The sequence below is a fragment of the Bacteroides acidifaciens genome, from assembly GCF_903181435.1.
In the GTDB taxonomy this organism is placed as follows: domain Bacteria; phylum Bacteroidota; class Bacteroidia; order Bacteroidales; family Bacteroidaceae; genus Bacteroides.
Window position 1 is genome coordinate 2,249,191 of the sequence record NZ_CAEUHO010000001.1, and the last position, 57,671, is coordinate 2,306,861.

54 protein-coding genes, 2 tRNA genes and 1 pseudogene (1 of these 57 running past the window's edge) are annotated in these 57,671 nt (G+C 43.8%); 39 read left to right on the forward strand and 18 right to left on the reverse strand.

Annotated elements, in window-relative coordinates; translation table 11 throughout:
* Positions 1-82 precede the first annotated feature (82 nt).
* The 9 genes from CLIN57ABFB40_RS09465 to CLIN57ABFB40_RS09505 all read left to right on the forward strand — a co-directional run bounded on the left by CLIN57ABFB40_RS09465 (position 83) and on the right by CLIN57ABFB40_RS09505 (position 8,790).
* Positions 83-1,990: an NADH-ubiquinone oxidoreductase-F iron-sulfur binding region domain-containing protein gene (locus CLIN57ABFB40_RS09465; RefSeq protein ID WP_175629851.1), complete on the forward strand. Its 1,908-nt coding sequence runs from the start codon at positions 83-85 to the stop codon at positions 1,988-1,990.
* Positions 1,991-2,002: 12 nt separating this feature from the next.
* Entirely contained in the window at positions 2,003-3,769 is a 1,767-nt protein-coding gene (locus CLIN57ABFB40_RS09470) for an NADH-dependent [FeFe] hydrogenase, group A6 (protein ID WP_175629852.1), read from the forward strand.
* An 18-nt stretch (positions 3,770-3,787) separates the two neighbouring features.
* Positions 3,788-4,264, forward strand: coding sequence for an NADH-quinone oxidoreductase subunit NuoE (gene nuoE, locus CLIN57ABFB40_RS09475; protein WP_024986194.1), 477 nt, complete (start codon positions 3,788-3,790; stop codon positions 4,262-4,264).
* 25 nt (positions 4,265-4,289) lie between these two features.
* Positions 4,290-4,475, forward strand: a complete 186-nt coding sequence (locus tag CLIN57ABFB40_RS09480; protein ID WP_175629853.1) for a hypothetical protein — start codon at positions 4,290-4,292, stop codon at positions 4,473-4,475.
* Between the two features lie 539 nt (positions 4,476-5,014).
* Positions 5,015-6,007, forward strand: coding sequence for a PGN_0703 family putative restriction endonuclease (locus CLIN57ABFB40_RS09485; protein WP_175629854.1), 993 nt, complete (start codon positions 5,015-5,017; stop codon positions 6,005-6,007).
* Positions 6,008-6,059: 52 nt separating this feature from the next.
* Positions 6,060-7,220: a hypothetical protein gene (locus CLIN57ABFB40_RS09490; RefSeq protein ID WP_175629855.1), complete on the forward strand. Its 1,161-nt coding sequence runs from the start codon at positions 6,060-6,062 to the stop codon at positions 7,218-7,220.
* A gap of 34 nt (positions 7,221-7,254) precedes the next feature.
* The gene (locus CLIN57ABFB40_RS09495; RefSeq protein ID WP_024986197.1) at positions 7,255-7,539 is read left to right on the forward strand and encodes a hypothetical protein; all 285 of its coding nucleotides are present in this window, start codon (positions 7,255-7,257) and stop codon (positions 7,537-7,539) included.
* 7 nt (positions 7,540-7,546) lie between these two features.
* The gene (locus CLIN57ABFB40_RS09500; RefSeq protein WP_175629856.1) at positions 7,547-8,017 is read left to right on the forward strand and encodes a hypothetical protein; all 471 of its coding nucleotides are present in this window, start codon (positions 7,547-7,549) and stop codon (positions 8,015-8,017) included.
* A gap of 2 nt (positions 8,018-8,019) precedes the next feature.
* Positions 8,020-8,790, forward strand: coding sequence for a hypothetical protein (locus CLIN57ABFB40_RS09505; protein ID WP_175629857.1), 771 nt, complete (start codon positions 8,020-8,022; stop codon positions 8,788-8,790).
* Between the two features lie 146 nt (positions 8,791-8,936).
* Here CLIN57ABFB40_RS09505 and CLIN57ABFB40_RS09510 read toward each other — a convergent pair.
* Positions 8,937-9,024, reverse strand: a tRNA-Ser gene (locus tag CLIN57ABFB40_RS09510).
* A 388-nt stretch (positions 9,025-9,412) separates the two neighbouring features.
* On the opposite strand from CLIN57ABFB40_RS09510, the gene CLIN57ABFB40_RS09515 reads away from it, so the two are divergent.
* From CLIN57ABFB40_RS09515 to CLIN57ABFB40_RS20585, 7 genes and pseudogenes are all read left to right on the forward strand, one after another.
* Positions 9,413-10,234 carry a helix-turn-helix domain-containing protein gene (locus CLIN57ABFB40_RS09515; RefSeq protein ID WP_175629858.1) on the forward strand — a complete coding sequence of 274 codons (822 nt, stop codon included), beginning with the start codon at positions 9,413-9,415 and terminating at the stop codon, positions 10,232-10,234.
* 80 nt (positions 10,235-10,314) lie between these two features.
* Entirely contained in the window at positions 10,315-10,938 is a 624-nt protein-coding gene (locus tag CLIN57ABFB40_RS09520; protein ID WP_175629859.1) for a CatA-like O-acetyltransferase, family 2, read from the forward strand.
* Between the two features lie 118 nt (positions 10,939-11,056).
* Positions 11,057-12,184 (forward strand): GyrI-like domain-containing protein, encoded by a 1,128-nt coding sequence (locus CLIN57ABFB40_RS09525; RefSeq protein ID WP_175629860.1) that lies wholly within the window; start codon positions 11,057-11,059, stop codon positions 12,182-12,184.
* Positions 12,181-12,864, forward strand: coding sequence for a ferredoxin family protein (locus CLIN57ABFB40_RS09530; protein WP_172502244.1), 684 nt, complete (start codon positions 12,181-12,183; stop codon positions 12,862-12,864). The genes CLIN57ABFB40_RS09525 and CLIN57ABFB40_RS09530 overlap by 4 nt, the downstream gene beginning before the upstream one ends.
* Before the next feature lies 1 nt (position 12,865).
* The gene (locus CLIN57ABFB40_RS09535; RefSeq protein ID WP_175629861.1) at positions 12,866-13,711 is read left to right on the forward strand and encodes an RteC domain-containing protein; all 846 of its coding nucleotides are present in this window, start codon (positions 12,866-12,868) and stop codon (positions 13,709-13,711) included.
* Between the two features lie 216 nt (positions 13,712-13,927).
* Entirely contained in the window at positions 13,928-14,287 is a 360-nt protein-coding gene (locus tag CLIN57ABFB40_RS09540) for a helix-turn-helix domain-containing protein (protein WP_004325475.1), read from the forward strand.
* Positions 14,250-14,420: pseudogene (locus CLIN57ABFB40_RS20585) on the forward strand (bifunctional DNA primase/helicase); the annotation flags it as partial. The gene CLIN57ABFB40_RS09540 and the pseudogene CLIN57ABFB40_RS20585, both read left to right, overlap by 38 nt.
* Before the next feature lie 113 nt (positions 14,421-14,533).
* Here the strand turns inward: CLIN57ABFB40_RS20585 and istB (CLIN57ABFB40_RS09545) are convergent.
* From istB (CLIN57ABFB40_RS09545) to CLIN57ABFB40_RS09570, 6 genes are all read right to left on the reverse strand, one after another.
* Entirely contained in the window at positions 14,534-15,307 is a 774-nt protein-coding gene (gene istB, locus CLIN57ABFB40_RS09545) for an IS21-like element helper ATPase IstB (RefSeq protein ID WP_065539093.1), read from the reverse strand.
* The gene (gene istA / locus CLIN57ABFB40_RS09550; RefSeq protein WP_175628403.1) at positions 15,297-16,862 is read right to left on the reverse strand and encodes an IS21 family transposase; all 1,566 of its coding nucleotides are present in this window, start codon (positions 16,860-16,862) and stop codon (positions 15,297-15,299) included. The genes istB (CLIN57ABFB40_RS09545) and istA (CLIN57ABFB40_RS09550) overlap by 11 nt, the downstream gene beginning before the upstream one ends.
* A gap of 171 nt (positions 16,863-17,033) precedes the next feature.
* Positions 17,034-17,240: a DUF3873 domain-containing protein gene (locus CLIN57ABFB40_RS09555; RefSeq protein ID WP_175629862.1), complete on the reverse strand. Its 207-nt coding sequence runs from the start codon at positions 17,238-17,240 to the stop codon at positions 17,034-17,036.
* Between the two features lie 76 nt (positions 17,241-17,316).
* A complete protein-coding gene (locus tag CLIN57ABFB40_RS09560; protein ID WP_175629863.1) occupies positions 17,317-17,850 on the reverse strand; it encodes an antirestriction protein ArdA in 534 nt (177 codons plus the stop codon).
* A gap of 632 nt (positions 17,851-18,482) precedes the next feature.
* Entirely contained in the window at positions 18,483-19,013 is a 531-nt protein-coding gene (locus CLIN57ABFB40_RS09565) for an ORF6N domain-containing protein (RefSeq protein WP_117833935.1), read from the reverse strand.
* An 84-nt stretch (positions 19,014-19,097) separates the two neighbouring features.
* Positions 19,098-20,333 carry a site-specific integrase gene (locus tag CLIN57ABFB40_RS09570; protein WP_175629864.1) on the reverse strand — a complete coding sequence of 412 codons (1,236 nt, stop codon included), beginning with the start codon at positions 20,331-20,333 and terminating at the stop codon, positions 19,098-19,100.
* Between the two features lie 604 nt (positions 20,334-20,937).
* Between CLIN57ABFB40_RS09570 and CLIN57ABFB40_RS09575 the strand changes: the two genes are divergently transcribed.
* The 14 genes from CLIN57ABFB40_RS09575 to CLIN57ABFB40_RS09635 all read left to right on the forward strand — a co-directional run bounded on the left by CLIN57ABFB40_RS09575 (position 20,938) and on the right by CLIN57ABFB40_RS09635 (position 33,351).
* On the forward strand, positions 20,938-21,552 hold the full coding sequence (locus CLIN57ABFB40_RS09575) for a TetR/AcrR family transcriptional regulator (protein WP_175629865.1): 615 nt from the start codon (positions 20,938-20,940) through the stop codon (positions 21,550-21,552).
* Between the two features lie 97 nt (positions 21,553-21,649).
* Positions 21,650-22,756, forward strand: a complete 1,107-nt coding sequence (locus CLIN57ABFB40_RS09580; RefSeq protein ID WP_175629866.1) for a tyrosine-type recombinase/integrase — start codon at positions 21,650-21,652, stop codon at positions 22,754-22,756.
* 78 nt (positions 22,757-22,834) lie between these two features.
* Positions 22,835-23,227 carry a hypothetical protein gene (locus CLIN57ABFB40_RS20590; RefSeq protein WP_120010701.1) on the forward strand — a complete coding sequence of 131 codons (393 nt, stop codon included), beginning with the start codon at positions 22,835-22,837 and terminating at the stop codon, positions 23,225-23,227.
* A gap of 82 nt (positions 23,228-23,309) precedes the next feature.
* Positions 23,310-23,732, forward strand: a complete 423-nt coding sequence (locus tag CLIN57ABFB40_RS09585) for a hypothetical protein (RefSeq protein WP_005643601.1) — start codon at positions 23,310-23,312, stop codon at positions 23,730-23,732.
* 49 nt (positions 23,733-23,781) lie between these two features.
* Positions 23,782-24,876: an Imm5 family immunity protein gene (locus tag CLIN57ABFB40_RS09590; protein WP_175629867.1), complete on the forward strand. Its 1,095-nt coding sequence runs from the start codon at positions 23,782-23,784 to the stop codon at positions 24,874-24,876.
* A gap of 100 nt (positions 24,877-24,976) precedes the next feature.
* A complete protein-coding gene (locus tag CLIN57ABFB40_RS09595) occupies positions 24,977-25,630 on the forward strand; it encodes a hypothetical protein (protein WP_250705319.1) in 654 nt (217 codons plus the stop codon).
* Positions 25,631-25,679: 49 nt separating this feature from the next.
* Positions 25,680-26,429 carry a hypothetical protein gene (locus tag CLIN57ABFB40_RS09600; protein WP_175629869.1) on the forward strand — a complete coding sequence of 250 codons (750 nt, stop codon included), beginning with the start codon at positions 25,680-25,682 and terminating at the stop codon, positions 26,427-26,429.
* A 602-nt stretch (positions 26,430-27,031) separates the two neighbouring features.
* Positions 27,032-27,610: a hypothetical protein gene (locus CLIN57ABFB40_RS09605; RefSeq protein ID WP_117749034.1), complete on the forward strand. Its 579-nt coding sequence runs from the start codon at positions 27,032-27,034 to the stop codon at positions 27,608-27,610.
* Positions 27,611-27,660: 50 nt separating this feature from the next.
* A complete protein-coding gene (locus CLIN57ABFB40_RS09610; protein WP_175629870.1) occupies positions 27,661-28,122 on the forward strand; it encodes a hypothetical protein in 462 nt (153 codons plus the stop codon).
* A gap of 28 nt (positions 28,123-28,150) precedes the next feature.
* Positions 28,151-28,993: a helix-turn-helix domain-containing protein gene (locus CLIN57ABFB40_RS09615; RefSeq protein ID WP_175629871.1), complete on the forward strand. Its 843-nt coding sequence runs from the start codon at positions 28,151-28,153 to the stop codon at positions 28,991-28,993.
* Between the two features lie 31 nt (positions 28,994-29,024).
* Positions 29,025-29,927, forward strand: coding sequence for an RteC domain-containing protein (locus tag CLIN57ABFB40_RS09620; RefSeq protein ID WP_175629872.1), 903 nt, complete (start codon positions 29,025-29,027; stop codon positions 29,925-29,927).
* 104 nt (positions 29,928-30,031) lie between these two features.
* The gene (locus CLIN57ABFB40_RS09625) at positions 30,032-30,391 is read left to right on the forward strand and encodes a helix-turn-helix domain-containing protein (protein ID WP_004329675.1); all 360 of its coding nucleotides are present in this window, start codon (positions 30,032-30,034) and stop codon (positions 30,389-30,391) included.
* Positions 30,354-32,426 (forward strand): bifunctional DNA primase/helicase, encoded by a 2,073-nt coding sequence (locus CLIN57ABFB40_RS09630; protein ID WP_175629873.1) that lies wholly within the window; start codon positions 30,354-30,356, stop codon positions 32,424-32,426. The genes CLIN57ABFB40_RS09625 and CLIN57ABFB40_RS09630 overlap by 38 nt, the downstream gene beginning before the upstream one ends.
* 406 nt (positions 32,427-32,832) lie before the next feature.
* Complete coding sequence (locus CLIN57ABFB40_RS09635) at positions 32,833-33,351, forward strand: dihydrofolate reductase family protein (RefSeq protein ID WP_175629874.1); 519 nt, start codon at positions 32,833-32,835, stop codon at positions 33,349-33,351.
* 96 nt (positions 33,352-33,447) lie between these two features.
* Here CLIN57ABFB40_RS09635 and CLIN57ABFB40_RS09640 read toward each other — a convergent pair whose 3' ends face one another.
* Together CLIN57ABFB40_RS09640 and CLIN57ABFB40_RS09645 are read right to left on the reverse strand one after the other, a co-directional pair.
* Positions 33,448-35,535: a type IA DNA topoisomerase gene (locus tag CLIN57ABFB40_RS09640; RefSeq protein ID WP_175629875.1), complete on the reverse strand. Its 2,088-nt coding sequence runs from the start codon at positions 35,533-35,535 to the stop codon at positions 33,448-33,450.
* A gap of 26 nt (positions 35,536-35,561) precedes the next feature.
* Complete coding sequence (locus tag CLIN57ABFB40_RS09645; protein ID WP_175629876.1) at positions 35,562-36,878, reverse strand: DUF4099 domain-containing protein; 1,317 nt, start codon at positions 36,876-36,878, stop codon at positions 35,562-35,564.
* Positions 36,879-37,352: 474 nt separating this feature from the next.
* Between CLIN57ABFB40_RS09645 and CLIN57ABFB40_RS09650 the strand changes: the two genes are divergently transcribed.
* The 4 genes from CLIN57ABFB40_RS09650 (at position 37,353) to CLIN57ABFB40_RS09665 (ending at position 40,911) form a co-directional block, all read left to right on the forward strand.
* Complete coding sequence (locus CLIN57ABFB40_RS09650) at positions 37,353-37,937, forward strand: Crp/Fnr family transcriptional regulator (protein ID WP_117749025.1); 585 nt, start codon at positions 37,353-37,355, stop codon at positions 37,935-37,937.
* Positions 37,938-38,091: 154 nt separating this feature from the next.
* On the forward strand, positions 38,092-38,502 hold the full coding sequence (locus CLIN57ABFB40_RS09655; protein ID WP_117749024.1) for a hypothetical protein: 411 nt from the start codon (positions 38,092-38,094) through the stop codon (positions 38,500-38,502).
* 681 nt (positions 38,503-39,183) lie between these two features.
* Positions 39,184-39,885, forward strand: a complete 702-nt coding sequence (locus CLIN57ABFB40_RS09660) for a DUF6088 family protein (RefSeq protein ID WP_011202384.1) — start codon at positions 39,184-39,186, stop codon at positions 39,883-39,885.
* A 9-nt stretch (positions 39,886-39,894) separates the two neighbouring features.
* Positions 39,895-40,911 (forward strand): nucleotidyl transferase AbiEii/AbiGii toxin family protein, encoded by a 1,017-nt coding sequence (locus CLIN57ABFB40_RS09665; RefSeq protein WP_117749022.1) that lies wholly within the window; start codon positions 39,895-39,897, stop codon positions 40,909-40,911.
* A gap of 43 nt (positions 40,912-40,954) precedes the next feature.
* Here the strand turns inward: CLIN57ABFB40_RS09665 and mobC are convergent, their stop codons facing one another.
* The 3 genes from mobC to mobA are packed head-to-tail and all read right to left on the reverse strand — an operon-like array spanning position 40,955 to position 44,657.
* The gene (mobC, locus tag CLIN57ABFB40_RS09670) at positions 40,955-42,964 is read right to left on the reverse strand and encodes a conjugal transfer protein MobC (RefSeq protein ID WP_175629877.1); all 2,010 of its coding nucleotides are present in this window, start codon (positions 42,962-42,964) and stop codon (positions 40,955-40,957) included.
* 17 nt (positions 42,965-42,981) lie between these two features.
* Positions 42,982-44,250, reverse strand: a complete 1,269-nt coding sequence (mobB, locus tag CLIN57ABFB40_RS09675; RefSeq protein WP_175629878.1) for a conjugal transfer protein MobB — start codon at positions 44,248-44,250, stop codon at positions 42,982-42,984.
* Complete coding sequence (gene mobA / locus CLIN57ABFB40_RS09680) at positions 44,235-44,657, reverse strand: conjugal transfer protein MobA (RefSeq protein ID WP_117749019.1); 423 nt, start codon at positions 44,655-44,657, stop codon at positions 44,235-44,237. The genes mobB and mobA overlap by 16 nt, the downstream gene beginning before the upstream one ends.
* Positions 44,658-45,238: 581 nt before the next feature.
* On the opposite strand from mobA, the gene CLIN57ABFB40_RS09685 reads away from it, so the two are divergent.
* A complete protein-coding gene (locus tag CLIN57ABFB40_RS09685) occupies positions 45,239-46,021 on the forward strand; it encodes a ParA family protein (protein ID WP_175629879.1) in 783 nt (260 codons plus the stop codon).
* 155 nt (positions 46,022-46,176) lie between these two features.
* Here CLIN57ABFB40_RS09685 and istB (CLIN57ABFB40_RS09690) read toward each other — a convergent pair whose 3' ends face one another.
* From istB (CLIN57ABFB40_RS09690) to CLIN57ABFB40_RS09700, 3 genes are all read right to left on the reverse strand, one after another.
* Positions 46,177-46,950: an IS21-like element helper ATPase IstB gene (gene istB / locus CLIN57ABFB40_RS09690; protein ID WP_065539093.1), complete on the reverse strand. Its 774-nt coding sequence runs from the start codon at positions 46,948-46,950 to the stop codon at positions 46,177-46,179.
* A complete protein-coding gene (gene istA, locus CLIN57ABFB40_RS09695) occupies positions 46,940-48,505 on the reverse strand; it encodes an IS21 family transposase (protein WP_175628403.1) in 1,566 nt (521 codons plus the stop codon). The genes istB (CLIN57ABFB40_RS09690) and istA (CLIN57ABFB40_RS09695) overlap by 11 nt, the downstream gene beginning before the upstream one ends.
* Before the next feature lie 330 nt (positions 48,506-48,835).
* Positions 48,836-48,920, reverse strand: a tRNA-Ser gene (locus CLIN57ABFB40_RS09700).
* 239 nt (positions 48,921-49,159) lie between these two features.
* Between CLIN57ABFB40_RS09700 and pflB the strand changes: the two genes are divergently transcribed.
* Both pflB and pflA read left to right on the forward strand, forming a co-directional pair.
* Positions 49,160-51,388, forward strand: coding sequence for a formate C-acetyltransferase (gene pflB, locus CLIN57ABFB40_RS09705; RefSeq protein WP_175629880.1), 2,229 nt, complete (start codon positions 49,160-49,162; stop codon positions 51,386-51,388).
* Positions 51,389-51,402: 14 nt separating this feature from the next.
* Positions 51,403-52,131 carry a pyruvate formate-lyase-activating protein gene (gene pflA / locus CLIN57ABFB40_RS09710; RefSeq protein WP_175629881.1) on the forward strand — a complete coding sequence of 243 codons (729 nt, stop codon included), beginning with the start codon at positions 51,403-51,405 and terminating at the stop codon, positions 52,129-52,131.
* 342 nt (positions 52,132-52,473) lie between these two features.
* Here pflA and CLIN57ABFB40_RS09715 read toward each other — a convergent pair whose 3' ends face one another.
* The 3 genes from CLIN57ABFB40_RS09715 to CLIN57ABFB40_RS09725 form a co-directional block, all read right to left on the reverse strand.
* A complete protein-coding gene (locus CLIN57ABFB40_RS09715) occupies positions 52,474-54,033 on the reverse strand; it encodes an ATP-binding protein (protein WP_175629882.1) in 1,560 nt (519 codons plus the stop codon).
* Between the two features lie 156 nt (positions 54,034-54,189).
* The gene (locus tag CLIN57ABFB40_RS09720; protein ID WP_175629883.1) at positions 54,190-55,452 is read right to left on the reverse strand and encodes an outer membrane beta-barrel protein; all 1,263 of its coding nucleotides are present in this window, start codon (positions 55,450-55,452) and stop codon (positions 54,190-54,192) included.
* Between the two features lie 6 nt (positions 55,453-55,458).
* Positions 55,459-56,007, reverse strand: a complete 549-nt coding sequence (locus CLIN57ABFB40_RS09725) for an RNA polymerase sigma factor (RefSeq protein WP_175629884.1) — start codon at positions 56,005-56,007, stop codon at positions 55,459-55,461.
* 175 nt (positions 56,008-56,182) lie between these two features.
* Between CLIN57ABFB40_RS09725 and CLIN57ABFB40_RS09730 the strand changes: the two genes are divergently transcribed.
* Together CLIN57ABFB40_RS09730 and CLIN57ABFB40_RS09740 are read left to right on the forward strand one after the other, a co-directional pair.
* Positions 56,183-56,902: a NigD-like protein gene (locus CLIN57ABFB40_RS09730; protein WP_175629885.1), complete on the forward strand. Its 720-nt coding sequence runs from the start codon at positions 56,183-56,185 to the stop codon at positions 56,900-56,902.
* Positions 56,903-57,214: 312 nt separating this feature from the next.
* Positions 57,215-57,671, forward strand: partial view of a DMT family transporter gene (locus tag CLIN57ABFB40_RS09740; protein ID WP_175629886.1) — the beginning only. Its footprint extends 467 nt past the window's final position; 457 of the gene's 924 nt are visible here — the first part of the coding sequence; its start codon is at positions 57,215-57,217; the stop codon falls past the right edge of the window.

A 57,671-nucleotide genomic window follows, 5' to 3' on the forward strand; every position in this document is an offset into this window, starting at 1 on the left:
TGTTTTTATTTGTCCGAAACTGTACTCTTATTCCAAACAAAGAATTATATTTGCAAAAAACCTACTAACAATTCTGATACTTATGAAAATCTTATCTATCCATGATTTGGCTACAATCAGGAAGAGAGCGGAACACAAACTTTCATTGCGTGAAGAAAGTAATGAAAAAGTCACCGAAAAGTGTTGCGGGCTGGCATCCGGCACACAGCATCTTCAGATTCTAATCTGTGGTGGTACAGGTTGCAAAGCCTCTTCGAGCCAAGGGATTACGGACAATCTCCGGTTAGCCATCCAAAAGAACGGCATTGCCGACAAAGTGGAAGTTATCACCGTGGGCTGCTTCGGCTTCTGCGAAAAAGGCCCTATCGTGAAAATCATCCCCGACAACACCTTCTACACACAAGTCACCCCCGAAGACGCGGAAGACATCATCACCGAACATATCATCGGCGGTCGGAAAATAGAAAGGCTGCTGTACATAGACCCTAAAACGGAACACACCGTCAGCGACTCCAAACACATGGATTTCTACCGGAAACAACTACGCATCGCCTTACGCAACTGCGGCTTTATCGACCCGGAAAATATCGAGGAATACATCGCCCGCGAAGGATATTACGCGTTGGCAGACTGCCTTCTCAACAAACAACCGACGGACGTAATCGATCTCATCAAGCGCTCCGGCCTGCGCGGACGCGGTGGCGGCGGCTTTCCCACAGGCTTGAAATGGGAATTTACCTATAAGCAGCAGTCGGACATCAAATACGTGGTATGTAACGCTGACGAGGGCGACCCCGGCGCATTCATGGACCGTTCCATAATGGAAGGCGACCCTCACTCTATCGTAGAAGCCATGTGCGTCTGCGGTTACTCCATCGGCTCCAGCAAAGGACTGGTGTATATCCGTGCCGAATACCCGCTTGCCATCAGCCGTCTGAAAATAGCCATCGAACAAGCCCGCAACTACGGTCTGCTGGGAGACAATATCTTAGGAACGGATTTCTGTTTCGACATCGAGATACGCTACGGGGCAGGCGCCTTCGTATGCGGTGAAGAAACCGCACTGATTCACTCCATGGAAGGAAAACGCGGTGAACCGACTCTCAAACCGCCCTTCCCCGCCGAATCCGGCTACCTGGGCAAACCTACCAACGTAAATAATGTAGAGACGCTCGCCAATATCCCCATCATCCTGACGAAAGGAGCCGAATGGTTCGCAACGATTGGAACGGAGCGTTCCAAAGGCACGAAAGTATTCGCCCTCGCAGGAAAGATTAACAATGTCGGGCTGATTGAAGTACCGATGGGAACTACGCTCCGCGAAGTAATCTACGAAATCGGCGGCGGCATCAAAGGCGGAAAGAAATTCAAGGCGGTGCAGACAGGCGGCCCGTCGGGCGGCTGCCTGACAGAGAAACACCTGGATACTCCTATCGACTTTGACAATCTCCTAGCGGCAGGCTCCATGATGGGTTCCGGCGGTATGATTGTAATGGACGAAGACGACTGCATGGTATCCGTCGCCCGTTTCTACCTGGACTTTACCGTAGAAGAATCCTGCGGGAAATGCACCCCGTGCCGCATCGGCAACAAACGCCTGCTTGAATTACTGAACAAGATAACCGAAGGAAAGGGAACGGAAAAGGACCTGGATACCCTCGCCACTTTGGGACAAGTCATCAAGGACACCGCTCTCTGTGGACTGGGGCAGACTTCCCCGAACCCGGTTCTGTCTACGCTGGACAATTTCTACGACGAATATCTGGAGCACGTCCGCGACAAGACCTGCCGTGCCAAGCAGTGCAAATCCCTGCTGACCTACACCATCAATCCCGAACTTTGCATCGGCTGCCACCTGTGCGCCAAAAACTGTCCGGCGGACGCAATCATCGGACTGGTACGCAAACCGCACATCATCAGCCCCGACAAATGTATCAAATGCGGAATGTGCATGGCACGCTGCAAGTTCAAAGCTATTCTCGTCTGCTAAAATCTATTTACTATGGAAGAAAAACAAATTACTCTCCAAATAGACGGCCACTTTATCACCGTCCCCGAAGGAAGCACCATCCTCGAAGCTGCCAACAAAATAGGCATCAACATACCTACTTTGTGCCACATTGACTTGAAAGGAACCTGTATAAAAAACAATCCCGCTTCCTGCCGTATCTGTGTAGTCGAAGTCATAGGACGGCGCAACCTGGCTCCTGCCTGCGCCACCCGTTGCACGGAAGGCATGATAGTCAAGACCAGTACCCTGCGTGTGATGAACGCCCGCAAAGTAGTAGCCGAGCTGATTCTTTCCGACCATCCCAACGACTGCCTCACCTGTCCGAAATGCGGTAACTGCGAGCTTCAGACACTGGCTCTGCGCTTCAATATCCGGGAGATGCCTTTCAATGGCGGCGAGCTGTCTCCCCGCAAACGGGAAATCACCGCTTCCATCGTCCGCAACATGGACAAATGTATTTTCTGCCGCCGTTGCGAAAGTGTCTGCAACGATGTGCAGACAGTTGGCGCGCTCGGTGCCATCCGCCGCGGTTTCAACACAACGATAGCTCCCGCTTTCGACCGCATGATGACAGAGAGTGAATGTACCTATTGCGGTCAGTGTGTAGCTGTCTGCCCGGTAGGCGCGTTGACCGAACGTGATTACACCAACCGCCTGCTAGACGACTTGACCAACCCGAACAAGGTAGTCATCGTGCAGACCGCACCCGCCGTACGTGCCGCCTTGGGAGAAGAATTCGGATTTCCCCCCGGCACACTGGTTACCGGGAAAATGGTCTACGCCCTGCGTGAACTGGGATTCGATTACGTATTCGACACCGATTTCGCAGCCGACCTCACCATCATGGAAGAAGGCTCCGAAATCCTGAACCGTCTGACGCGTTATCTCAACGGAGACAAATCCGTCCGTCTGCCCATCCTGACTTCCTGTTGTCCGGCATGGGTGAACTTCTTCGAGCATCATTTCCCGGATATGTTGGATATACCGTCCACCGCCCGCTCTCCGCAACAGATGTTCGGCTCCATCGCCAAATCTTACTGGGCGGAGAAAATGGGAATCCCCAGGGAGAAGTTAGTCGTCGTATCCATCATGCCCTGCCTGGCAAAGAAATACGAATGTGACCGCGACGAATTCAAAGTAAACGGCATCCCCGACGTAGACTATTCCATCTCCACCCGCGAACTGGCACGACTGATTAAACGCGCTAACATCGGCTTCCCGCTCGTACTAGACAGCCCGTTCGACAACCCGATGGGCGAATCGACAGGCGCCGGCGTCATCTTCGGCACCACAGGCGGTGTGATGGAAGCCGCCCTGCGCTCCGTCTACGAAATCTACACCGGAGAGCCTCTCCAGAATGTAAATTTCGAACAAGTACGCGGACTGAACGGAGTCCGCCGCGCCACCATCAACCTGAACGGATTTGAACTAAAAGTAGGCATCGCACACGGACTGGGCAACGCCCGCCATCTACTGGAAGATATACGAAACGGGCACAACGAATATCACGTCATCGAAATCATGGCTTGCCCCGGCGGTTGTATCGGCGGTGGCGGCCAGCCACTGCACCATGGCAATTCGGAAGTATTATACGCCCGCGCCAACGCGCTTTATCGCGAAGACGCCAACAAACCGTTGCGCAAATCGCACGACAACCCGTATATCAAGAAACTGTACGAAGAATATCTCGGCAAACCTTTGGGCGAGATATCGGAAACGCTATTGCACACGCACTATTTCAACAAATCTATGGATTAACTTTAAACGAAGAGTATTATGTCAGATATAAAACTAGCCTGCGATGTGGCAGAACAAGTCAGAACGATTTGCGACAAGCACGGAAACAACCCAGGCGAACTAATCAATATTTTGCACGAAGCGCAACACCTGCACGGCTACCTGCCCGAAAAGATGCAACGCATCATCGCTTCCAAACTCAATATCCCCGTATCGAAAGTATATGGAGTGGTCACCTTCTATACCTTCTTCACCATGACTCCGAAAGGAAAACATCCCATCTCCGTCTGCATGGGTACGGCTTGTTACGTGCGCGGCTCCGAGAAGTTACTCGAAGAATTCAAACGCGTACTAGGCATCGAAGTTGGCGAAACTACACCGGATGGAAAATTCTCATTAGACTGTCTGCGCTGCGTAGGAGCCTGCGGACTGGCTCCGGTAGTGATGATTGGCGAGAAAGTGTACGGAAGATTGCAACCGATAGATGTGAAGAAGATTATCGAAGAGTTGGAATAAATATCCGGAATAAAAAGCGGCTGCCTTGAAAAAGCAAGGCAGCCGCTTTAAAACATTTTTAACAACAAACAAAAAAGGCGATTGCGACATTCAATATAGTCGATGTCTGAAATATAAAAAAGATGATGGAGCTAAGATTGGAACATTCTTTTATTCATGTAAACACTATGGAGTAAATTATGCGCAAAACGGTGAATTGCTGTCTGCTTAAAATGTCTAATAAGTTAAATAGCAATAACGCATGTGAATTAAACCTTTATTAATATTGAAAACCAACAACACAATTAACGATAATATACTTGTAATCAAACGGTTATCTATTAATATACTGATAACTAACTAAAGGAGAAGTGTGAACGTATGTTACAAACTTCTCCTTTACTAATTTTTATTATCGTATTAGTAATATAACCCAGAGCAAAGAAAACAATATTCTTTAATCGGAATGTTATTTTGAGAAACTTTACTATCTTTGCAAAGTCACGAAAAGTGGCAAATGTAATAGTGAAAGTGTTTCGCTTTTATCCTGTGTAGGAAATCTGACAGTTTCAAAAAAGCAGGGATAAGCAATGACATTCATCACTTGGGTAGCGTATGTTCAAAAGACATATACTAAACAGGTGTGGAGTATTGTTTATTTGCTTTTGGGTTTTGTCAGAACCTCCTACACAATAAACGAATGGCTCCACACTTTCTTTTTGTCTAATCCTGTCATTAAAGGAGTCGAATGGCGCAACTTTACTAATTACTATGAATGGATTAGATTTTATTAAATCGAAACAACAGAGTTGGGCAAAAAGAAAAAACTTCAATCCACTAGGAGGTACAATTCCCAATAAAGGAGAGAAAAACTATTTGTATAGTTTAGCAGATAATTTGTTTGAGCCGTTGTCTAAGGAGAATTTAGATTCTTATAATTCGGGTGACGGGAACGAAACAAAAGATTCTAAAACACGATTGGCAAAAATGAAAGCACTTCATTCATCTTCTGCGATTGTGGTTAATCTGTTCCAGTATTGGCAGGGAAAAGATGTTTGCCCGATTCTAAATGCATGCAAATTGACTTCAAGAACTACTAAGGTAGGCTATCTGATTAAGAATGTCGGTTCTGTTTCTCCTGAAAAAATTCCCATAATTCCTTCTCCACTTAATTACGAAATTAAATTTGAAGAGCAGTTTGAGATAAGTGAAGATAAATCTCAATTCCCACATTCACCCAATATTGATGTTGTGATTTATACTCCATTGTCTACTATTGGTATTGAGTCTAAATTTACAGAACCATATAGTAGTAGAAAACATGGAGGATTAAAACAAAAGTATGTTGAAAATCTCTCTTTTTGGAACGGATTGCCTAATCTGTATGAATTAGCAAAAGAAATTTCTCCTAATGATACTAAGTTCCAGTATTTAGATGCGGCACAATTAATAAAACACATATTAGGACTGAAAAAGAATAGTGACGAGTATAATTCAAATCTTGTTCAAAAGCATCATTTTGTAGAAGGTAAAAGGAATTTGATACTCAAACGCAAATTTCATCTCTTATATCTTTGGTACGATGTAATAGGAAAAGAGGGAAGTAAGCATAGAAAAGAGATAGAACAGTTTGCAGAAATTGCTAAAAAGGACAATATAAAGTTTAGCCATATAACCTATCAAGAAGTGATAGCAAAACTGTCAAAAGAATTTCATGATGGGAACGAATCTTATTGCAATTATCTAACAGACAGGTATTTGTAAAACGTATAAGTAAATCTAATAAAAACGTTTGTTTAATTTAAAGATAAAAAACATGAAAGCTATTATTCTAAGTATGTTGATGATGTTGTCTTATAATTATTGTTTTGCACAACTGAAAGTAGAAAACTCAACTCCAAAGCAAGAAAAAGAAGATGTATACGATGTATCACAAGACCTTTATATACGAGAATCACATCGAGGAAGATACATTGGTGCTCCTTTGGATTATAAATCCTACCAAAAATTTATCAATCAACGAATTTTCTGCATCTCGGATGAAGCTTTTGCTCCTCACGGAAATCGTTACGCTTTGAAACGACAGCTTGTCAATCTTCCTACTCCAATAAAAGGGTACATTCAATACAAGAAGAAACAATTAGACTTTTCTATTAATCAGATAGCGACCTACTTATATCATCCAATAATTCAACCTGTCAAACCTCAATCTTCTAATGTAAAGGTGCTTGATGATATGAGAGGGGATAATGCTAATTTCCCTTGTTATGAGAAAGACGGTAAAAACTGGAAACCTTATACAATGGTTTTGCATAATGCATATGCCTCTGATTATGTAGGGAAAAGAGTAGCAAACGAACCTGTTTCTTTGGCAGGAGACTCTTATCTCATTAAAAAAATATTAACTTTTGATGAAGCCTTGAAACTTCTTGAAGAAGACCCACAAATAAAGCTTATTACAAAAAGTGAAAGTACACATGGTTTGGGTAAAAAAGAAACCTGTTATTATGAATCACTTGTTTCAGGAAAAACATTTTTAACCCCATCTGTACAAAATGATATTTTGATTAAAAACAACATAGAATTTGGTGGGAGCAATGATTGTGAATCTCCTATCTTTTTGATGGAAAGTAAAAGCGGAGAACTTTTTCTCACACGGCTGAATGAAGACAAGTTTATATCAGGAATATCAATGAAGGATGGCTCTGCGTTTGCTTATACGACTTATATTTTAGAGAATCATATAGAATACCTGAAAGAAAAGTTTATAGGGAAACTGTATTCCATACAACATTATCCTGACCCTAACGAGAAAGGTCTGATAGAAGATATTGTAATTCGGGATAATGTATTGAGTGTAAAATACGTAAATGTAGAAACAAAGAATATAGGCTACAGGTCTATGGAATGGAACTCGACAGGTAAGCTGTGGGGCGTAGCTAATGCAAACGAGATTACACCGAAACAATCTAAATAAATATTCTGAATATTAACCGATTAATATTGATATTATGAAATTTATATGTAACTTCTTATTGGTATTGAATTATATTGTTTATATCATTGCCGATGTTAGTGCATGGGCAACAGATGTAAAATATGGACTTTTGCTTCTATTGCCTTTGATTGTATTTCCAATTGTTGTAAAATTAGCCCATAAGTTTGCGGTTTCGCAAGCTGATAAGTTTTTCAAATCAGAATGGAATGTGTTTTTGAAGAAATTGGAATGGGGAAATTCTGTTGTTGTAGCAATCGTTGCTCTTTTTTATTGGCTGTTCTTAAGTAAACCAAATTAATAATCATATGATTGTTAACAAGATTGATACACCATTTAGAAAATTTTTGGAAAGTCTGAAAGTTCCGTCTGTACCACGAATGAAAGGCGGAACTATTTTCAACCCTGATGAGATAAACTATCTTGTACGATATTCAACTCCATTGGTTTATGAATTTGTGCAAGAGGATGAAACCGATAGGGAATTTTATGAGAAGTTTGTCAAATGGCTACATGAAGAAATGCCAGTTTATGGGTATGTTGATGTTTATATGGTCGTTTATTTACGTTATGGGCAATATTTAAGTAACGATGAATTTGAGTATTTGGAAAGGAATATTCCGGAGTGTTTCGAGAAAGGGCATGTATGGCTCTATGAAATAAACTATCGTAGGCGCTTCCGTTTGCGTATTCAATTGATTCGTTGTTTTAAAAAAAACTTTCAGAGAATTATTCGGAAGGGTATTCATAAAATTGATTCCACAACAAATAAGTTATAATTATGTATTTCAAAAGAATAGTTTTAAGTGTTGTCGGCATTGTTATAGCTCTAGTCTTGACCGCCCAAAGTGTTTATGATATAAGTTATTCAACGTATAATTGCCCCGACAATTTGCCATACGGAACACTATTGGATAAATATTGTCCTAATCTCCAATTGTGGAATAATCACGATAAGAATTTCCCTTGTCATGTTTCTGTGATAAAATTGAATGGACACTATTCTGACTGCAAAGAAGCTAATGAATATTATCCTATGTCCGATAAAGAATTGAAGTTCATTCAATCTATAAGAAAGTCGGATTTAGCTTTTACTAATCCTTTTCTAGTCACTTTATACAGGAACTTTAATGGCAAAAGAATTAAAGTAAACATTCCGACTACCTATTGGAATATAACACACAAAAAGCCTGAAAGAGTAAAAGACTTTATTATTAAGGATTTTCAATTGAAGAGGTTGGTTACGGTGGTCTATTTTGATAACAGGTTATTCTTCTTTATTAAGAAAGATGAAACGTCTATGACTTGTTATTATTATAAGTCAATAGGGACGTTTGTTTACTCAAATTATGGTGAAGTTACTGCTATTGATGATAACGATTCAATAAACTATTTCTTAATTTGGCTTGCTAGCATACCATTACCAAGCTTACCAAAGGAAGAAGGACAAAAAATTCTTTCGCTTATAGTTTCAAAGGCAGACGGTAAAAACCAATTCACTATTGATTTGCCATTTGTTTTTAAAGACAACACTCCTCGAAGCATTCTTTAGCAATACAGATTACATAGTAAATATAAGCACAACTTAGCTATTAGCTTTATTTAGTTCTATTTCTGTTATTGTGTTCCAAATGTGTTCCACTAAAAAACAAATCAGCCGCTAACTGTCCGTCAGCGGCTTTCTTACACCCTTGTTTGCGGAGAGAACGAGATTCGAACTCGTGATACACTTTTGGCGTATACACGCTTTCCAGGCGTGCCTCTTCAACCACTCGAGCACCTCTCCTTTTTTTCAATAAAATAACAGACAATGGAAATATATTTCCCACAAAAGAAATAGCAGCTTCAAAGCTGCTATTCTCAGCGGAGAGACAGGGTTATGAACCTACTCTCCAATATCCTTGAAATTCAATTTCTTATCAGTATGTCAAAGCCTTAGGGGTACAACTTAGGTTACAAGAATAACGCTTTTCTGTCACCTTTTGGCTGTTCGTTGTCTGCCTAAAACTACGGTTCAAAGATACGGCTTTCTTTTGACATATGCAAATCATTGAAAATAAATCTTATGCAGTTAGTGCAAGGTGCAAGCTATATATATAGATATATACTTGCACCTTGCACTAAAAACTACCTTGTAATAAACAAGATACTACTAAAATAAGTACCTTTGTAAAATGATTCAAGAGGAGTTCAAATTTTACAAGCCATGTAAGTTGTTGCAACCTTATATAAGATATTATTGGGTATTCAAGAGCAATCGACCGCTGGATGCCTTTACTTATCCTATCGGTTGCCCTCAAATCATTTTCCATAAACAAGCACCGTTATATATCCCTGAACTGAATATTACACAAGACAAACTGACTGTGAGCGGACAAGTTAATTTCTCATCCCATTTGTATGCTGACGGCAATACAGAAATGATAGTGGTTGTATTCCACCCTCACACTATGAGTATGTTTCTGAACATGCCGACTTCACTCTTTTACAATCAAGAAGTGTCCGGTTACAGCCTTGAAAACAAGAGTTTGAATGAGCTGGCTGCACGAATATTCAACTGTGAGAATAATTCTATTTGCATAAGCTATATAGAAAAATGGCTGGTGTCACAAATTGCCGATAATTTGACTGATACCACATACAGAATTGAAAGAATAGATGCCGCCATACAGCGAATATATATCACTCCGCAAATCTCTGTAAACGAATTATCTTCCATTGCCTGCCTAAGTAAAAAACAGTTTGAGCGGTTGTTTCATTCATTTGTAGGCATCAATCCCAAAGAATATACCCGTATCGTCCGCTTCCAAAAGGCTTTGGCGCAGATGCAGCATCAAGCGGGCAAAGAAATCAATCAGGCACAAATAGCATACGCCAGCGGCTATGCCGACCAGTCGCACTTTATCCGGGAGTTCAAGAAATTCTGCGGATATACGCCCGTGTCTTTGCTGAAAGTATCAAATCCATATTCCGATTTGTTCACCAATCCCGTATAAATGTCCCGTTTGTTCTATCCGGGGTCAAACGCTTCTCCTACTTTTGCCGCCTGATTCATTAAATGAAAATAGCATTAAGTATGAAAGAAGTAAATCCCCAAGAAACCAGCCGTGCATACGCCTTTGAAATGTGGATGAACGCACCTATGCCAATGGTGACGTTCTTTAAGACACTCAACGTGTCACGCCTTGTGAAAATCAGCCGAAAATCGGGCATGAAGTTTAATATGTTGATGTGCTGGTGCATCGGCAAAGCCGCAAGGAGCGTGAAAGAATTTTATATGCTGCCCGTTGGCGGTAAACTGATGCAGTACGACACCATTGCAGTAAACACCATTGTCGCTAACAGAAAGGGCGAGGTAAGTTCGTGTGATATTCCTTTCTGCGATGATTTGTCTCTGTTCAATCAACACTATCTGCAACTTACCAAACAAGTGGCTGAAAGTTGCGTCAATCACGACTTGACGGAAAGCATGGTTATCGGAACTTCCGCATTGGCACAATATGAAATAGACGGTGCTGTCGGTATGTATAGCGGTATTTTTAATAATCCGTTCCTTATTTGGGGCAAATACAAACACCGCCTGCTGAAAACGACGCTTACCGTTTCTTTCCAGTTCCACCACACGCAAATGGATGGGGCGCACGCTTCCCGCTTTTTGGACGGGATTCAGAGAGCAATTGACAATTTGCAGTATAAGTAAGTTTGCTATAAATGATATACACAGGTTACGATTTTGCAGCTTATTTCAAAAATGACTATTTAGGGTAACTGATTTCGTAACAGATTGAGTAACTTTGCTCTCAATAATAGAAACAGCAATGGAAACAGACATAGAAGCCAAATATTGCCAAACCTGCGGAATACCCTTAGATATTGACTACAATAATCTTGGGGTAAATACGAGTGCGGAATATTGCGACTATTGTTTGAAGCATGGTGTCAAGGGTTACGATTTTTCGATGGACTATCTGATTTACCTTTGGGGGCTTTTCCCCGAAGAGTATTATAAAGAAGTAGGTATATCCTATACTTCGCAGGAAATCAGAGAGGTAATGTCAAAACGGCTTCCCGAAATAAAACGGTGGAAACAAAAAATCAATACAGCCCACGTGTTATATGAGCTGATTGTAAGGGTACAAGAATACATTAACCGCCATTTGTTCGAGGAACTTAGTTTAGATGCCATATCGCAAACGGCAGGTATTTCCAAATACCATTTCCGGCGTGTCTTCAAAGCTGTATGTGGTGAAAATATCGGGCTTTACATTCAGCGGTTAAGATTGGAATATATCGCATTCAAGTTAATATCAACCAATATAAGCGTTACTGAATTGTTATGTCAAATAAACTACCAAAATAAACATACACTTTCAAGGGCATTCAAAAGTTATTTTAAGTGTACGATACCGGAATTTCGTAAACTACATTCCAATGCTAACCCCGCAGGAATGTATCCGGTGCAAATTGTTCCTTGCATTGAGAAAGTTCCGCCTGTTCGTATTGCCTGTTTGAAACTGGAATGGACGGAACATATAAACCATGATTTTACGGTATTATGGAAACAGATTCTACGTCTTTCTGAAAATTGCGGTTTACAGTCAAGTGGCTGTAAATTTATAAGCCTTACATTGGATTGTCCGCTAATTTCTTCAGAAGAACAAACCCGTTTCATGGTGGGTATAACCGTTCCGGAATCATTTAACGTTCCCAATGGCTTTTCTGTTCATGAAATAGAAGCCGGAGAATATGCAGTGTTTCAATTCAAGGGGCTATATCACGAGTTGAACAGAGTATATCGTTACATATACCTTGATTGGTTGCCGACAAGTGAATATGCGCTACGGGAGCCTTACACATTTGAAACCTATCTCAACACTCCCGAAAAGACCCCTGTTTCGGAGTTGAGAACGGATATTTATATTCCTATTGTGCGAAAGAACAAATGAATGGCTTAAATAAGGAAATCGAACAACAGCTAAGAAATGAAAATGCCGATTTTGTTCACTTCGTGGATATTTCCATGCTGGATATACGACAAAACCGGGGTTTTCCCTATGCCCTACTGATAGGAATTGCCATAAATCCACATTTTATCAAAACTGTACATGATAGTCCCGATTATGTGCATACCCTCAGCGATGAATATGCACAGGCAGAAAAACGGGTGGGAATGATTGCGGACAAACTGGCTGGGCGGCTTATCAGCAAAGGTTACAAAGCATTGTCACAGTCCGATAATGCTTTGATAACAGAGAATACATTTGACTTCGCAACAAAAACGTCCATTTTACCACACAAGACCATTGCCGTACTTAGTGGTACTGGTTATATTGGCAAAAATAACCTGTTCATCACGGCTGAATATGGAGCGGCACAATGTCTTGGCTCTGTCCTGACAAATGCCCCTTTATCAATAATGGAACACGAAATCAAGTCGTCGCAATGCGGTAATTGTAATATATGCAGGGATGTATGCCCACAAAAAGCGTTAAACGGAGTTGTATGGAACATGAATGTTTCAAGGGATGAGATAGTAAATGTTTATGACTGTGTTACGTGCTTGAAATGTTTGGTTTATTGCCCGAAAACACAGGCATACATGAAACGACATATCACTATGAAGTAAGATGAAGGGGTATATAGGTAATATATTGCAGGAAATAGACATAGAGATTGACGAAATCGACCTCTACGGCTATGATATTATCGAAACCTCTCTATCAATGGTACATAAGCTGCAAACAGTTCTTGATGATTTGAGAACTAAAATACAAACCTATATATTTCCAACCAAAGAGGATGAAATCTTATTTTTCAAGACACAGAAACCGGAAATACTTGGTCGGTTGCTATTCTTCTATAAGATATACAAGATTGAAACGCAATATCCTAATGGTAGCGATGAAGTGATTAGGAATTATATCAATCGGGAACTGGATAATCTGACCTATTTCTTCAATCGCAATTTGGACTTTTATCAATACTACCGTTCACACTCCACTGTGTATGATGAATATTATTTTGTTCGTGGAAAAGCAGATTTGCGGTTATGTACCGATAGCGCACAGTTTGACAAAGACCCTAATTTCTCAACCGGATATGACTATAAAGTGGCAAAGATTATCGCCAATGAAATGCTGCGCATTTATCTGAATAAGCGATTGGTGAAACTGGTAACGAATAATCAGATAGAAGATAATCTACAAAGATGCTTCAAATATCCGTTCCGCTTTACAGGTAAAAAGGCATATCTTATCGAACTGGGATATTCTCTTGTATCTTCGGGTGACATCAATAATGGCAACGTGGAGATAAAAGAAATGATGAATTTCCTTAGCACGATATTCCACATGGATTTAGGGGATTATTATGCTTCATACATAGCCATGAAAGAGAGAAAAGACCGGACGGCATATCTTCATCATCTGATAGATAATCTTGTTAAGCGGATGAATGAGGATGATATGAAATAATCTCCAGTATTCCAGTATGTAGAAGTACCATGTTCTCCCCAACATGGTACTTTCTTTTTATGGTGAAATCTACTTTGAAAAATGACATTTTGGGGAGCTTTTACGCCAATATTCCCCTAAAACAGCTTGAAAAAAAGTAATACCATGATAGATATAGCCATGACTTTTAGGTTATTTCTTCTCCCGAACTTTGCGGCAAATCAATAAGTTAGCAATATGGAGATTATAACATTTGAGTCAAAAGCCTATAAGGAACTTGACAACAAGATTACAGCCATAGCAGACTACATTTTCAATCACTTGGACGAAAACAAGACTGATGAAGATGAAATTTGGGTGGATAGTTACGAAGTCTGCACGTTCTTGAAAATCAGTGACCGTACTTTACAACGCCTACGGGCGGCAGGAATGATTTCTTACTCCGACATCAAGGGGCATTACTTCTACAAGATTAAGGAAGTAAAGCGAATGTTGGAAGAACGCTTGATTAAGCGTGATAAGGAGTGTATAAATGAACTGATAACCAATCATCAGAAATATGTTAAGGAAAGAAGAAATTCTAAGCAGAACAAATAACGGTCTGCTTGTTTTTAAACATTACTTACCCGGTGACTGGCGTATTGGCAGGCACTTTCTTAATCCTCTTTATCAGGACAAGAAAGCATCCTGTAATATCTACTTCGACCGCCATAGTGGAAAATTTAAAGTCGATTGACCCACTATTATACTCTAAATTGACCCATCAAAAAAATATTAGATTTAAATAAAGAAAAATGCATTTTAACCCGGGTCATTTTCAATTATAATAATCTACAATATATACTATTTCTTTTTAGCATTAATCTTTCTTACAGAATCCCCGGTAAGTTCAATCTTGTGTGCTGTATGTACAATTCTGTCCAGGATTGCGTCAGCTACTGTAGGATCACCAATTGCATCATACCAGCTTTCGACAGGAAGTTGTGATGTTATTATGATTGATTTTAATCCGTGTCTGTCTTCTATTATTTCCATAAGGATTGACCTTTCCCTGGCATCCAGTCCTATAAGAAACAGATCGTCAAGAATCAGCAGTTGACACTTTTCTATTTTTTTCATCTCAGATTCTATAGTGCCCTTGTTTTTGGCAATTTTAAGCTGTCCCATAAGCTTTGACGCATTTGAATACAAAGTCTTTATTCCATTCTTACATGCCTCATATCCTATGGCTGAAGCTATATAGCTTTTACCTGTACCGGAGCTTCCCGTGATGAAAACATTCTGTCCGTCTCTTATAAAATCAAGAGATGCAAGTCTCTCAAGCTGGTTACGGTCAAGGTTACGTTTTATGGTATAGTCTATTTTTTCCATATATGCCTTATATCTGAAGTTTGCAGACTTTATCAGTCTCTCAATGCTTACATTGCGTCTGTAATCATATTCGCTTTCAAGAAGCCATTTAAGAAACTCATCGTTTGTCATACCATCAGAGGATGTGGTCCTGCAGTCATTTCTATATGTTTCAAGCATGCCGTAAAAACGTAACTTGGAGAGTAGTTCCATTATTCTGTCCATATTTTTTCCGACAGTTCTGCTTGTTTTATTATTACTTGTCATTTTTATCCATGTTTTTAGAGTTAAAATAATCCTTGCCTCTGAGATTTCTGTGTTTGGGGGTAAGTTCGGGAGCCTGTCCCTCCATCTGTACATGATACTTCTCATCTTCCCTGTTTACCAGAATACTTTCAAGTTCGTTGTACCCGAACATACCGAATTCCATTGCCACCTGGCATGAAAGAACCACCCTGTCATGTCCGAAACGCTCCACAAGACTTAATATACCATCGGCTGAACGTACGGCCTGGACCGGATATTTCTTGGCAACGGCCACACGCTTTATGTACTCTTCCAATACCGGATCAATTTCACATGCCTTGCGGTATATATCATCCATTCTGATTCTGTATTCATGTAGCACTCCCGAAAGTTTGTGGGACGGTTTTTCTGAATAAGTGAAAGGTGTATCATCCCTGCGATGTGTCGTTATGTGTCTGAACTTATGATATATCTCCACTGTGTCCCCATCATACAGTAATTCTACAGTATCGCCGATATACTCTTTAGGAACACTGTAATAGTGATTGTTAAGCGATACATAACTGTTTCTCATGACAGTTGCCGTTTTCCGGCTTTTTGATATAAATTTTGTTGCCGGCAATGTATGCAGCCTGTCTTTCTCGACTTCGAGGAAACGTTCCCGACGGCTGTAGTTGCGATTGTACATCTTTCGGCTGTTCAACGCATCCGTATGCTTCATTATTTCTATGTTCAAGGCTTCAAGATCATTGAATTTCAATCCCGTCATCTTTGAATACACCTCCCTGTAGAGCAGTCTTACAGCATTCTCAACCAGAGCTTTGTCTTTAGGCTTTCGTACTCTTGCCGGGAAGACAACACATCCATAATGGTCTGCAAATGCAGCAAAGTCGTCATTGATTACAGGTTCAACACCTCCAGGCTTTGTTACGGCTGATTTCAGGTTGTCTGGAACTATGGCATTGGGGACACCTCCAAAATAATGGAAAGCATTTTCACATGCCTGGATAAGGTGTTCTTTCTTTTGTGATGGTACAGCCTCGTAATAAGTAATCTGGCTGCATGGAAGTATAGCGGCAAATACTTCTACGGGAACCTTATTGCCTGTTTTTTCGTATGAGAGATAAAGTTTGTCGCCGGCAAAATCCACATACATCTGATCACCGGCTATATGATCTATGCGTCCAACAGGAATCTTTACTTCCCTTTCTCGTCTGATATATAAACAAAAAGAACAGTAGCTGTAACCTTGTGGACGATTTTTAAGATATTCCTCATACAAAGACCTTCTTGTTGTCCCACGGACCTTAAGTCGTTTCATGTAATCAGGTATACGTTCTTGAAGATACTTATACTCTGCAGAGCCAGACGATTCTTTGTCAGTCTCCGTACCGAAAAGCTCATGCAGATGCTGCTCGTCCATTTTCAACAGACGCTCAAGTTCTATACCCATATCTTCGTATATACGGATATAACGTTTGACTGTATTACGTGAAACAAGGAGAGAAGAACTGATACCGCGGATACTCATTCCTGACTGATAACACCGCAGTATGTGCTTGATTCTTATTTTCATTCTTTAAAATTTTATTCAGTTAATAATACCGGGTTAAAATGCTTTGTAAAGTACGAAAACAAGACTGAAATATGGTAATTATACAGGGGCAATTTTTATTATAATCACAGCGGATCAGTTTCGGTTATAAAGGTGGGTCAGAAGACTTTTATAATAGTGGGTCAATCGACTTTAAATTTTCCACGCTATCCACTCGTCACGCCTGCGGCGGCACTCGTCCAGCGTTTTGGCTACCGTGCTGAAAAGTTCGCCGTCCGTGTGGCGGTAGTCATATTGATAATAAATTTGTCCCCTGAATGCGCCTAAGCAACATTTCACGTATTTTTCTTCTCCCGGTGTTTGGGTAATGCTTACCCCATTTTTGTTAAGTGACTGCATGATGTCTTATTTTTTATGGTTATAAACTTGGTTGTTTTTAGCGGGCAGGGCTTCGACACCCCGCCCGGATTGGTTGTTATGCCGCACGGAACACAAAGCCGTCATCAAACCAGTAATCGCACATGAACAGGTCACGGGCAAACTTTTCATAATCGAAATAGGTCTTTGCGAACTCCGGCAGGTTGTAGCATTCCTCTATGATTTCATAGGCGAAATCTTCTTCATCGTCATATTGTCCCTGATACTCGTCCCGGAAATCACGTACAAGGTCGTCCGCATCTTCCTCGCTCAAATCATGGCTTTTATAGTTGCACCACACGAAAAAGGCTTCCTGCTCGGTGTCGCTCAAATCCTCTACCGCATCACGCAGGGCAAAGAAGTTTTCAGAAATCCAGCTTTCGCCGATTAAGCCCTCCGGCACGTTTTCCCAGTCCTGAAACATATATTCAGCATCTTCCTCGTCCTTGTGAAGTTCCCGGCAGGCTTCGTAAAATTCTTCCTTGTCCGAATAGTCCGAAAGGTCGAGCCATGCGCCGGACAATGAACCGTTGTTATACTTGCCGTAAGTGCCTACATAAACTTTTGCTTCCGATAATACCTTTGCTTCCATATTGCTGTAATTTTTAAGTTTTTAATTTTATGCGGATTTGAGAGGTGAGGGAGTTGAAGTTTCACTGAACTTTTTTCCTGTTTCCCGTAAATCCGACTTTTTTTTTATGCGTCTTCCGGTCGGGGCGGTCGTTTTCGTTTCACATAGGCTCAAAAGGGTAGTGTTTAGAGTTTGCAAGGTTTTGGGCAAAAAATACCTCGCAAGGCAGGGAAGATTTTCCGCCAAACCGGAACGGCTCGACCTTGCAAAGTCGTGAAGAACACGTAACTACCTTTGCCTATTGAAATGATTAAAACGACTGTTCCGGCTGGTGGACTGCGTAAGAGGAAGATTTACATTTAGGGAAACAGGGGAAAAGTGCCTGTTCTCTTTCGTCTTTTAGGGAACACTCCATGCGGGCGGGAAAGGCAAGGGTGTTGTGAGCTTGCTTGCAATACGCTTGTGCGGGTTTCCAACGGCTCTTTTCACGAAAATCAGTCGGTCATGCCACGCAAGGCTGGCGTTTTGGGGAATGTGCCAGTTGGAAAATGATATAAAAAATGCGGGTAGTCGGTGGACTGCCCGCAAGGTGAAAGAGTGTACTTTGTTGGGATATAGTTTATTAGGTGGAATTTCGTTACCGAAATCGTTACCTATTCGTTTTTGTCACGGTTATAGGTAACGAAACCTACCGGACGGCGTTCTTTCTGCTGCTTCGACTGGCTTAGAAGCTGGGTAAGGGCTTGGTACAGTTCGTTGAACTGTGCATCGGTGCTTACCTCCAGTTCCTCAATGCGCCTTAACAGCTCCTCGTAACCGATTACCATTTGGCGCATGAGGACGAAAGCCCGCATGATTGAAATGTTTACTTCTATGGCTACTTTGGAACGGAGAACCGAAGAAAGCATGGCTACGCCTTGTTCTGTGAAAGCCATAGGCAAGGCTGCGCCAAAGTTGTAGTCAGGAGGTATCACATTTTGTGATACCCCTATGGATAACAGCAAGTTGGCTTCTTCTTTGGAAAGTACAAACATAAAATCGCCCGGAAAACGCTCGATATTGCGCTTGACCGCCTGCTTTAAGGCTCGTGTTTCCACTTGGTAGAGTTCTGCCAAATGGTAATCGAGCATTACCCGGTAACCTCTTACTTCAAAAATTTTGTTTTGGATAATCTGTAAGTCCATAATCGTATATTTTAGGGGATTTAGTAATGTTGGAATAATAGTAAGGACTGGTCACAAATTGTGACCAGTTCCCAACAATCAAGATTACATAGCGACTTCCTTGTAAATCTTCTCGATGCCGACAAACTTCTTGTCAAGCCCCTGCATATCACTACCTATCTTGCTGTTAGTGATGCGGGCATAGATTTGGGTCGTTTCAATGTTCGTGTGTCCCAACATTTTAGACACCGTTTCAATAGGTACGCCCTTTGACAGCGTGGTAGTCGTTGCGAACGTGTGCCGGGCAAGGTGAAATGTCAAGTTCTTTTTAATACCGCACACATCGGCAATCTCTTTCAGGTACGCATTTAGTTTCTGATTACTGATTATGGGAAGTATCTTGCCATTAGGTAACTTACCCTTGTACTTCTTCAAAATCATCTTGGGAATATCCAGCAGAGGAACATTAACATCCGTATTCGTCTTTTGCCGCTTTGTCATTATCCAAAGGTTGCCGTCAAAGGATTTGCGAATGTTGTCTTGCGTAAGCCCGGCTACATCTATATAGGCAAGCCCGGTGAAGCAGGCAAAGATGAACAAGTCCCTGACGTGTTCCAGCCGCTCGGAAACCATTTTCTTTTTGAGGATGATTTTAATCTCGTCCTCTGTCAGATACCCCCTGTCCACTTTCTCCAGCCGGATTTTGTAACTGGCGAAAGGGTCGTTCACCAGTATGCCGTTGTTGCGGGCAATGATGATGATACGCTTGAAGAACTGCATGAACTTGGCGGTGGTGTTATAACCACACTTGCAAGCAGTACGCAAGTATAACTCAAAATCGGTAATGAACATCGGGGTAATCTCCTTAATGGATATGTCCGATACGTTGTACTTGCTTTGAATGAACTCGGCAAGGTGGCGGCGGGTGACTTCATACTTGCGGTAGGTCGCTATCGTCTTGGATATGCCGACCAACTGCTTCACATCGTCATTGTGCTTTTGGAACAGGGTAAGGATTGTTTCGTGGCTCTCGCTATGACCTAAAAACTCGTTCTTCACTTTCTCGGCGGTCACGTAATTGTCACGCCGCTGCATTTCGTGGTAAATGGTGTTCAAGGATGCGTTTATATCATCCAGCATACGGTTTATGCGGCTGGCTTCCGAAGTACGTCCGGTAGCCTTGCCCATTTTGCCGTCCCAAATAGAGGGTAACACGTCCAGCTTGGTGTTAAAACGGCTCGCCACGCCGTCCACTGTGATACGGGCGAAAAGGGGGTACGCACCGTTGGCTTTCTGCTTGTCTTTCTTTGCGTAAAAGCAAATGTTGAATGTCGATTTCATAACTCACTTTTTAAGTTGCAAAACTATTGTAATTCTCTAAAAATGAGTTCCATGCAGGCAAGCCAAATAACGACAGGACTTCGCCAATTTCGGACAATCTGTACCCCCTTTCCGTTTTTGTTTGTCAGGGGTACGAGTTAGGTTACGAACTTTGTCTTTTAGGGGCGAAAAGATGTACTTTAAGGCAGACACAAGGGGATAAAAAAAGTCCCACAAATCATTGAATTTGTGGGACTTGTCTGCTTACTGTCCGGTATTGTCCGGTTAGTTCAGCGGAGAGACAGGGTTTTGAACCTACGACCCTAACCGCTTGTATTTCAGCTACTTTGCTTTCAAAATTTCAAATAGGTAACGAAACAGTAACGATTTTTAATCGTTAAGCCTGTCCAACTTTGACCGCTGTTTGTCTGCCTAACTTTCGGGTTCAAAGATACGGCATTCTTTTGAAACTCGCAAATATCTGATAATAAATATTTTTGGGTTAGTGCAAGGTGCAAGCTATATATATAAATATATACTTGCACCTTGCACTAAAAAAAAGCACTGGGGTACAAATGGTTAAAACAAAATCCGTATCTTCGTAACCGATTAAAAACAAACGTGTATGATAATAACTAACCGTGAAGAAGTAATAGATAAAGCATTTGGGGTATTTGTCAGGATGAACTACGAGAAAGCAAGCATCATCACGCTTGCCAAAGCCTGCGGAGTGACAAAAACGGGCATCGTTTATTATTTTCCGCACAAGCTGGATTTATTCATGGCTGTGGCAGACAAATACGTGCTAAAAATGCACGAACCGGGAAACAAGTTTGCCGCTCCTGCCGATACGTTGGAGAAGTTCATCGGGCAATACGTGGCGGGGGTAGCCGCTTCCATGAAAAGGATTGTTGAACTGATTGACGAGAATAGCAGCCCGCATGATTGTAGCCCTAACTTCTACTACTTTCATTTCCTGTCACAAGTGCGTATGTACTATCCGGGCATCAGGCAGAAAATTGAGAAAATCTACCGACAAGACTATGACCTATGGGAGAAAGTCATACAAAAAGCAAAAAACAGCGGGGAAATCAGAAACGACACGGACGTGAAGAAAACGGCTACCATGTTCCGGCAAATGTTTTTAGGACTGTCATACGAACAAGCATTTCTGAACGGTCTGAACGTGGATGAACTGGCAGAAAACTTTCGCTATATCTATTCGCTGCTTAAAGCCTGATACAGTTTTGTTTTTTTAACCTCTATTATTTTTGAACGTATGTTCAAAATGTGGCGTTTTTGTTTTATCTTTGGAGCATGAAGCAAAATTCAGCGACATGGATAAGGTTCAGAAACAAAGAGGAAGCATCGTGCTACACAAAGAAACAAGGGACGGTGCAGACTACATACGGATAGAATACGCAAACAGTCAGGCTGTCGCCCAACTGCTCGCCCAAGACACAGGCATGGAAATGGCTGGCAACGGCTCTGCATATATAGCGTCAGCCGCTTTCAGCCTGCCGGATTTCTACGACCGCTATTCACCACACGCCTATATTGATTACAGCCGGGTTTACGTGCGGCATCCCAAACCTAAAAGGGAATACACACTGCCAAAAGGCTACCTCGAACTGCTGGAACAAAAGCGTTACAGCCCCTCGACAGTCAAAACATACCGTGCCTATTTCAGCGATTTCGTGGAATATCACAAGGGACGGAACATCGACCGCCTGAAAGTGCCGGACATCAACAAGTACATACTCTATCTTGTGAACGAGAAGAAAATCTCGGTGTCGCAACAGAATATGCGCATCAATGCTATCAAGTTCTATTACGAGCAGGTGAAAGGCGGCAAACGGCAATACTACGGCGGTATCACCCGTGCCAAAGAGTACAAGAGCCTGCCCGAAGTGTTGAGCAAGAATGAAATTAAGCGCATCCTTGCACAAATTTCCAACATCAAGCATCACTGCATGATTTCGTTGGTTTACTCTGCCGGACTTAGAAGAAGCGAATTGCTTAACCTGACCCCGCAGGACATCAACAGCGAAACAATGTCGGTTCGCATCATGGGCAAGGGGAAGAAATGCCGTTATTCGCTCCTTTCGCCCAAGTTGCTGGAAGAACTACGGCACTACTTCCGGGAATATCGTCCACAAAAATGGCTGTTTGAGGGCGAAACACCCGGAGAGCAATATTCGGCAAGTGCATTGGTGAAAGTGCTGAAAGAAGCCGCACATCGTGCAGGCATCAAACATCGTGTACACGTACACATGCTGCGCCACTCCTTTGCCACACACTTGCTGGAACAGGGAACAGACCTGCACACGATACAGGAATTGTTGGGACACAACGACATCAAGACCACAACCATTTATCTTCATGTGTCAAGTGCCCATAAAGCAAAAATCCCTAATCCTCTTGATACACTGGATAATTCGTGAGGTGCAGTTATAGAAGTGTAGGAACGACACCATAAGGTGCGGTTATAAATAAATTACTAACAATACGAATAACTCTTTATGATAAAATTCATTTTAGATGCGATGTATTATCAGATATTCATATTTAATAGGGATAAATTTATATTGGAAAATCCACATGAGCGGACGATACAGATAATATGTGGAATATTATTTCTTCCTGTTATAGTATTGACATATCTACTGATAGAGGAGAATTTCAATTATAAAACCCCTTTTGTGTTTTTCATCATAATCTATATTTTATTATATAAGACATTCTGTTCGTATTATATAAAAGGGAAAAAAGGTATGGAAATTATAAGAAGTAAACCTCTGATATTTAATAGTCAAAAGATTTCTTCCTTCATATCATGGATGATTTATCCCATTTTGGTTGTATTACTTTATTTTATAATAACACATCGTCATTGGCTAAAAATTATACAATAAAGATTTAATAAGTTAGTAACAACGAAAGATAGCATCTGACGATGCTCCTTTCTAACCATTACCAACAAATAGCGTACATAATATGAATGATGTAACAAAAGTAAGAATAGTATATGAATGTAGCATAATAGGCATTGTTTTGCTGACATTCTTAAAAGGTATGTTCCCTTACATGGGAGCATGGTGGCGAGTAGCCCTTATTGCTTCACTTGTAGGACTTTGGTTTTCTTTGTCTTACCTGAAACGGCATAATTATAAATGGGGGTTCAATTACATAGGAAACCATTTATATATTAACCTCTTATTGAAAGTACAGAAGTGGTTTCAGAACGCTACAATCATAGCCTTATTGATACCTGTATTCTTAAAAGACCTCTTGTATAATCAATATTGCTTTGTAGCATATATATTGCTTGTAGGCATGTTCTTAGGCGTGAAGCTGGCTACTTACACAGTAGAGTACGCTATATACAAAAGTAAATTCATTGGTAACAAGGAAAGATAACCCCTGAACGGTGTTCCTTTCCAAACCATTAGCGAAAACAGAAACCAGTATGATACAGCAAGTAGAAAAACTGAAAGAAATAATCAATCAAAACAGTATGGGGCATTTGCCTTTGCCCTATCGTGTTGATTTGATGAAACAAATAAGCGATATATGTATAGTACAAAAAGTATTATGCGAGTGTTGCAAGAAAGTCTGTTCTTGCTTTACAAAGGAATATGACAATGAAAACCCATTATACAGAGTCTTGTCCGAAATAGATAGTTATCTTTACAAGAATAAGGGCACTGCCGAAAGCATATCGGTTTCGGTGGAACGGTTATGCAATTATGCGGAACAATCCATTGAGAGTTGCGAAGATATGGCAGGGTGGGCAATCATCGCTTTAGGATATGCTATTCGGAATGATGCAGCTACCATATTGGAGATAGAGGATTATAACGGTGAAGATGATAATGCTTTCGACTTTGAAAGCTGGAATGCGGATTTTATATGCTCAATAGCCTATTCGGGCAGCAATCCTTTCATGGAAATAGGTAATGCGGAGAAACGCAAGGAATATTGGTTGTGGTATCTTGATATGGTTCTTGGTATGTGTGAAAAATCGAATACACCATATACAATGATAAAACCAACATCTAAAAAGTCGCAAAATCAGATTTCTATTCCCAAACGCACACAAAGTTGGCAGATTGAAAATGTGTCAAATCAAATACAACAACTGGTACATGCACTGATAGAAGCAACGGATAAGCAAACGAAAGACTGGAATAAAATTGTATTAAGCTATACATTCATTTCTGCTTCTTATATGAACATTACTTGTTGTCGGGAAGAAGAAGTTCAGAAAATAACACTCTGCCAAAGTATAGAAAATCTTATTCATAACAGTCTGTTTCATATCCACAAAGATATGTATCTACAAGCCCCCAAAGAAGGAGCATGGATGCAATGCTGTATAACAATAGAAAAAGGCAATTCTTATGATATATCCTTTAATTACGATGATATAACATCCATTTCCGACATATTCAATAATCCCGATTGGCTTATTGGAGCATTTGAGGATTATCCACGAAGTAAAGAATACACCCCTCAATGGCTAAGAAAAATAATTGAAAGAAGAAAGCTGTATCTGACTTAGTTTCTGTGAGTGGATAAAATAATTTCGCTAACAACGCAGGATAACGGACAAGCCGTTCCCTGCTAACCATTATGAACAATTAAAGCGCAAAAATATGAGTATGAAAGAACTAAATAGCATTTATGCTTTCGGTTATGGGCTATTCATATATTCGCCCGGTACATTCAATGAATGGATGCAAGAGAAGAAATGCCGAGCAAAGAAAATGCTGTCGTATCTTGATAAGCATAAGGATATGTTTTTGGAAATGATTGCCAAAGGGATAGCATTGCCTATCTATCAAATACCAACGTATCAATATTCAATCTATATCACAACAGAAAAAGATGTGAATATTCCAGAGGATTGGGAACAGGTTTATCTTTATAAAGATTGGTTTATTACAATCGGAACAGATGATAAACTTTGCTTTTCTTCCTTTGAGTTTTTTGAAGAACACCGTGATTTGATAGCTAAAAGTCAATGTGTGTTTATGGGAGAAGTATTTGATATAAATGATAACCCACATTCGTTTTATCATTCTGATGAAATACAAATGCCCAAAGGTAATTATCGCTTTGACATTTACGGGTTAAAACGAAAACACCCTTACTCGGAAACAGACAGAGAAAACTGCAATAAAAATTATGCCTATCTATTTGCTTTCCGAAAAGACAATAACGACAGCAACGAGAATTTAGAGCGGTGTGATAATGATACTCACATTTTTAGCATAGAAGAATATTTGGAAGAAGTTCATAACAAGGAAAGATAACCCCTAAACGGTGTTCCTTTCCAAACCATTATAAACAATAGTGCAAAATATGAAACAGAAAATATACCATATCATTATCTTTTTACTCTTTTGGTGTTGTGGAGTAGCCTATTCACAAAATCCCAAAGCGGATATTTTGCAGCAAGACCTTTCGGGCTTGTTTGACAATTTAAGCATGATTGGCATATTAGGAGAAGATTGTAGCCGAATTGATATTCATATTACCGAAGTTCGGAAAATGGATAGTAGAGAATATGAGATAAAGGGTATCAGTCGTACCCGATTATCCGTAATCTGTCCGTTTAAGGGAAAGGTTTGTATAGATAGCATTTCTTCCTGTTTCCAAATGATAAAAAGTGAATATACGGAATTGGACGGTTTCATATACGGGTATTACTCGTTTGCGGAATACGGAGATAAACGATATAGCGGTACATTCTCCGGTTCTTTCAAGCAGGGGTATCGGATGAGCGGACAGCAAATAGAGAAAGGACGGAATGAAATAGCAGAACTGAAATTGAACTTATCTGAATATCGGGGTAAGTGGAAATCCGCAAAGGGACTGACAAAAGTCTGTTCTTGGGCAGATGAGATTATACCCGATACTCCTGCAAACTTCTGCCTGTTTAATGATGCAGGTGAATGGATTGTATCACCGAAATATCGTAAGAATGGTTGGGAAAATCTATATAATGCCTATCACAATGAAAATCTGACAACGGACGAGATACAAAAGGCTCGTGAGGTGGAAGAACAGGAATGGTGGGTAAATAAAAGCCAATCATGCAAAGTAATTTGAGTTTATAACAAAGCGTGATAACGCTTACAGCGTTCCCCGCTTAGCCATTACTGACAATTATATAATTGATGTTTTGTAACAGTCGCTTATGAAAAAGATTATTGACTATTTATTTTATAGATATTATTTGATTTGCTTAAAAAATGAGGAATTTCCACGTTTTGGTGCAGCCTGCATCTTATCGGAAGTTATTTCAATAACTTATATGTTCGCATCTTTTTTGTTTTCATTTTTCTTGACAGGAAATTTCTTTTTTTCGTACATATCCAAACTAACAACACTTGTTATATGGATAATCGGCTTTATACTTCCTTGGATTGGTGTATACATATATTATAATAAGAAAAGGACTCTTGTATTATTTAAGAAATTTCAAGACAATATTTATAATGCCAAATATTCAGATAAGGCGGTATTAAGTATCAGGTATATTATACTTATTGTCGGTCTTCTTTTAATGCTCTTTCTTTATCAGTTTTAAATATCGAGCAAGTTATGAAGTATCAATAATTTATCGGATTGAGAAATATAAATAAGTTAGTAACAACAAAAGATAGCATCTAACGATGCTCCTTTCTAACCATTAGCTGTAATTATATGACATGAAAATCTATGAGAATAAAATATTGAGAATACTTGGATTTATTTTTATTTGGATTTATGTATTCGGTATGGGCATTTGTTTTGCCAGAAGGTGGTATGCCATTGGAATACCGGGAGTGGTTTTATTACTTGTATGGTTAAATCACAATCTTATAGGTGCAGCTATTCGTAGATATAGAGCAAGGCAGGCAATCAAACAGATAAAAAAGCATGGAACACGATTATCGGTTGATTTAAGCCAATGTAAAGTCTGTGCGCAGAAATGGAGTAGCAAGAAATCAAGGATGCAAGAGCCAGTCTTTAAGGTATTCAATTCATGGGAAACCCAGTTTTGGAATGGTGTTAGCGGCTCTTTGTTTCCTGACATTTATCATAGTGAACAAGTAGTGTCCACTGCAATATGCACCGTGACGTACACCACTCCATACAAAGGAAAGACAAAAACATTTCGCAGTGATGCAATTTTGAAGGAAAAAGTTTCATTGGAAATGCTATTGCAATATTATGGAGTGGCAACGATTTACATAAATCCGAAGAATGACAATCAATATTATTTTGATTTGGATTTTCTAAAATAGATATAGCTAACAACGCAGGATAGCGGACAAGCCGTTCCCTGCTAACCATTATGAATAATAAAGGAATAAAAAATACAGATAACTATTTTGAACGAGTGAAGCAACGTGCAAACCGGACGAATTACAGATACTATTTTTTTGACTACCTATATTTCAAAGGAGAGGTTTGGGGCAAGAAGATAGGACGGATGTCAGGTTTTATACTGCTGTTTTGGTATTGGTGGTGGGTAGTAGTTCTGCCCGGCAACTTTCTCCTGATTAACAGTGTACCGCAATGGTCGTCCTTACATCTTGGTTATTTAGGTACAATGTTTTTGCTTATTTGTGTATTTATTCTTGCACGATACAGGAAAGCCCGTGTACAGGCATTGTTGAACCGCTACCGCCGCTCTAAGCATATCAGCGCAGTACAGGCATATTTTCTGTTCCTGCTACCCTTTGTACTTTTCTTCTTAGAAACATGGCTGTTCGATGAATGGGGGTGGACGGATTGCGTGAGGTGGAACAAATGATATGTCATTCATATATAAAACATCAGATATGGAACAACGGATTACATCATTATTGCTTCCCGCTCCCGAAGCGGAGCTGGAAGCGTCCTGCAAGGAACTGGACGAAAAGGTAACATGGCTGCTGCACAACAGCCGGAAAATGGACAACTACTTGGAACTTGAACCGTTCAGCAAGGACGGGCGGCTGTGCGCCCACGTGTGCGACACGCTCAAAAGCCTGCCGGAAACGCCGACACTGGCGACATACAAGGACTACAAGGCAATCATCATCCTGCTGGGTATGTCCACCACCCGTTACGCCATACTGGACGAACTGGCGGAACAGCACCGCAAGCGGGACGACATACCCGAACTGACCGCCTACTGCGATGCGCTCCACTGGATGCGACCGGGACGGCAGTACCTCTGCAACGTGTACAACACGGTATGCCACGCTTTCCACCTGCTGCGGAGAAACCCGGTGAGGGACAACCGACTGCTGGTGACGGAAAAGGAGCTGCGCCACGCCGAACGGATGCTGCCGGAACTGGGCAGGCAGACGTTCACCGAAATGGTACGTCTGAAAGGCTACATGGTCTATGATGCCGAGCAACTGGCGGACAAATGCGGCATGGAATACGGCTCGTTCCGGCGAAAGGTAAAGAAAATGACCGGGTACACGGCTAAGGAATGGGTGATAAAGGAACGGGTAAAGGACGTGGAACACTACCTGATGAACACAAACCTCACGCTTACCGAAGTGGCGTTCACCACCGGGTTCGCATCGACATCGAACCTGAACGACTTCTGCAAGGCGTATCTTTTAGATACCCCCGGAGAAATACGCAGAAAAGCGCAGGAAACAAGAAAATGCACAGTTACAAGAACGTAATGTGAAAAATCAAGAATAAAACAGATTTTTTATGCCCGTAACTTTGTGCTTCATAAAAGATAAGCACAAGGTTATGGAACATAAGATACTGTTGGAAACATACTTCGCCGGACTGCTTCAAAAAGTGGAATGGCAGATACAGGAATACGAGGACACCGCAGCGGACACGCTGACGCTCTGCCGCCTGTGCGTGGACTACCTGCAAGAGATACTGGGCGAACTCAAAACCTTTATAATCTCCTACCCGTTCGCCAGCACGGAAGAAGAAATACACTTCTTCAAGGAACTGAAACCGCTTTTAGCAAGCAAAATCATCTATTACAACACCGTTTACAAGATAGAGGTGCGCTTCCCCAGCGGCAGCGAGGACGTGCAGCGGGACTACCTGCTGTCGGAAACCGACCGGATTTCAAAGTCGTTCCAGCGGAACTTGGCGTTCTACCAGTACCACCGCACGAAAGCCACCTACTTGGACAGGCAGTATTTCATGCGTGGGAAGCCTGACATACAAATCATTGTGGACAGTTTCTATTACGAAACAGACCCACAGTTCAGCACCAGTCACGACTTCAAGGTAGCCAAGATTTTAGCCAACGAATTGCTGGAAATATACCTCACCAACCGACTGCACGAGCTGGAACGCCGGGAACAGCGCAAGCGGGTGAAGAACGGCTTCACGGGAAAGGTGCTGCGCTGGACGGGGACGAAAAGGGCGTTGGTGGAGCTTGTCTACGCACTGGACGCCTGCGGCTGTCTGAACAAGGGAACGGTTGAGATAAAGGAGATTGTAGCCTATTTTGAATATGTGTTCGACATCGACCTCGGCGACTTCTACCATACCTACATGGAACTCAAAGCCAAGACCAAAGACCGCACGGGCTTCCTCTCCACCCTGAAAGAAAGGTTGCTGCTGCGCATGAGGGAGCAGGATTAGGCAACCGTGCTTTAACAAAATTTATTTCGCCACAGGTGGGTTCGCCTGTGGCGTTTTATTTTTCAGGACACCCGAACTTTGCGGCAAATCAATTAGTTACCATTATGGAAATAATAACATTCGAGTCCAAAGCCTACAAGGAGCTGGACAACAAGATTACCGCCATTGCCGACTACATCTTCAACCACGTGGAAACGGCAAGACAAAGCGAGGAAGATATGTGGGTGGACAGCTACGAGGTCTGCACGTTCCTGAAAATAAGCGAAAAGACCCTGCAACGCCTGCGGGTGTCGGGGACTATCGCCTATTCCAACATCAGGGGACGCTACTTCTACAAGGTCAGCGAGATACGCCGGATGCTGGAAGAACGCCTGATAAGGAGCAACAAGGAGAACATCGACAACCTGATAACCAACCACCAACTGTATGCTAAGGAAAGAGGAAATCTTAGAAAGGACAAGTAACGGGCTGGCGGTGTTCAAACACTACCTGCCCGGCAACTGGCGCATAGGTCGCAACTTCCTTAACCCGCTGTACGAGGACAGCAAGGCTTCCTGCAACATCTATTTCGACCGCCGGGGCGGTATCTACAAGATGAAAGACTTCGGCAACGACAGTTACAGCGGCGATTGTTTCTTCCTCGTGGGGCAGTTAAAGGGGCTGGACTGCAACCGGGCGGCTGACTTCGTGGAAATACTGGAAATCATCGACCGGGATTTGGGCTTGGGGCTGGCATCCGGCACCCCGGTTTCCGTTCCCCCGGCAACCGTCCGCCGGGCAGTGCCGGACAAACCCGAAGAAACAACCGAAAAGCCCGTCAAGCCCTACCAGTTCCGGGAACAGAAGTTCCCGCTTGCCGAACTGGTGTACTGGCAACAGTACGGCATCACGCCCGAACTGCTGGAACGTTACAAGGTCTGCTCGCTCCGGGAATACAACAGTGAAACGGCAGAGGGGAAGCCGTACACCTACACTTCATCGGTGGCAGAACCCATGTACGGCTACAAGGGCAAACAGCACATCAAGCTGTACCGCCCGTTCTCCACGCCCCGCTTCCTCTACGGCGGCAGCTTCGGCGAAAACTACTGTTTCGGGCTGGAGCAACTGCCCGCCAAAGGCGATACGCTCTTTATCACGGGCGGCGAGAAAGACGTACTTTCATTGGCGGCGCATGGTTTTCACGCTATCTGCTTCAACAGCGAAACGGTGACGATACCGCCCACGCTGGTTTATCGGCTGACGTTCCGCTTCAAGCACATCGTCCTGCTCTTTGACATGGACAAGACGGGCAGGGAAAGTTCACGCAAGCAGGAAAAACTGTTGGAAGAATTTGGCGTGAAACGCCTGCTGCTCCCGCTTCCGGGAACGAAAGAGGAAAAGGACATATCCGACTACTTCAAAGCCGGGAACACCCGTGAAGATTTCCTGAAACTGTTTATAGAATTTTTAGACAACCTGTATAGCGACACACTAATTATGCTAAAATCGTGCGAGATAGATTTCAACAACCCGCCCGCCAAAGCGCAAGAGATTATTTCGGCGGGTGACGTTCCGTTAGGGACACAAGGCAACCTGTTCGGCATCACCGGGGGCGAGGGAACGGGCAAGAGCAATTATGTAGCCGCAATCGTGGCGGGCTGCATCTGCCCGGCTGGTGCGGACATAGATACGCTGGGCATACAGATAACCGCCAACGGCAGGCACAAGGCGGTCTTGCTCTATGACACCGAACAGTCGGAAGTGCAACTGTTCAAGAATGTAGGCAACCTGCTGGCACGAGCGGGGCAGCAGGACAAACCCGATGAACTGAAAGCGTTCTGCCTGACGGGTATGTCACGCAAGGAACGCCTGAACGCCATTGTGCAGAGCATGGACAAGTTCTACTACCAGTACGGCGGCATCCAGTTGGTCGTCATTGACGGCATCGCCGACCTTGTTAAGAGTGCCAACGATGAAGCGGAAAGCGTGGCGGTGATAGATGAACTTTATCGGCTGGCTGGCATCTACAACACGTGTATTCTGTGCGTGCTGCATTTCGTCCCCAACGGATTGAAACTGCGGGGACATTTGGGCAGCGAGTTGCAGCGCAAGGCGGCTACAATCCTTTCGATAGAGAAAGACGATGAACCCGCCCAGTCGGTGGTAAAAGCCCTGAAAGTAAGGGACGGAAGCCCGCTGGACGTGCCGCTGATGCTCTTTGCATGGGACAAGGAAGCCGGGATGCACGTGTACAAGGGCGAGAAGCCCCGTGAGGAAAAGGAGAAGCGCAAGGAAAGGGAACTGGTGAATGTCGCACGTGACATCTTCGGGCGGCAGACACGCATCACCTACATAGACCTTTGCGAGCAGTTGCAGCAGGTCTTGGACATCAAGGAGCGCACCGCAAAGAGCTATATCCGCTTCATGCGGGAAAGGGACATCATCACCAAAGACACGGCGAACCAAAGCTGTTTTGTCATAGGTTCATATAATCTTCAAAGGAACGCAAGCTGCCCGTAGGCGTATGGGCTGAACTTGTGTATTTTTAGGTGCTTGTGTCCTGCCCTGTTGTGAAACACGGCAGGATTTTTTCTGTTTGCACGTGAAAATTCAGGGTATTTGCTTAACTTTGCAGAAGTTACACGAAAAAAGTAACGGCAGTTGGACGGCGGTTGCCGGAATATTGCCTTTATATATAACATATACGTTCGCCGAACGTCCCAAAGTAGAAAACTGGCACTTTTCAAAATGTGGGGATATTCAGCGCAGGATATGCTATGCGTTTGTCATAGCGTGGCTGCACTGTTTCCACATTTGGGTATGCCAGTACCTCTACTTTGAAACAGCGTCATGCCACGCTTTCTTTTTAGGTGGCGGCTAACGTGCAAAGACAGTAGGGATTTATATCACTTTAATACCTGACAATATGGAACAAATCAAAGCGCACATCGCCGTATCGCTGGACGGGCATACCGCCACGCCGGACTATGAACTGGACTGGATGCCCGGTGAGGTCAAGGAACTGGCGGCAAGGGAACACGCCGCCGCAAGCTGCCTGCTTATGGGGGCGAACACCTACAACTACATCTTTGAACACTGGGGCGGGTGGCCGCACAAAAGCAAACGGTCTTTTGTGGTGTCACACTACGACACCAACGTGACGCCGGACTGCGGCGTGGAGTTCCTGACCGAAGAACCGCTGCAAAGAATTTATGAACTGAAACAGGAAACCGACATACTGGTGGTGGGCGGCGGCAAGCTGCTTACTTCATTGATTAAAGCCGGGTTGCTGGACAGCCTGACAATCTACACCGTCCCGGTCATGGCGGGCAAAGGCATCGGCTTTATCGGGGAAACATTCGGCTCACATTGGAAACTCTCGGAAAGCAGGGTGCTGGATAACGGGGTGGTCTGTTCGACCTACCTGTTTGGCGGGAGCGTATAAAAAATGCGCCCGGTTCCCGCCGGGCGCAACCACTAAAATTTCAATTATTATAAGTTGTAAAACCTATCACAATGAAATTTCAGTGGCAAAGATAGGCTATTTCTTCGGTTTCGCTTTCTTTTCGGGGAATGAAAAACCGACATTGAACTGTTCGTCCAGCACAAGCGAAGCATCGAAAGCCTTGCCGTTCTTGCCCTTGAAGCCCTTGATTAGCCCGGTCTTGCGTTTCGTCACCAGTTCGACAATCTGCTTGTCGGTCAGTTGCTTGTCGCACTTGTTTCGGAATATGGTAAGCGTGCAGTCCACGTTGGAACACTTCGCCACTTTCGGGTAGAACAGGATGCGCCCGCTACCGCATTTCGGGCAGGGGCAGGTTTCACCAGTAGCGACAGATAGCTGCACCGATAGCAGTTCCGCCGTGATTTGCGTTGCGTACACCTCGATGCCCTTCCGGAACGTGTCGGCATCCATGCTTCCCGCTTCTATCTTGGAAAGGGCGGTTTCCCACATACCCGTCATTTCGACATCGGCAATCTTCTTGTCCTTGACAATCCCATAAACGGCAAGCCCCTTGTCGGTAGGCACAAGGTTCTTCTTCTCACGCACGATGTACTGGCGGGCGAACAGCGTTTCGATAATCGCCGCACGGGTGGCGGGCGTGCCTATCCCGGCATCTTTCAGGCTGGCTTTCAGTTCGGCATCTTCCAGTTCCTTTCCGGCGTTCTCCATTGCCGCAAGCAGGCTGCTTTCCGTGTGCAGCGGTTTCGGCTTGGTCTGCTTCTCCAACAGTTCCACGTTGGAAATCGGCAGGCTTTCGCCCTCTTGAAGCGGTGGCAGGCTGGCGGCTTCTTCATCCCCGCACGTTTCCTGCTCGCCGAACACGGCACGCCAGCCTGCTACTTTCATCACAGACCCTTTTACCGTGAAGTCGGTATCTCCAGCCGACAATATGGCGGTGGTAACGTCTTTCACGCACTTGCCCGAAAAGGCTTCCAGCATACGCCCGGCTACCAGCTCGTAAACTGCCCGCTCGTCTTTGGTTAGTTCAACGGGCAGGTTCTCGGTAACGATTAAGGCGTGGTGGTCGGTCACTTTGCCGTCATTCACGCTGCGGCGGTTCAAGGGTGTGCCGTCCAGCCCGGCGGCATACCCGGCAAAGCGGGAGTATTGCCCTAACAGGGCGACACGCTCCGGCATTTCATCGAAAACGTCCTCCGATATATAGCGGCTTCCAGTTCTCGGATAGGACATCACTTTCTTTTCATACAGGCTTTGCGCTATGGATAGGGTCTTGTCAGCCGAAAAATTCAGCTTCGTGTTCGCTTCCTTTTGCAGCGTGGTAAGGTCGTACAGAAGCGGCGGTTCTTGGTTGGCTTCTTTCCTCTCAACGGATTTCACGGCAAGTTGTCCGGCATCCTTAACCCGTTGCAGGGCGGCTATGGCTTCGGGCTGCTGTTCCCACTTGGCGGTCGATTGGGCGGTGAAACTTATTCCCCCGCTGGCGGTATGGGCTTTGAGTTGCCAAAACTTGGCGGGTACGAAATTCTTGTTCTCCAAATAGCGGCTGCATATCATCACGAGCGTGGGTGTCTGCACCCTGCCCAGCGAGAACACGCCCTGCCCGGCGGCTACGCTCAACGCTTGGGTGGCGTTTATCCCTATCAGCCAGTCCGCTTCGCTGCGGGACTTGGCAGAGAGGTAGAGGTTATCGTAACGCTCTCCCGGTTGCAGGTTTTCCAGCCCCTCACGGATTGCCTTGTCGGTAAGGCTGCTTATCCACAGGCGCACGAAAGGCTTGCGGCAGTTCAGGTAATGGAAGATATAGCGGAAGATTAGCTCACCCTCACGCCCGGCATCGGTGGCGACAATAATCCGGTCGCACTGGTCGAACACTTCCTTTATCACTTTCAACTGTTTCAACACGCCGGGGTCTGCCTTGTAACCTTTCTCCGCTTTCACCTGACGGGGGATTAGCTGGAATTCGGGCGGCAGTATGGGCAGGCTCTCCCTGCGGAAGTTCGCCACGCCATAGGCTTCCGGCATGGCAAGCTGGATTAAGTGGCCGAACGCCCATGTCACCATATACCCGTTGCCGGAAAGATAACCGTCATTACGCTGGGTCGCCCCGATGATGCGGGCGATATCCTTTGCCACGCTGGGCTTCTCTGCTATCAATGCAATCATAATTCTTTACTTTTTAATGGTAGATATTACATTTTCATTCCTTTGGACTTCTTGGGCTTGTCCGCTTTCAGGCTCTTGTCCTGCGCTTTCTCCTGCTTCTCTTTCTGCTTGGCGGTGGGCTTGTCCTGACCCTGTTTCAGCGGCTCTTTGCCCTGTTTGGTGGCTTCGTTGGTCTTGCCCTCTGAATTGACTGCTACCTGTGTCCGGCTCTCGGCGGCGGGGGTAACGTCTTTCGGCTGCACCTTGTCGGGGGATTTGCCCTGTGCGCCGGGCTGCACATGACCGTTGAACTCAACGCCCTTGCCGTCCTTTATTCCGGCTACCTGCTGCTCTGCGGGCTGTTGTCCCTGCTGCAAGAACTGGACGGCAGACCTCGGCAGGAACTCCAAGCCACGCTCCACTGCGCTGACCTGCAAATAGGCACTGCGCTTCGTGCCGTCCCTGAATTGCAGGTTTTCCATTTTCACCGCTTGCCCGGCTTCAAAGGCGGCTTTCTGCTCCGGGCTGACTTGCACGCCGCAAATGGTGTCGGGACATTTCCACTTGTCAGCCCGCATATACTCCAGTTCGTGCGTGTACCTGTCCCGGCTGACGAACACGGGGATTTGCTCGCCGTTTTTCGGGTCTTGGATTTCAGCGATGCCGCCCAAGTTGCCAGTGCCTTGCAAGTTGCCCTGTTCCTGCTTGGTAAACCCGTGTTCGTGGAACGGGCGTTGCAACAGTTTCTCGTCCTGCTGCACGCCGTGCAGCTTGGGTACTACCGTGCCGTCCTTAGCCTGATAGAAAGAGAGCTTGACATCGGTAGGTTTGAGGTAGAAGCCGCCCACCGTCCCCGAAACGGTGTAAGTGTTGCGGGACTTGTAGCCACGCATCACCCGGTCGAAGTCCTTCGTGTTTTTCAGGGTGTCGGCGGTGATGCCGACTTTCTTCAGGTTCTCCCAGTCGATTTTTGCCGGGTCGAAGCGGTAGCCCTGCTTGAACTCGTGGAAGTCGGGCTTCGGAACTCGAAGCATTTCAGCCCGCTTGTCACCCTCCGGCGTGGGGTTGCGGTGGTTGTCCTCGATTGCCTTTGCGTCCCGCTCCGCTTCGGAAGCCTTGACGCTGAACAGTTCCAGCCCGGAAGTGTCCTGAAACTTGCGGAAGAAATTGGAAATGAAGTTGCTGAACACATCGCTGTTCTTGTCCACCTGCATGAACTCGCCGCCGTGTGTCGGCGGCACGGTCTGCAAATTGCCCTCCTTGTCGATACCCTTAACGGCACTCACCTTGCCCTGCTGTTTATCCAAGACCAGCAGCACGTCTTTTTCCTGCCCCTCTATGGGCGGGGTCATTCTGTTTGCCATAAATAATTGGAATTTTAGTGGTTACGGGAATAGTCCCGTCCAAAGGTAGCGACTAAATATACTATATTTGGATAGGCGACAAGGGATGTCCGAATTTGTCCTGCGGTGTCTGAAATTGTCCGGGTACGGTAATTACTGCGAACATTATTCGCAGAATTTAGAATATCACCAGCAAAATATTCATTATGTTTTTACATGGTAATTATATCACACTATCTTTGTAAATAAAATCAAGGAACATAAATATGGCTTCATTCAGAAAAGAGATACTTGGGCAGATTGAACGGATAGATACTGGGCGTATATTCAGGTTCCGGGATTTGTCGTTTGAAACGGAAAAGACTGTCTGAAATATCATTTTCTTTTGTACCTTTGCATCCGCAGAAAACAAAAGAAAATCAACTATTTAGTGTAATTACCCGGTTGCGGTAACTAAATCGGGATAAAACCTCTAAACATTTCTCTTATATACAAATGATAGCCGAATTCAATTCATATATGAGTAACATAGACATAGATTTCTTCAAGGAGTTGTGTCTGAAACATGGAGAGTTACGACATTATAAAAAGAATGAGTTTATTCTCCATGAAGGTGATGCCTGTTCTTTCTTCGGGTTTATCTTGTCAGGTGTAGTCAAATACAGTTGCACCAACCGGACAGAAAACAAGCCGTATAATGTCGGTTTTTCCTTTTCAAATGAATTTATAGCCGATTATCCCACTTGCTTATATGGCATGAAATCAGAATTGAATATACAGGCGATAATCCCGTGCGAGATTTACATCTGTTCTTCTGCATTCTTACAGCAAAAATTCGAGGAGAACAAAGAAAGCCAACAGATAGCCCGTATCGCAGCCGAACAGATGTATTTCCAATCATATTCACGTTATTTGGATTTATTCAGATTCACACCGGAAGAGCGTTACCTCCAACTTTTAAAAAAATGCCCTGCAATCCTCCAAATGGTATCACTAAAAGAAATAGCATCCTACCTCAAAATTACACCCGTACACATGAGCCGAATAAGACGCAAGCAAAGCTTTGACAACAAAAAATAAACATAGGTTTAGAAATTTGCATTCATAACAATATTCCAAGAGCGTCTTAATTTGCCAAAGGATTCTTCTTTTTATCTTTGTCTTATCTTTGGTTGGTTCAACGAAGAAACAAAATAAAGATTGAATGAGTTAAACAAGAGATAAAAAAGAGAATATGAAAACAAAAGAAATTCTTGGAATATTTATGCTATTCCTATGTACATTCAGTTTTATAAGCTGCGATGATGATAATGAACAGACAAATGAATTAACCCCCGAAGCACTTTATCAGACTTCATGGCGTGGAACAGGGCATTGTGAGGCTTGGACAGTACAAAATATGGGGGTCGGTATGCAATTTATAGATACTCGGAAAGGAAAAGTAAATTGGGAAGGTTACGATGAAATTGATATTACTTATACAATAGAAGGGAAATATATCACCTTTAATAGCAATGCTTTATATTTGGGTGGAGCCCCTTGGATTATCAAAAGCTATACCCAAAAACATATAACCATTATACAGAATGAAATTAGTCCGGATAAAGAGAAAGTAGCTACAATTGAATTAGAGAAAATAGATTAAACTGAACCATGGGAACATTAAAAGTAATATGAAACTGAAATATATATTGAATGTTATACTATTTGTTTTGGCATTATCTTTTTTGTCTATGTGTATATTTAAGACTACAGAGTTAAGTTTAAAATGTATGCAATTTGCTGTATCTATCTCTTGTATAGGAGCAATGTTTTCTACAAAAAGATATAGATACATATTTGCATCTATTGCTTTAATCATTATAGGAATATCTTTTTCACTTTAAATGTCCATAATAACGATAATGATTTGATTATTGAATGGTATAATAATAGTCCAGTCTACAGATAGCGACTAAAAACGGGGGCAAGGGATGCCCGAATTTGTCCTGCGGAGCTTGAAATTATCCGGGTGCGGTAAATCTCCAACTGTTGGTTGGAGATTTAAAACGGGTACAGACCGAAGTTAATCGCTTGCTTTAAACGAGCCATTTGTGAGCCATTTGTATATATTGTTTTCGGCTTATAATCAACAGTTTTACAAAAATCGCATTATACTTGTGAGCCATTTGTGAAGCGTTTGGCAAGCCTTTGATTGAGTTTCCGTTATTCTTCTATTATCAGGTGACACGACAAAAAGAAAACATCTTCGGCAAAATCTTTGTTATGTTTTTGCAGGTGATTACATAATATACTATCTTTGCATATAGAAACAAAGGACATAAATATGGCTTCATTCAGGAAAGAGATACTTGGGCAGATTGAACGGATAGATACCGGGCGTATATTCACGTTCCGGGATTTATCGTTTGAAACGGAAAAGACCGCCAATGTTGCGGTGCTGCTCTCCGAACAGAGCCGCAAAGGGGTACTGGTACGGGTTGAAAAGGGGGCGTACTACCGTCCCAAGAAATCAGTGCTGGGGCTGGGAAAGTTGCCTGTCTATCAGGATGAACAGTTCCGCTACCTGACTGAAAAACTGAACGGCTATATCACGGGGGCTTACATCTATAACAAAATGGGACTGACCGAACAGGTTGCCACAACCATAACGATAGCCACTCCTAACCCGGTTCGCCGTTTCCGTTTCAAGAACTTGGATATAGAGTGCGTGAAAGCCTACTGCATGGACTACCCGGATGAAAGCCTTGTCCCGTACTTGCGGCTGCTCGATGCGATAAAGGACATGAAGCGCATACCCGGAACAACCGGGCAGGACATCTACAACCGGGTCAAAAGCCAATATTTCAACGGGTACAGCCTGCCGGAACTGGAAAAAATCGTATCTTTGGCGAAAAGTTACCCGCCACGTGTCAGAAAGGTGGTGGCGGATATACTGGGCGACATCAGACAAACCGTGTTGCAAACAGAAATGGCAAAGACCATTCTTCCCACGACACGGTTCAACTTGGATTATAAAACGGCATAGGACAGAAATATGAATTTACATTCGGACAAGGAAGCGTTCAAGGAAATCATCGCACTGGCGGCTGAACATTTCGGCTACGAGCAGTCGCACGTGGAAAAGGATTACTGGGTATCGAAGATACTGCGGGATATTTCCATGTCCGAATATGCGGATAAGACCTACTTCAAAGGCGGAACTTCACTTTCCAAAGCCTACGGGCTGATAGAACGTTTCTCGGAAGATTTGGACTTGTTCGTGTTCACGGGTGATAAAGGTGCGTCCAAGCAGGCAGAAAAGACATTGAACAAGAAACTTTCCAAATACATAGCCGAACTCAATAGTGACATATACAAGGAAGATTTGTCGGAAACGGGCGGTAATTACCGTAAACTGTATTTCTCGTATGACAATGTATTTCAAGGCGTGGGACTGAAAGAACATTTGGAAGTAGAGATAAAATCCTGTGACCTGCCGGACAAAAAACTGATGTTCTACCCGGCGGACAAGCGGGTTATCAAACCGATTGTAACCGCCTTTCTTGAAAGCATCGGGCAAGAGGAACTGATAAGCACCTACGGGCTGGAAAGTTTTGAAACGCAGTGTATCAACCCCCGAAAGACTATCTGCGACAAGGTTTCAAGGCTGGTAAAGCTGTCTTACAATGAGGATGCAGCCGCACTGTTGGCAAAGCATATCCGTGACGTTTACGACTTGTCGGCACTCTACCACAATCAGGAATATAACGATTACCTACATTCGGAAGATTTCTTGGATGCCATGTACCGGGTGACGATAGAGGACGGACTAAATAAAAACTCCCGTTCGCACTTGTCGCTGGCTGATGCACCGATATTCAAGGATGCCGAAGCGGTCATGGCGTTACCCGAAGTGGCTACGGCGTACACTACCGATTTGAAGAAACTGACTTTTGACAAAAGCAAGATGCCGCCGATAGGCAAGGCTGTGGAAGCATTGAAGAACCTGCACGAAATATTAGTGCGTTTTGAAGCCTACCGCACCAAAAAGCAAAATGAAGAACAACCGTAAAGCTACATCGGCTGTTCTTCACTCCATACATTATTATATATAGCTATTCTTCCTCCTTAATCAAGTGGCATAACTCCGGGTCGTTCTTAATCCGGGTTATCTCGTTCTCGACTATCTGCCTGACTTCCTGACGGATGCGGTCATAGTTGGCTTGTATCTCCTCCTGCATCCGGTCGTTGCCGTCCTTGTCGGTGAAGTCGATAATCTGCGGCAACTTCACGTAACGGGCGGTTTCCCGCTTCACCTTTTCATTGTCCACCACGATTTCACAGTGGAAAATCTTCTGCTCTATCCGTTCATCGAAATTGTCCGCTACTGCCCCCACGAACATACCTTGCGTGAGGTTGGATATTTTGCTGGCGGGTATCAGGCTGTCCATTTGGGTGCTTATCGAGGTGGATTTTTCCCGTTGGTTGATTGTCATGCTCTGCCGTTTCTGCAACACCTTTCCGAAACGCTCCGACAGGATTTTCGCCGTTTCACCGACTACCTGACCGCTGAACACGTTACCCACAGTATTTTGGATTACACGGCTTTCCTTGTCCCCATAGTCACGGGTAAGTTGACTGTAATCCTGAAAGCCTAACAGAACCGCAACCTTGTTGCTTCGGGCGGTCGCAATCAGGTTGTCAAGCCCACGAAAATAAATCGTTGGCAGCTCGTCTATTATCACCGAACTTTTAAGCTGACCTTTCTTGTTTATCAGCTTCACGATACGGGAATTATATAATCCCAGTGCTGCCGAGTAGATATTTTGGCGGTCAGGATTGTTGCCGACAACCAGTATTTTAGGCTCTTTCGGGTTGTTGATGTCAAGTGAAAAATCATCACCCGTCATTACCCAGTAAAGGGCGGGTGAAATCATTCTTGAAAGCGGGATTTTCGCACTGGCAATCTGCCCCTGCAACTGCTCTTGAGCGTCTGATTCCCAAGCATCTACGAATGGGGAAAGGTAGTTTTCCAGTTCGGGGTAGCTGCGCAAAATGGTGAATACATCGGCGTATTTCTTATTTAGCAGTTCAATGGCATGGGGGAACGTGCAATACCTGCCGCCTTGATAGATACGGAGATACCAAATTATAGCCGCCAAAAGGATAATCGGACTTTCCACGAAGAAATCGCCCTGCTTGCTTATCCAACTTCGATTGAGGTTAAGCATTATCGTGTAGCTTGCTTCGTAGGCATCCGCAATGTCCGACATGAAGCTGGCATTTATCGGGTTGCATCGGTGGCTCTTGCGTGGGTCGTCAAAATTGATAACGTAAAATTTCGGCTTAACCTTGTAGCCGTCCAAGTGGTTAAGTAAATGATTGTAAGCGATTTCCGAAAGGTCAGGAAACTTATAATCATACAGGTAGAGCGCAAAACCTTTCTCGATTTGCTGTTTTATGTAATTATTTACTACTGCGTATGACTTCCCGCTGCCCGGCGTTCCTAACACGATGCTCGCACGAAAAACGTTTACAACGTTAATATAGCCATTGTTCCACTTCTTCTTATAGTAGAACCGGGTAGGCAGATTTACAGAATACTCGTTCTCGATAAGCCTTGTTTCCTGCTGGAAACTTTCGTTCTCGGTATTAAAGACATCATCCATGAGGTTGTTTTTCAACAACCGGGACATCCACGTACCCGCCATGAGCATACAGATATAGCCCACCGAAAGCGTGGCGATATAAAACACGGCATCCGCCGTATGTGGCAGCGGAAGTTCCAGCAGCCACCAGTTCAGGAAAAACAACACGACACCCGCCGCAAGGCTGCAATGTATCTTCGTCCACGTTATCTTTTCCTCTTTCACGCCCTTAGTGCCGATGCACGACAGGGCGAGGAACACCACCGCAAAAAGTTTTGTCCAAAGAACGGACGAGAACAGCCCGGTGGTGCGCTGGAAGTTCCACAGTATCTTGTCTATCACTTCAAAGGTCACTCCCCATTCTTTCAGGGTGGAGTAACAGAACCAGTACACGTTTATTCCCACGAATAGAATACTGACAGCCCGCATAAAGTCCATGACCCTTGCAAGCCCTCTCAAATCATCCTCTTGCTGCATAATTGTATGTTTTTAAGTTAGTCGATGCGCCTTGTGCGCTTCTTTTTCTTCTTTCTCTTTTGGCGGGCGGTGTCCTGCGGCTCGTCACCGCCTGATGCACCGCCGCCCAGCAAACCGCCGAAAGCACCCAGCACGGAAGCCACGCCCGAAACGATGTCGGCTTTCGGCGTGAAGCCCTGCTGTTCCTGATGCGTGGGCTGGTCTTGCTGCGGTGCTGCCACTTCGGGCTGGTGTATCTTTCCGGTTTCGCCCGAAAAACGTTCGTTGAACACGTTCGCCGAATACTCCTTGCCCAAGCGTGAACCGTTCAGCACCACCCGGCTGTCATGGTCGATGAACGTAACGCCATAGATGCGCCCGCTGTCGTTCTGACGGAATACCACGTCAATGCCCCGCTTCCTTAGCTGCTGTTCCAGTTCCTTGCGGCTGTGGGCGGTCTGCATGGCATTGGCTACAATCTTCCGGGTGCGTTCTTTCAATTTCCCGTTCTTGATTGCTTCGCCCGATTTCTCCATTCTGCGCTGCACCGCTTCATAACCTACCGACTTGCCGATGCGGGAAGCCTTTACCGGGTTGCCTGTCTTTTCGCCCTTGTCGTTCATGGCGGAATAGACAATGCCCTGATAGGGCTTGCCGTTTATCTCGCCTTTGACTTCCTCGGCGCACACGTTGTAAGCGGCAAGCAAAGCCTTATATTCCCCGAACGACTGGAAGCGGTAGCCGTAACAAGCCGCTTTCACGGTGTTGCCGATTTGGTGCTTCACGTCCCCGGCGGCATAGTCCACCTTTTTAAGTTCCGGACGTTCGGCACGTTCCTTCCGCTCTGCCGGGTGCAGCCCGTATTTCTTTTCCAGTTCACGGGTGATTTGCTTGCTGCGCCGATGCTCGAACCTGTCATTCAGCGGTCTGCCGTTCTCGTCCACCCGCAACCCCACGATGTGGATATGGTGGCGGTCGATGTCGGTATGCTTGTACACCAAATAAGGCTGGTCGCCATAGCCCAACTTCCGCATATACTCCCGTGCGATGTCGGAAAGCTGCTGGTCGGTCAGCACGTCTTCCGGGTGCGGGTTTATGGAAATATGAAGTATCGGCTTCTTGGTGGAAAGCTGGACGGGCATCTGCATTTCAAAGCTGCGCATACACTCGCCGATAGAGAAATTCCCGTCCTCGCCCAACAGCATCCGGTTGGAGAAAAGCACCTTTGCTTCCTCGCTGTCCACCTTGTTTTGGTTGTACGCCAGTGCGCCGAACATATTGCCGCCCGTGCTTATTTTGGCAACCATAGTTCCTTGCATTCATTGGTTAATGCAATAACTTGGCGGTTCAGTGCCGCCAGTTCGGTGGTCGCTTTCTCCAGTTTATAGAGAAAAGCCAGTGCCTTTTTCTCGGAAAAATTACTGTGCAACGCCTTTACCACTTGGTTGTAATTGACCGCCACGGCTCTGAATTGTGCATAAAATTCGGTCAGCCGGGCGCAATACTCGACCGCCGATTTGTCCACTTTCACCACCCGGAACGGCTCGCCGAACAACCGGGCGGCGATGAAACGGGACTTGCTCGTAACGCCCGACTGCTCCCATTGCGAGAGGAAGCGGGCATTCTCCCGGTCGTTCAGGTAAAGGACATGGCGATGCTTCGCCGGGTCTGCGAGGGCGGGGCGACCGCCCTTGTTAGGTTTTCTTGTTTCCATGCTTCTTTGGATTAAAAAATTACGACTTCGGAGTGATTTTTACCCCCGCAAGGGGCAAGGCGTTTTCAGGCACGGAAAACGGTTCTATGTGCCATAGAACACACCTTGCTATTTTCTGACGAAAATCGAAATCCGTCACGGACGGATTGGGGTTAGCGTGAAGCGGTAAACCCTGCCGTTCACCAGCCCGGTTTTACACCTGCGCCCCCGGCGGTTCGTTACTCCGCTGCAAAGTAACGGTGATTTATAATGCTGTAAAATAGGCAGTTGGTGGACAAATCGGGACAGCACAGGACAAATCGGGACAAGGTTTTCAGGGGACGTTTTTTCTCCCTTTTTTTGCATCGGATTTCAAGATTGAAAGCAAGATTGAAAGAAATATTCCAATCAGGAAAGAATGATTGAAAGCATGATTTCAAGAAAGCATGATTGCATTATTTCAATATTCCAAGAAAGCATGAAAGCAGGAAAACAAGATTGAAATAAAACAGTCTTTCAATATTTCAAGATTGCAATATGGAAACAAAGAAAGCTATATGGCTGGATTGATTGAAAGCAATAAATAAATCTATCAACCAATAATGAACGAAAGCAATATGGAAAACGAGAAAACACCCCTTTATGTCGCCTTTTCCACCCAAAAGGGCGGGGTCGGCAAAACAACCTTTACCGTGCTGGCGGCGAGTTACCTCTACTATCTCAAAGGCTACGATGTGGCGGTGGTCGATTGCGACTACCCGCAACACTCCATTGCCGGAATGCGAAAGCGGGATGCCGAGCAGGTCGGGGCTGATGAAGATTACAAGCGCATGGCGTATGAACAGTTTACCCGGCTGGGGAAGAAAGCCTACCCGGTACTGTGCAGTTCACCCGAAAAGGCGATTGCAACGGCTGACGAACATATAGCCGCCGGACACGTGCTGGATATTGTCTTTTTCGACCTGCCCGGCACGGTGAACAGCGAGGGCGTGATAAACTCCCTTGCGGGCATGGACTACATCTTCACCCCCATTTCCGCCGACAAGGTGGTGCTGGAAAGCAGCCTGTCGTTCGCAATGGCTATCCAAAAACTACTGGTGAGGAATGAAGCCTGCCGACTTGCCGGGCTGTACCTCTTTTGGAATATGGTGGACGGGCGGGAGAAAACAGACCTTTACACCGCCTACGACAAGACGATTAAGGAACTGGAACTGCCACTGATGAAAACCTTTATCCCCGATACCAAACGCTACAAAAAGGAACTGGTGGCGGATAAAAAGGCGGTGTTCCGCTCCACGCTCTTTCCCGCCAGCCGCCCGCTGGTAAGGGGAAGCAACTTGGAAGAACTGATAACCGAAATAGTGTACTACATCAAATTAAAATGATATGGCAAAGCAAAGCGGCGGGATGCTGGAAAATTTAAAGTCGATTGACCCACTATTATACTCTAAATTGACCCATCAAAAAAATATTAGATTTAAATAAAGAAAAATGCATTTTAACCCGGGTCATTTTCAATTATAATAATCTACAATATATACTATTTCTTTTTAGCATTAATCTTTCTTACAGAATCCCCGGTAAGTTCAATCTTGTGTGCTGTATGTACAATTCTGTCCAGGATTGCGTCAGCTACTGTAGGATCACCAATTGCATCATACCAGCTTTCGACAGGAAGTTGTGATGTTATTATGATTGATTTTAATCCGTGTCTGTCTTCTATTATTTCCATAAGGATTGACCTTTCCCTGGCATCCAGTCCTATAAGAAACAGATCGTCAAGAATCAGCAGTTGACACTTTTCTATTTTTTTCATCTCAGATTCTATAGTGCCCTTGTTTTTGGCAATTTTAAGCTGTCCCATAAGCTTTGACGCATTTGAATACAAAGTCTTTATTCCATTCTTACATGCCTCATATCCTATGGCTGAAGCTATATAGCTTTTACCTGTACCGGAGCTTCCCGTGATGAAAACATTCTGTCCGTCTCTTATAAAATCAAGAGATGCAAGTCTCTCAAGCTGGTTACGGTCAAGGTTACGTTTTATGGTATAGTCTATTTTTTCCATATATGCCTTATATCTGAAGTTTGCAGACTTTATCAGTCTCTCAATGCTTACATTGCGTCTGTAATCATATTCGCTTTCAAGAAGCCATTTAAGAAACTCATCGTTTGTCATACCATCAGAGGATGTGGTCCTGCAGTCATTTCTATATGTTTCAAGCATGCCGTAAAAACGTAACTTGGAGAGTAGTTCCATTATTCTGTCCATATTTTTTCCGACAGTTCTGCTTGTTTTATTATTACTTGTCATTTTTATCCATGTTTTTAGAGTTAAAATAATCCTTGCCTCTGAGATTTCTGTGTTTGGGGGTAAGTTCGGGAGCCTGTCCCTCCATCTGTACATGATACTTCTCATCTTCCCTGTTTACCAGAATACTTTCAAGTTCGTTGTACCCGAACATACCGAATTCCATTGCCACCTGGCATGAAAGAACCACCCTGTCATGTCCGAAACGCTCCACAAGACTTAATATACCATCGGCTGAACGTACGGCCTGGACCGGATATTTCTTGGCAACGGCCACACGCTTTATGTACTCTTCCAATACCGGATCAATTTCACATGCCTTGCGGTATATATCATCCATTCTGATTCTGTATTCATGTAGCACTCCCGAAAGTTTGTGGGACGGTTTTTCTGAATAAGTGAAAGGTGTATCATCCCTGCGATGTGTCGTTATGTGTCTGAACTTATGATATATCTCCACTGTGTCCCCATCATACAGTAATTCTACAGTATCGCCGATATACTCTTTAGGAACACTGTAATAGTGATTGTTAAGCGATACATAACTGTTTCTCATGACAGTTGCCGTTTTCCGGCTTTTTGATATAAATTTTGTTGCCGGCAATGTATGCAGCCTGTCTTTCTCGACTTCGAGGAAACGTTCCCGACGGCTGTAGTTGCGATTGTACATCTTTCGGCTGTTCAACGCATCCGTATGCTTCATTATTTCTATGTTCAAGGCTTCAAGATCATTGAATTTCAATCCCGTCATCTTTGAATACACCTCCCTGTAGAGCAGTCTTACAGCATTCTCAACCAGAGCTTTGTCTTTAGGCTTTCGTACTCTTGCCGGGAAGACAACACATCCATAATGGTCTGCAAATGCAGCAAAGTCGTCATTGATTACAGGTTCAACACCTCCAGGCTTTGTTACGGCTGATTTCAGGTTGTCTGGAACTATGGCATTGGGGACACCTCCAAAATAATGGAAAGCATTTTCACATGCCTGGATAAGGTGTTCTTTCTTTTGTGATGGTACAGCCTCGTAATAAGTAATCTGGCTGCATGGAAGTATAGCGGCAAATACTTCTACGGGAACCTTATTGCCTGTTTTTTCGTATGAGAGATAAAGTTTGTCGCCGGCAAAATCCACATACATCTGATCACCGGCTATATGATCTATGCGTCCAACAGGAATCTTTACTTCCCTTTCTCGTCTGATATATAAACAAAAAGAACAGTAGCTGTAACCTTGTGGACGATTTTTAAGATATTCCTCATACAAAGACCTTCTTGTTGTCCCACGGACCTTAAGTCGTTTCATGTAATCAGGTATACGTTCTTGAAGATACTTATACTCTGCAGAGCCAGACGATTCTTTGTCAGTCTCCGTACCGAAAAGCTCATGCAGATGCTGCTCGTCCATTTTCAACAGACGCTCAAGTTCTATACCCATATCTTCGTATATACGGATATAACGTTTGACTGTATTACGTGAAACAAGGAGAGAAGAACTGATACCGCGGATACTCATTCCTGACTGATAACACCGCAGTATGTGCTTGATTCTTATTTTCATTCTTTAAAATTTTATTCAGTTAATAATACCGGGTTAAAATGCTTTGTAAAGTACGAAAACAAGACTGAAATATGGTAATTATACAGGGGCAATTTTTATTATAATCACAGCGGATCAGTTTCGGTTATAAAGGTGGGTCAGAAGACTTTTATAATAGTGGGTCAATCGACTTTAAATTTTCCAATAGGTAACGATTTAGTAACGAAACTTTGTCTTTTACCGTACTTTTGAAGTCTTGGAAGCCGGACTTTCGGGCAATAAAAAAAGCCACAAATCATTGATTTGTAGCTTTTTGTCCGCTTACTGACCATTTCTGTCCAGTAAGTTCAGCGGAGAGACAGGGATTCGAACCCCGGGTACCTCGCAGTACAACGGTTTTCAAGACCGCCGCAATCGACCACTCTGCCACCTCTCCAAAACTTCCTTTTCAGAAGTGCTTTTCGTTAAAAGCGGTGCAAAGGTACGAACTTTTTTTAAACATGCAAGAGTTTCCACGAAAAAAATTCGAAAAGATTTCCTAAGGATAGCAATATCTAGGTATTTTATGTTGAAAAGCATAAAATAGAGCATATTTATGCCGATTATATGAAAAATGATTGTAACTTTGTGCGCTCTAAAGAAAAGGACAACTACAACCTCTAATTTTATCATTTTATGGAATTAAATAAAATCTTTAAAGATGGTCTTTGGAGCAGCGAAATCAATGTCAGGGATTTCGTAAGTCATAACATTACTCCGTACTACGGAGATGCCTCTTTCCTCGAAGGGCCTACCGAACGCACAAAAGCCGTATGGAACCGCTGCCTCGAAGCACTGGCAGAAGAAAGAGCAAACAATGGCGTCCGCTCTCTTGACAATGTTACCGTATCTACCATCACTTCCCACAAAGCCGGATATATCGACAAGGAAAACGAACTGATTGTCGGTCTGCAAACAGACGAACTGCTGAAACGTGCTATCAAGCCTTTCGGCGGTATCAACGTAGTGAGCAAGGCTTGCCACGAAAACGGTGTGGAAGTGGACGACCGCGTAAAAGATATATTCACTCACTACCGCAAGACGCACAACGATGGCGTATTCGACGTATATACCGAAGAAATCCGCTCGTTCCGCTCACTGGGATTCCTTACCGGACTTCCCGACAACTATGCCCGCGGACGTATCATCGGCGACTACCGCCGTATGGCTCTTTATGGTATCGACCGACTGATTGAAGCCAAGAAAGAAGACTTGCGCAACCTTACCGGCCCGATGACCGAAGCCCGCATCCGCCTGCGAGAAGAAGTGGCAGAGCAAATCAAGGCTTTGAAGGAAATGAAGGTAATGGGCGAATACTACGGACTCGACTTGAGCCGTCCTGCCTACACTGCACAAGAAGCAGTACAATGGGTATACATGGCTTACCTTGCTGCCGTAAAAGAACAAGACGGTGCTGCCATGTCACTGGGCAATGTCTCCTCGTTCCTCGACATTTATATGGAATATGAATTGAGCAAAGGAACTATCACAGAATCATTCGCACAGGAGTTGATCGACCAGTTTGTCATCAAACTACGTATGGTGCGCCACCTACGTATGCAATCTTACAACGACATCTTTGCCGGCGACCCGACATGGGTAACCGAATCTCTGGGCGGACGCCTCAACGACGGACGCACAAAGGTAACAAAGACTTCTTTCCGCTTCCTGCAAACACTGTACAACCTCGGTCCTTCACCGGAACCGAACCTGACGGTACTATGGAGCCCGGAACTGCCAGAAGGTTTCAAAGAATTCTGCGCAAAGGTATCTATCGATACTTCTTCCATCCAATACGAGAATGACGACCTGATGCGCGAAGTGCGCCAATCGGACGACTACGGAATCGCCTGCTGTGTATCTTACCAGGAAATCGGAAAACAAATCCAGTTCTTCGGCGCACGTTGCAACCTAGCTAAAGCCCTGCTGCTTGCCATCAACGGCGGACGTTGCGAAAACACAGGCACGGTCATGGTGAAAAACATCCCCGTACTGACCAGCGACACGCTGAACTTCGAAGAAGTAATGAGCAACTACAAGAAGGTATTGATTGAAATCGCCCGTGTCTACAACGAAGCGATGAACATCATCCACTATATGCACGATAAGTATTACTACGAAAAGGCACAGATGGCTCTCGTAGATACCAACCCGCGCATCAACCTTGCTTACGGTGTAGCCGGACTTTCCATTGCGCTTGATTCACTGTCAGCTATCAAATATGCGAAAGTTACCGCCCGCCGCAACGACATCGGTCTGACGGAAGGTTTCGACATCGAAGGCGAATTCCCTTGCTTCGGAAATGACAATGACAAGGTAGACCACCTGGGTGTTGACCTGGTATATTTCTTCAGCGAAGAATTGAAGAAGCTCCCGATTTACAAGAATGCCCGTCCTACCCTTTCATTGCTGACAATCACTTCTAACGTGATGTACGGTAAGAAGACCGGAGCCACTCCCGACGGACGTGCCAAAGGCGTTGCCTTCGCTCCGGGTGCCAACCCGATGCACGGACGCGACAAGAACGGTGCTATCGCCTCTCTGAGCTCCGTAGCGAAACTTCGTTACCGTGACTCACAGGACGGTATCAGCAACACTTTCTCCATCGTTCCGAAATCACTGGGAGCTACCACAGAAGACCGCATAGAGAACTTGGTCACTATGATGGACGGCTACTTCACCAAAGGTGCTCACCACTTGAACGTAAACGTTCTGAACCGTGACATGCTTTATGACGCAATGGAACATCCTGAGAAATATCCGCAGCTTACAATCCGCGTTTCTGGTTATGCCGTAAACTTCGTGAAGTTGAGCCGCGAACACCAACTGGAAGTTATCAGCCGTAGCTTCCACGAACGTATGTAATCTATCTACTCTATATGACGATAAACGTACATTCATACGAAAGTATGGGAACATTCGACGGGCCGGGCTTACGGCTCGTCGTTTTTCTTCAAGGTTGCAATTTCCGCTGCCTGTATTGCGCCAACCCCGACACAATAGCCGGAAAAGGAGGCACACCTACCCCACCGGAAGAAATCGTCCGTATGGCTATGAGCCAACGTCCTTTTTTCGGGAAACGCGGCGGAATCACTTTTTCAGGCGGAGAACCTACGTTTCAAGCGAAAGCGCTAGTCCCGCTGGTTCGCGAGCTAAAAGAGAAAGGGATTCATGTCTGCATAGACAGCAACGGCGGCATCTGGAATGAAGATGTGGAAGAGCTTTTCAAACTGACCGACCTCGTATTGCTTGATATCAAAGAGTTCAACCCTGCCCGCCATCAGACACTGACCGGAAGAAGCAACGAACAGACCATCCGCACAGCGGCATGGCTCGAAGAAAACGAGAAACCTTTCTGGCTGCGTTATGTATTAGTACCCGGATACAGCGATTTTGAAGAGGATATCCGCCAACTGGGGGCAGCTTTGGGAAAGTACAAAATGATTCAACGGGTAGAAATCCTGCCTTACCATACGCTGGGCGTACATAAATACGAAGCCATGGAACAGGAATATAAGCTGAAAGACGTAAAAGAAAATACCCCCGAACAACTTGAAAAAGCTGCGGGAGTATTCAAAGAGTATTTTGCTACTGTGGTGGTCAATTAACCGCCACAGTAATAATAGATAAAAGACAACATACATCATGACAAATGTTTTTTATCCGACAGACTATAAACCGTATCCAATAATAAGTTCACAAAACTGCATTCAGCCTTCAGTTTCATTCCCCGTTTGAAACACTTTGTTTCTCGGTGTGAAACGAAGTGTTTCACTGCTTGAAACGAATTGTTTCACACCGAGAAACGGATAGTTTCACTGGAAGAAACAATTTTTGAAACTACAAGAAACAATTTTTGAAACTACATTATTCAATTCAGAGTACAAAAAAGCCATTCCAAAGAAGCGGGCTCCGGAATGGCTCTATTTTATATTATACTCAATGAACGATTAAACTACTTTATATTCACCAATATTACGTTCTTCAGCATTAAAAGAAACTCCCACTTTTACTAGCTCACGCCCGTCTGTCCGGTAAGGTAGCAAATAGCCTTTTTCATCTATTTGTTTCAGAGCTTCGTCTACTGTTCCTTCCAGTTTAAACTCAAAAACATAAATGCGGTCTTTTGTTTTCACCACGGCATCGGCACGACCTTTCGCGCTACGGACTTCTGCATCTACATATTGTCCCATCAACTTAAAGACAAGATAGAAAATAACCTGATAATGACGTTCAGTCTTTGTGTTCAATTCGTAGGGAATGTCAGCAAAGAATGATTTCATACGTTCCATAAAGGAATGAACGTCGCCCGACTGAAGTTCACGGACAAACTTAACAGCATTAAAATCTGTTTCATCAGAAGATATGGGGGTATAATAGGGTATCAGGAATTTAAGGAAACCATATTTTACCTCATCATTCGGAAAACCCAGCGTATATAGGTTCAATGATTTATCAAAGTTTTTAATGGTCAGATAACCACTTTGGTAAATCATCGGAAGGGGATTTTTGGTCTCTGCACGGTATTCGGCAAATCCTGAACTTCCTACTTCCAAGCCATCTATCAGCAAACGTAAATCATAATCGCTTTGCTTCAGCAGGTCTACAAGATAGGTAGGAGTACCAGTCTGAAACCAGTAATTATCAAACATTAATCCATCAAAGACATTGAGTACACTGAAGGGATTAAATAGCCCTTCTTCGCTGTATGTAAAGTGATAGCCATCATACATCGCTGTCATTTTATCGACTGTATCTTCAAAGGACATCTCCTGCACTTCTGCCAACCGCTCCAACTCGGGAGTAAATGTGGATACTAATTCTTTTTTAGTAATACCACAGATATTGGCGTATGGAATCTTCATGCTAATATCATTCAGTTGATTCAAATCACTAAACACACTTACTTGGGCAAATTTTGTGACTCCTGTCAAGAATATAAACCGGAGATAGCGGTCGGAACTTTTCAGTACACCATAAAAGGCTTTCAGAATACGACGGTATTCATCCAACAGGTTCTCATCTAAAAGGGCTTGCAGCAAAGGTTTATCATACTCATCAACCAATACCACAACTCCTTTTCCAGTTTTCAGGTAGGCTTGCTCAATGATATAACTAAAACGTTCTTCAGGACTACGGTCTTTCTTCTCATCACCATATACGGCTTCCCATTTCTCCAAATACTGGTTTAGCATGGCGACCAAATCTGCCGCCGTCTCATATTTCTTCGCATTCAAATCAAGATGCAGAACCGGATATTGCTCCCATTTCGTCTCTAACTTTTCAATTGCCAAGCCTTCAAAAAGGTCTTTACGACCCTGAAAGTAGGCATCAAAAGTGGAAATTAGCAGACTTTTGCCAAAACGACGAGGACGACTAAGGAAATAAGGCTTTCCCGTATTTATTATTTGCCACAAAATAGCCGTTTTATCTACATAAAGGAAACCGCCCTTACGTATATTTTCAAATGTCTGTATCCCTATCGGCAATTTACGTTCCAATGTATTCATTGCATCTTCAAATTAGTGTACCACAAATATAGATGTTATTCGATGAATAAACAAAAATACTCTATGAAAGTTCCACTTATTTCTCTTTCAAAACAATCACCGAACCGAGCACTTTCACTTCCAAATCGCCTACCTGCACTATAAAAGTAATTCGCATTAATAAGTCAAGCGGATACCAGCCTGTATATTGAAATTGAACGGATTCTCCTTACGTATGGTCTGAATATCCGAACCGTCATCAAAATAATAAGCAACACCCGGTTCTACATAGATACCGACACGTTTCGTTACATTCAACTGCGCACCTACTGCACCGGATACCGAGAATTGCAAGGGTTTCACTGTTTCCTTTTCAGAACCGAGCTTTCCATAGACGCATTTCTCAACCATACCGCCACCGGATACATAAAGAGTAACGAGTTTCCTGTCAAGGAAGTTCCAGTTAGCACGCAACGGGATACCGATATAATGGAGTTTCTGTTCTATCTGCTGGTCATTATCAGCCAGTTTGGCATCCGAGGAAAGCAGCGTATAAGTCAAACCGGACTCTAGGGAAAAACCGTTGCCTAAAGCTTTACGAACGGATAATCCAAAAGAGATAGGCTGATGGTGTTTAATATCAACTACCTGTTTTGCCTGACGCAAGTAAGGTACTCCATCTTCAAAAACCAACGTCTGGTCATTAGGAATCTGCATCAAACCATTTGAAACAGAAAGCATACTGACACGAGACATATAGGGATACGCACTCGAGCCAACTTCTGAAGAAGCACCGCCCGAATTTCCTACCCCAAGCCCCATCGACCAGGTTCCTTTCCGAGAAGATTGCTTTTCTGCCGGGATATGGTATTTGTCTCTGCCGGAAGGACGTCGTGGTCTGTTGTTTACCGGACGTTCCGTTTCTTTCGGTTGAGCTTGAGCGGCATTTGTTTCTTCTCTCAGTTTTACCTCATCTACGGCTTTTCCGGGTTCGTTTTCTTCAATTACAGATTCCGGTTTTTCTTTCACTATGGGTTCATCATCTACCAGTGTTTTATGTTCCGGGACATTCCGGTGTGCTTTCGCCAACCGGTCTTCACGGGTAACAGGCCGCAGGACAGGTTCGACGGAAGTGCCTTGCATGTCCGGTTGTTGCACGCCCGGCAAAGCATCGGGCGTGGTAGCTAATGCCGGTGTCTGTATATGACGCATTTCATCTGCCGCAGGTGTCCCCAGGAAATACAGGCTTACTGACGAGACGATAGCCAGCAATATAACAGCCGCAGCAGCCATCATCCATTTTCGATAAGGATATATCTTCTTCTCCACAGAGGGCATAAGCTCTTTCTCCAGTTGTTCCCAACCGGAAACAGGTGTCGGCTCGGAATAATCCGCGAGCTTCTCCTTCAACTTATTCATCCACAATTCTTTCTCTTCCATCTCTATCTATCCATTATTCATTATCCATTCTTTTACTCTTTTTGCCAATACCGTCTTCGCCCGAAACAGTTGCGAAGCCGAAGATTTCTCATTAATACCTAATACCTGGGCGATTTCTTTGTGTGATTTGTCCTCGAAAGTATAAAGGTTAAACACTGTACGATACCCCGCCGGCAGTTCTTCGATAAACTGCATCAACACTTTTTGGGGTATCGCTTCCACATCGGAAGCATCCGGCTCTTCATATTCTTCGGACAACTCTTCCAATGACGCTGCCTGATTGATTACATCATTCTTCCGGAGATACTGCAAAGCAATGTTGACTACCACGCGCTCCATCCAGGCCCGCAAAGAACCTTCACCGCGCCAGGTGAACTTGTCGAAAGAGTCGAATATCTTTATAAAACTGTCGTGAAGCAGATCCTGAGCCGTATCACGGTCGCCGGCATAGCGCAGACAGATGCCAAGCATACGCCCCGCATACTGCTCATACAGTTCCTTGCGGGCTCGGTTGTTTCCTTGCCTGCATTGCTCCGACAACTCTAATTCTTCCATTCTCTTATACACGTGTTTAACTTATAAATGCAGCAAAGATAGAAATACTGCATAGAGAGAACAACTCTTTTAGCACTTTTGTTTCTTTAACAGATACAGATGCAATATTTTGGGTTCTTACGCATTTTTTGAGTACAAAGCAGTATTATTAATCAAACTAAAACCTATTTTATATATGAAGAAATTGAAATTCATTGCCTTTATCTTTGCTATTATGACCACAATGCCGATTCTCCAGTCTTGCCTGGACGACGATAACAGTCCGTCCGACCTACTGGTTATCAGCACAATAAATATGATGAGCCTGGATAGCAAGGAGTTTTATTTCACCTTGGATGATGGAAAGAAGATGTATCCAAGCAATGGAGAAGGATGGAGCAACGCGGATTTTGTGGATGGCCAGCGAGCCTTTGTCATGTTCAACAAACTGGAAGAACCGGTAGGCGGATATGACTATAATGTTCAGGTAAAACAGATAAAAGAAATCCTGACCAAAGACATTGTCACTATGGATGAGGAAGAAAACAATGAGGAGAAAATCGGAAACGATAAGATTAACGCTACTTATATGTGGATTAACAAGGATAAGAAATATCTGACTATCGAATTCCAATATTATGGTACGCATAGCGAAGATAAGAAACATTTCCTGAATCTGGTTATCAATAATCTCACCCCGGCTCCTACCGCAGATGAGGAGAGTGAAGAGGATGAATTTATCAACCTGGAATTCCGCCACAACAGTGAAGGGGATTATCCTCAGACTTTAGGCGAAGGGTATGTATCTTTCAAGCTGGACGAAATCAAGAACCAGATGGAAGGAAAGAAGGGACTAAGAATCCGTGTCAATACCCTATATAGCGGAATAAAAACATATGAAGTGAAATTTCCCTAATCTGCTAATCGAAACATGAAAGACACTCTTTTTTAATATTATATATTAATTACACAAAAGAGGGCGGTAGTTGTGAAACTCCCGCCCTTCTCACTTTTAATACTACATGCCGGATTGACAGATGTACCAATGATGGGAATACAAAAATGAATGTGAACACTGCTTCGGCAATAAATGCTTGCAGCATTTCTCCTTCATCAAAGCAAAAAGAATAATTTTTCAAAAACAAATAATTTACACCAGAAATCAAAGTCTATATGTATAATTATGACTAACTTTGCGGCATTTTTCGAATATAGAAAATTACACCGAATGAAAAAAGGACTTTTTTATGCCATATTGGCCTCTGTTTTATGGGCTATAGTCAATCCGTTTATCAAACAAGGACTGAGCTACGATTTTACTCCGATGAACTTTGCCGGAATCCGTTTTACTACCGTGGGGATTATTCTTTTCGCATATACCTGGCACAAAGGTATGTGGAAGGAGATACGCCAGCACAGCAGGTTATTCTTGAACTTGATTCTTGTCAATATGTTTATGGGATATACGGCTTTTTACTTCGGTGTGGATTTTGTAAGTGGTGCCATTTCGTCTATTATCATGGGGATGACTCCGCTTATCAATGTGCTTCTAGCGCATTTGCTTGCTAGCAATGACAGGCTGAATGTTCATAAAATAATCAGTCTTGTGGTCAGCCTTATCGGTCTGTTCCTTATCATAGGAATGGGAAGTGACGGTGCGCCGCTCGATTGGAAAGGAATCACCG

Bases quoted from the DNA above. Each gene is read 5' to 3' on its own strand.
- CLIN57ABFB40_RS09465 (WP_175629851.1), top strand. From the start codon at position 83: ATGAAAATCTTATCTATCCATGATTTGGCTACAATCAGGAAGAGAGCG.
- CLIN57ABFB40_RS09470 (WP_175629852.1), top strand. From the start codon at position 2,003: ATGGAAGAAAAACAAATTACTCTCCAAATAGACGGCCACTTTATCACC.
- nuoE (WP_024986194.1), top strand. From the start codon at position 3,788: ATGTCAGATATAAAACTAGCCTGCGATGTGGCAGAACAAGTCAGAACG.
- CLIN57ABFB40_RS09485 (WP_175629854.1), top strand. From the start codon at position 5,015: ATGAATGGATTAGATTTTATTAAATCGAAACAACAGAGTTGGGCAAAA.
- CLIN57ABFB40_RS09490 (WP_175629855.1), top strand. From the start codon at position 6,060: ATGAAAGCTATTATTCTAAGTATGTTGATGATGTTGTCTTATAATTAT.
- CLIN57ABFB40_RS09495 (WP_024986197.1), top strand. From the start codon at position 7,255: ATGAAATTTATATGTAACTTCTTATTGGTATTGAATTATATTGTTTAT.
- CLIN57ABFB40_RS09500 (WP_175629856.1), top strand. From the start codon at position 7,547: ATGATTGTTAACAAGATTGATACACCATTTAGAAAATTTTTGGAAAGT.
- CLIN57ABFB40_RS09505 (WP_175629857.1), top strand. From the start codon at position 8,020: ATGTATTTCAAAAGAATAGTTTTAAGTGTTGTCGGCATTGTTATAGCT.
- CLIN57ABFB40_RS09515 (WP_175629858.1), top strand. From the start codon at position 9,413: ATGATTCAAGAGGAGTTCAAATTTTACAAGCCATGTAAGTTGTTGCAA.
- CLIN57ABFB40_RS09520 (WP_175629859.1), top strand. From the start codon at position 10,315: ATGAAAGAAGTAAATCCCCAAGAAACCAGCCGTGCATACGCCTTTGAA.
- CLIN57ABFB40_RS09525 (WP_175629860.1), top strand. From the start codon at position 11,057: ATGGAAACAGACATAGAAGCCAAATATTGCCAAACCTGCGGAATACCC.
- CLIN57ABFB40_RS09530 (WP_172502244.1), top strand. From the start codon at position 12,181: ATGAATGGCTTAAATAAGGAAATCGAACAACAGCTAAGAAATGAAAAT.
- CLIN57ABFB40_RS09535 (WP_175629861.1), top strand. From the start codon at position 12,866: ATGAAGGGGTATATAGGTAATATATTGCAGGAAATAGACATAGAGATT.
- CLIN57ABFB40_RS09540 (WP_004325475.1), top strand. From the start codon at position 13,928: ATGGAGATTATAACATTTGAGTCAAAAGCCTATAAGGAACTTGACAAC.
- istB (WP_065539093.1), bottom strand. From the start codon at position 15,307: ATGACAAGTAATAATAAAACAAGCAGAACTGTCGGAAAAAATATGGAC.
- istA (WP_175628403.1), bottom strand. From the start codon at position 16,862: ATGAAAATAAGAATCAAGCACATACTGCGGTGTTATCAGTCAGGAATG.
- CLIN57ABFB40_RS09555 (WP_175629862.1), bottom strand. From the start codon at position 17,240: ATGCAGTCACTTAACAAAAATGGGGTAAGCATTACCCAAACACCGGGA.
- CLIN57ABFB40_RS09560 (WP_175629863.1), bottom strand. From the start codon at position 17,850: ATGGAAGCAAAGGTATTATCGGAAGCAAAAGTTTATGTAGGCACTTAC.
- CLIN57ABFB40_RS09565 (WP_117833935.1), bottom strand. From the start codon at position 19,013: ATGGACTTACAGATTATCCAAAACAAAATTTTTGAAGTAAGAGGTTAC.
- CLIN57ABFB40_RS09570 (WP_175629864.1), bottom strand. From the start codon at position 20,333: ATGAAATCGACATTCAACATTTGCTTTTACGCAAAGAAAGACAAGCAG.
- CLIN57ABFB40_RS09575 (WP_175629865.1), top strand. From the start codon at position 20,938: ATGATAATAACTAACCGTGAAGAAGTAATAGATAAAGCATTTGGGGTA.
- CLIN57ABFB40_RS09580 (WP_175629866.1), top strand. From the start codon at position 21,650: ATGGATAAGGTTCAGAAACAAAGAGGAAGCATCGTGCTACACAAAGAA.
- CLIN57ABFB40_RS20590 (WP_120010701.1), top strand. From the start codon at position 22,835: ATGATAAAATTCATTTTAGATGCGATGTATTATCAGATATTCATATTT.
- CLIN57ABFB40_RS09585 (WP_005643601.1), top strand. From the start codon at position 23,310: ATGAATGATGTAACAAAAGTAAGAATAGTATATGAATGTAGCATAATA.
- CLIN57ABFB40_RS09590 (WP_175629867.1), top strand. From the start codon at position 23,782: ATGATACAGCAAGTAGAAAAACTGAAAGAAATAATCAATCAAAACAGT.
- CLIN57ABFB40_RS09595 (WP_250705319.1), top strand. From the start codon at position 24,977: ATGAAAGAACTAAATAGCATTTATGCTTTCGGTTATGGGCTATTCATA.
- CLIN57ABFB40_RS09600 (WP_175629869.1), top strand. From the start codon at position 25,680: ATGAAACAGAAAATATACCATATCATTATCTTTTTACTCTTTTGGTGT.
- CLIN57ABFB40_RS09605 (WP_117749034.1), top strand. From the start codon at position 27,032: ATGAAAATCTATGAGAATAAAATATTGAGAATACTTGGATTTATTTTT.
- CLIN57ABFB40_RS09610 (WP_175629870.1), top strand. From the start codon at position 27,661: ATGAATAATAAAGGAATAAAAAATACAGATAACTATTTTGAACGAGTG.
- CLIN57ABFB40_RS09615 (WP_175629871.1), top strand. From the start codon at position 28,151: ATGGAACAACGGATTACATCATTATTGCTTCCCGCTCCCGAAGCGGAG.
- CLIN57ABFB40_RS09620 (WP_175629872.1), top strand. From the start codon at position 29,025: ATGCCCGTAACTTTGTGCTTCATAAAAGATAAGCACAAGGTTATGGAA.
- CLIN57ABFB40_RS09625 (WP_004329675.1), top strand. From the start codon at position 30,032: ATGGAAATAATAACATTCGAGTCCAAAGCCTACAAGGAGCTGGACAAC.
- CLIN57ABFB40_RS09630 (WP_175629873.1), top strand. From the start codon at position 30,354: ATGCTAAGGAAAGAGGAAATCTTAGAAAGGACAAGTAACGGGCTGGCG.
- CLIN57ABFB40_RS09635 (WP_175629874.1), top strand. From the start codon at position 32,833: ATGGAACAAATCAAAGCGCACATCGCCGTATCGCTGGACGGGCATACC.
- CLIN57ABFB40_RS09640 (WP_175629875.1), bottom strand. From the start codon at position 35,535: ATGATTGCATTGATAGCAGAGAAGCCCAGCGTGGCAAAGGATATCGCC.
- CLIN57ABFB40_RS09645 (WP_175629876.1), bottom strand. From the start codon at position 36,878: ATGGCAAACAGAATGACCCCGCCCATAGAGGGGCAGGAAAAAGACGTG.
- CLIN57ABFB40_RS09650 (WP_117749025.1), top strand. From the start codon at position 37,353: ATGATAGCCGAATTCAATTCATATATGAGTAACATAGACATAGATTTC.
- CLIN57ABFB40_RS09655 (WP_117749024.1), top strand. From the start codon at position 38,092: ATGAAAACAAAAGAAATTCTTGGAATATTTATGCTATTCCTATGTACA.
- CLIN57ABFB40_RS09660 (WP_011202384.1), top strand. From the start codon at position 39,184: ATGGCTTCATTCAGGAAAGAGATACTTGGGCAGATTGAACGGATAGAT.
- CLIN57ABFB40_RS09665 (WP_117749022.1), top strand. From the start codon at position 39,895: ATGAATTTACATTCGGACAAGGAAGCGTTCAAGGAAATCATCGCACTG.
- mobC (WP_175629877.1), bottom strand. From the start codon at position 42,964: ATGCAGCAAGAGGATGATTTGAGAGGGCTTGCAAGGGTCATGGACTTT.
- mobB (WP_175629878.1), bottom strand. From the start codon at position 44,250: ATGGTTGCCAAAATAAGCACGGGCGGCAATATGTTCGGCGCACTGGCG.
- mobA (WP_117749019.1), bottom strand. From the start codon at position 44,657: ATGGAAACAAGAAAACCTAACAAGGGCGGTCGCCCCGCCCTCGCAGAC.
- CLIN57ABFB40_RS09685 (WP_175629879.1), top strand. From the start codon at position 45,239: ATGAACGAAAGCAATATGGAAAACGAGAAAACACCCCTTTATGTCGCC.
- istB (WP_065539093.1), bottom strand. From the start codon at position 46,950: ATGACAAGTAATAATAAAACAAGCAGAACTGTCGGAAAAAATATGGAC.
- istA (WP_175628403.1), bottom strand. From the start codon at position 48,505: ATGAAAATAAGAATCAAGCACATACTGCGGTGTTATCAGTCAGGAATG.
- pflB (WP_175629880.1), top strand. From the start codon at position 49,160: ATGGAATTAAATAAAATCTTTAAAGATGGTCTTTGGAGCAGCGAAATC.
- pflA (WP_175629881.1), top strand. From the start codon at position 51,403: ATGACGATAAACGTACATTCATACGAAAGTATGGGAACATTCGACGGG.
- CLIN57ABFB40_RS09715 (WP_175629882.1), bottom strand. From the start codon at position 54,033: ATGAATACATTGGAACGTAAATTGCCGATAGGGATACAGACATTTGAA.
- CLIN57ABFB40_RS09720 (WP_175629883.1), bottom strand. From the start codon at position 55,452: ATGGAAGAGAAAGAATTGTGGATGAATAAGTTGAAGGAGAAGCTCGCG.
- CLIN57ABFB40_RS09725 (WP_175629884.1), bottom strand. From the start codon at position 56,007: ATGGAAGAATTAGAGTTGTCGGAGCAATGCAGGCAAGGAAACAACCGA.
- CLIN57ABFB40_RS09730 (WP_175629885.1), top strand. From the start codon at position 56,183: ATGAAGAAATTGAAATTCATTGCCTTTATCTTTGCTATTATGACCACA.